Origin of the sequence: Williamwhitmania taraxaci (genome assembly GCF_900096565.1) — a bacterium.
In the GTDB taxonomy this organism is placed as follows: domain Bacteria; phylum Bacteroidota; class Bacteroidia; order Bacteroidales; family Williamwhitmaniaceae; genus Williamwhitmania; species Williamwhitmania taraxaci.
The window spans coordinates 1-46,770 of the sequence record NZ_FMYP01000030.1 but is presented as its reverse complement, the minus strand read 5'-3'; the positions used below and the strand labels follow the sequence as shown (position 1 = coordinate 46,770).

General features: G+C 42.8%; 43 protein-coding genes, 1 tRNA gene and 1 pseudogene. 12 read left to right on the top strand and 33 right to left on the bottom strand.

What is annotated here, in order from left to right; translation table 11 throughout:
- Positions 1–282 (bottom strand): IS1 family transposase (locus BLS65_RS09305; protein ID WP_139180961.1); only part of this gene is annotated, 282 nt, incomplete at its 3' end.
- A gap of 97 nt (positions 283–379) precedes the next feature.
- Here BLS65_RS09305 and BLS65_RS09300 point away from each other — a divergent pair.
- A complete protein-coding gene (locus BLS65_RS09300) occupies positions 380–1,054 on the top strand; it encodes a phosphoadenylyl-sulfate reductase (protein WP_092438243.1) in 675 nt (224 codons plus the stop codon).
- A gap of 4 nt (positions 1,055–1,058) precedes the next feature.
- Entirely contained in the window at positions 1,059–1,964 is a 906-nt protein-coding gene (locus BLS65_RS09295) for an NAD-dependent epimerase/dehydratase family protein (RefSeq protein ID WP_092438241.1), read from the top strand.
- A 1-nt stretch (position 1,965) separates the two neighbouring features.
- Here BLS65_RS09295 and BLS65_RS09290 read toward each other — a convergent pair whose 3' ends face one another.
- Both BLS65_RS09290 and BLS65_RS09285 read right to left on the bottom strand, forming a co-directional pair.
- Entirely contained in the window at positions 1,966–2,802 is an 837-nt protein-coding gene (locus BLS65_RS09290) for a T9SS type B sorting domain-containing protein (protein WP_092438239.1), read from the bottom strand.
- A gap of 42 nt (positions 2,803–2,844) precedes the next feature.
- Positions 2,845–3,951, bottom strand: a complete 1,107-nt coding sequence (locus BLS65_RS09285) for an AI-2E family transporter (RefSeq protein WP_092438237.1) — start codon at positions 3,949–3,951, stop codon at positions 2,845–2,847.
- Positions 3,952–4,043: 92 nt separating this feature from the next.
- On the opposite strand from BLS65_RS09285, the gene BLS65_RS09280 reads away from it, so the two are divergent.
- Positions 4,044–4,955, top strand: coding sequence for a DMT family transporter (locus BLS65_RS09280; protein ID WP_092438235.1), 912 nt, complete (start codon positions 4,044–4,046; stop codon positions 4,953–4,955).
- 78 nt (positions 4,956–5,033) lie between these two features.
- On the opposite strand, the gene BLS65_RS09275 is transcribed toward BLS65_RS09280, so the two are convergent.
- The 5 genes from BLS65_RS09275 to rsfS are packed head-to-tail and all read right to left on the bottom strand — an operon-like array spanning position 5,034 to position 9,122.
- Positions 5,034–5,687 (bottom strand): phosphatidylserine decarboxylase family protein, encoded by a 654-nt coding sequence (locus tag BLS65_RS09275; RefSeq protein WP_092438233.1) that lies wholly within the window; start codon positions 5,685–5,687, stop codon positions 5,034–5,036.
- A gap of 17 nt (positions 5,688–5,704) precedes the next feature.
- The gene (locus tag BLS65_RS09270) at positions 5,705–6,538 is read right to left on the bottom strand and encodes a phosphatidate cytidylyltransferase (RefSeq protein ID WP_170830060.1); all 834 of its coding nucleotides are present in this window, start codon (positions 6,536–6,538) and stop codon (positions 5,705–5,707) included.
- A 1-nt stretch (position 6,539) separates the two neighbouring features.
- Positions 6,540–6,737: a putative signal transducing protein gene (locus BLS65_RS09265; RefSeq protein WP_092438227.1), complete on the bottom strand. Its 198-nt coding sequence runs from the start codon at positions 6,735–6,737 to the stop codon at positions 6,540–6,542.
- A 2-nt stretch (positions 6,738–6,739) separates the two neighbouring features.
- A complete protein-coding gene (gene ftsH / locus BLS65_RS09260; RefSeq protein WP_092438225.1) occupies positions 6,740–8,719 on the bottom strand; it encodes an ATP-dependent zinc metalloprotease FtsH in 1,980 nt (659 codons plus the stop codon).
- 31 nt (positions 8,720–8,750) lie between these two features.
- Complete coding sequence (gene rsfS / locus BLS65_RS09255) at positions 8,751–9,122, bottom strand: ribosome silencing factor (RefSeq protein WP_244500682.1); 372 nt, start codon at positions 9,120–9,122, stop codon at positions 8,751–8,753.
- A gap of 158 nt (positions 9,123–9,280) precedes the next feature.
- On the opposite strand from rsfS, the gene BLS65_RS09250 reads away from it, so the two are divergent.
- Positions 9,281–10,027: a biotin--[acetyl-CoA-carboxylase] ligase gene (locus BLS65_RS09250; protein ID WP_092438223.1), complete on the top strand. Its 747-nt coding sequence runs from the start codon at positions 9,281–9,283 to the stop codon at positions 10,025–10,027.
- Between the two features lie 176 nt (positions 10,028–10,203).
- On the opposite strand, the gene BLS65_RS09245 is transcribed toward BLS65_RS09250, so the two are convergent.
- Positions 10,204–10,608: a hypothetical protein gene (locus BLS65_RS09245; RefSeq protein ID WP_092438221.1), complete on the bottom strand. Its 405-nt coding sequence runs from the start codon at positions 10,606–10,608 to the stop codon at positions 10,204–10,206.
- Between the two features lie 6 nt (positions 10,609–10,614).
- Positions 10,615–11,247, bottom strand: coding sequence for an orotate phosphoribosyltransferase (gene pyrE / locus BLS65_RS09240; protein WP_092438219.1), 633 nt, complete (start codon positions 11,245–11,247; stop codon positions 10,615–10,617).
- A 7-nt stretch (positions 11,248–11,254) separates the two neighbouring features.
- Here pyrE and BLS65_RS09235 point away from each other — a divergent pair, with 7 nt between their 5' ends.
- Positions 11,255–11,872, top strand: coding sequence for an NUDIX hydrolase (locus BLS65_RS09235; protein WP_092438217.1), 618 nt, complete (start codon positions 11,255–11,257; stop codon positions 11,870–11,872).
- Here BLS65_RS09235 and BLS65_RS09230 read toward each other — a convergent pair.
- The 8 genes from BLS65_RS09230 to BLS65_RS09195 form a co-directional block, all read right to left on the bottom strand.
- Positions 11,867–13,285: a TlpA family protein disulfide reductase gene (locus tag BLS65_RS09230; protein WP_092438215.1), complete on the bottom strand. Its 1,419-nt coding sequence runs from the start codon at positions 13,283–13,285 to the stop codon at positions 11,867–11,869. The two genes, BLS65_RS09235 and BLS65_RS09230, sit on opposite strands and share 6 nt — an antisense overlap.
- Positions 13,286–13,335: 50 nt before the next feature.
- Positions 13,336–13,827 carry a pantetheine-phosphate adenylyltransferase gene (gene coaD, locus BLS65_RS09225; RefSeq protein ID WP_092438247.1) on the bottom strand — a complete coding sequence of 164 codons (492 nt, stop codon included), beginning with the start codon at positions 13,825–13,827 and terminating at the stop codon, positions 13,336–13,338.
- Positions 13,828–13,970: 143 nt separating this feature from the next.
- Entirely contained in the window at positions 13,971–14,531 is a 561-nt protein-coding gene (locus tag BLS65_RS09220; RefSeq protein WP_092438213.1) for a porin family protein, read from the bottom strand.
- Positions 14,532–14,924: 393 nt separating this feature from the next.
- On the bottom strand, positions 14,925–17,372 hold the full coding sequence (gene lon, locus BLS65_RS09215; RefSeq protein ID WP_092438211.1) for an endopeptidase La: 2,448 nt from the start codon (positions 17,370–17,372) through the stop codon (positions 14,925–14,927).
- Positions 17,373–17,518: 146 nt separating this feature from the next.
- On the bottom strand, positions 17,519–18,700 hold the full coding sequence (locus tag BLS65_RS09210; protein WP_092438209.1) for a GlmU family protein: 1,182 nt from the start codon (positions 18,698–18,700) through the stop codon (positions 17,519–17,521).
- A gap of 79 nt (positions 18,701–18,779) precedes the next feature.
- Entirely contained in the window at positions 18,780–19,043 is a 264-nt protein-coding gene (locus BLS65_RS09205) for a type B 50S ribosomal protein L31 (RefSeq protein WP_092438206.1), read from the bottom strand.
- 112 nt (positions 19,044–19,155) lie between these two features.
- The gene (locus BLS65_RS09200; protein WP_170830059.1) at positions 19,156–19,914 is read right to left on the bottom strand and encodes a Bax inhibitor-1/YccA family protein; all 759 of its coding nucleotides are present in this window, start codon (positions 19,912–19,914) and stop codon (positions 19,156–19,158) included.
- 173 nt (positions 19,915–20,087) lie between these two features.
- Positions 20,088–20,744, bottom strand: a complete 657-nt coding sequence (locus BLS65_RS09195) for a DNA alkylation repair protein (protein WP_092438204.1) — start codon at positions 20,742–20,744, stop codon at positions 20,088–20,090.
- 79 nt (positions 20,745–20,823) lie between these two features.
- Between BLS65_RS09195 and BLS65_RS09190 the strand changes: the two genes are divergently transcribed.
- The 3 genes from BLS65_RS09190 (at position 20,824) to BLS65_RS09180 (ending at position 24,032) form a co-directional block, all read left to right on the top strand.
- Positions 20,824–22,176, top strand: coding sequence for a lipopolysaccharide biosynthesis protein (locus BLS65_RS09190; protein WP_092438202.1), 1,353 nt, complete (start codon positions 20,824–20,826; stop codon positions 22,174–22,176).
- Positions 22,177–22,178: 2 nt separating this feature from the next.
- The gene (locus tag BLS65_RS09185; protein WP_092438200.1) at positions 22,179–23,750 is read left to right on the top strand and encodes an asparagine synthase C-terminal domain-containing protein; all 1,572 of its coding nucleotides are present in this window, start codon (positions 22,179–22,181) and stop codon (positions 23,748–23,750) included.
- Between the two features lie 206 nt (positions 23,751–23,956).
- Positions 23,957–24,032 (top strand) — tRNA-His (locus BLS65_RS09180).
- 152 nt (positions 24,033–24,184) lie between these two features.
- Here BLS65_RS09180 and BLS65_RS09175 read toward each other — a convergent pair.
- The 5 genes and pseudogenes from BLS65_RS09175 to BLS65_RS09155 all read right to left on the bottom strand — a co-directional run.
- Positions 24,185–24,625, bottom strand: a pseudogene (locus BLS65_RS09175) (methionine-R-sulfoxide reductase); the annotation flags it as partial.
- A gap of 468 nt (positions 24,626–25,093) precedes the next feature.
- Positions 25,094–26,425, bottom strand: a complete 1,332-nt coding sequence (locus BLS65_RS09170) for a lytic transglycosylase domain-containing protein (RefSeq protein ID WP_092438196.1) — start codon at positions 26,423–26,425, stop codon at positions 25,094–25,096.
- Between the two features lie 47 nt (positions 26,426–26,472).
- A complete protein-coding gene (locus tag BLS65_RS09165) occupies positions 26,473–27,378 on the bottom strand; it encodes a DUF5683 domain-containing protein (RefSeq protein WP_125869822.1) in 906 nt (301 codons plus the stop codon).
- Positions 27,379–27,390: 12 nt separating this feature from the next.
- Positions 27,391–28,302 (bottom strand): ParB/RepB/Spo0J family partition protein, encoded by a 912-nt coding sequence (locus tag BLS65_RS09160; protein WP_092438191.1) that lies wholly within the window; start codon positions 28,300–28,302, stop codon positions 27,391–27,393.
- A gap of 24 nt (positions 28,303–28,326) precedes the next feature.
- Positions 28,327–29,127 (bottom strand): ParA family protein, encoded by an 801-nt coding sequence (locus BLS65_RS09155; RefSeq protein ID WP_092438189.1) that lies wholly within the window; start codon positions 29,125–29,127, stop codon positions 28,327–28,329.
- Positions 29,128–29,541: 414 nt separating this feature from the next.
- Here BLS65_RS09155 and BLS65_RS09150 point away from each other — a divergent pair, with 414 nt between their 5' ends.
- Positions 29,542–30,546 (top strand): diacylglycerol/lipid kinase family protein, encoded by a 1,005-nt coding sequence (locus BLS65_RS09150; RefSeq protein ID WP_092438187.1) that lies wholly within the window; start codon positions 29,542–29,544, stop codon positions 30,544–30,546.
- Here the strand turns inward: BLS65_RS09150 and BLS65_RS09145 are convergent.
- The 3 genes from BLS65_RS09145 to BLS65_RS09135 all read right to left on the bottom strand — a co-directional run bounded on the left by BLS65_RS09145 (position 30,536) and on the right by BLS65_RS09135 (position 34,745).
- Positions 30,536–31,525, bottom strand: a complete 990-nt coding sequence (locus BLS65_RS09145; protein WP_092438185.1) for a bifunctional heptose 7-phosphate kinase/heptose 1-phosphate adenyltransferase — start codon at positions 31,523–31,525, stop codon at positions 30,536–30,538. The genes BLS65_RS09150 and BLS65_RS09145 overlap by 11 nt on opposite strands.
- A 159-nt stretch (positions 31,526–31,684) precedes the next feature.
- Entirely contained in the window at positions 31,685–33,043 is a 1,359-nt protein-coding gene (locus BLS65_RS09140) for a DNA/RNA non-specific endonuclease (protein WP_092438183.1), read from the bottom strand.
- 358 nt (positions 33,044–33,401) lie between these two features.
- Positions 33,402–34,745, bottom strand: a complete 1,344-nt coding sequence (locus tag BLS65_RS09135; protein WP_092438181.1) for a DNA/RNA non-specific endonuclease — start codon at positions 34,743–34,745, stop codon at positions 33,402–33,404.
- A 421-nt stretch (positions 34,746–35,166) separates the two neighbouring features.
- On the opposite strand from BLS65_RS09135, the gene BLS65_RS09130 reads away from it, so the two are divergent.
- Complete coding sequence (locus BLS65_RS09130) at positions 35,167–36,669, top strand: hypothetical protein (protein ID WP_092438179.1); 1,503 nt, start codon at positions 35,167–35,169, stop codon at positions 36,667–36,669.
- A 5-nt stretch (positions 36,670–36,674) separates the two neighbouring features.
- On the opposite strand, the gene priA is transcribed toward BLS65_RS09130, so the two are convergent.
- The 5 genes from priA to porQ all read right to left on the bottom strand — a co-directional run bounded on the left by priA (position 36,675) and on the right by porQ (position 43,092).
- Positions 36,675–39,164, bottom strand: a complete 2,490-nt coding sequence (gene priA, locus BLS65_RS09125; protein ID WP_092438176.1) for a replication restart helicase PriA — start codon at positions 39,162–39,164, stop codon at positions 36,675–36,677.
- 6 nt (positions 39,165–39,170) lie between these two features.
- Positions 39,171–40,154: a 6-phosphofructokinase gene (gene pfkA, locus BLS65_RS09120; protein WP_092438174.1), complete on the bottom strand. Its 984-nt coding sequence runs from the start codon at positions 40,152–40,154 to the stop codon at positions 39,171–39,173.
- Between the two features lie 95 nt (positions 40,155–40,249).
- Positions 40,250–41,128, bottom strand: coding sequence for a 4-hydroxy-3-methylbut-2-enyl diphosphate reductase (locus BLS65_RS09115; protein ID WP_092438172.1), 879 nt, complete (start codon positions 41,126–41,128; stop codon positions 40,250–40,252).
- A gap of 2 nt (positions 41,129–41,130) precedes the next feature.
- Entirely contained in the window at positions 41,131–41,820 is a 690-nt protein-coding gene (cmk, locus tag BLS65_RS09110; RefSeq protein WP_092438170.1) for a (d)CMP kinase, read from the bottom strand.
- A gap of 228 nt (positions 41,821–42,048) precedes the next feature.
- Positions 42,049–43,092 carry a type IX secretion system protein PorQ gene (gene porQ, locus BLS65_RS09105; protein ID WP_170830058.1) on the bottom strand — a complete coding sequence of 348 codons (1,044 nt, stop codon included), beginning with the start codon at positions 43,090–43,092 and terminating at the stop codon, positions 42,049–42,051.
- 340 nt (positions 43,093–43,432) lie between these two features.
- Here porQ and BLS65_RS09100 point away from each other — a divergent pair, with 340 nt between their 5' ends.
- A complete protein-coding gene (locus BLS65_RS09100) occupies positions 43,433–44,314 on the top strand; it encodes a diacylglycerol/lipid kinase family protein (RefSeq protein ID WP_092438165.1) in 882 nt (293 codons plus the stop codon).
- Here the strand turns inward: BLS65_RS09100 and BLS65_RS09095 are convergent.
- Both BLS65_RS09095 and BLS65_RS09090 read right to left on the bottom strand, forming a co-directional pair.
- The gene (locus BLS65_RS09095) at positions 44,311–44,805 is read right to left on the bottom strand and encodes a YkgJ family cysteine cluster protein (protein ID WP_092438163.1); all 495 of its coding nucleotides are present in this window, start codon (positions 44,803–44,805) and stop codon (positions 44,311–44,313) included. The genes BLS65_RS09100 and BLS65_RS09095 overlap by 4 nt on opposite strands.
- Positions 44,783–45,736, bottom strand: coding sequence for a DMT family transporter (locus BLS65_RS09090; RefSeq protein WP_170830057.1), 954 nt, complete (start codon positions 45,734–45,736; stop codon positions 44,783–44,785). Before BLS65_RS09090 ends, BLS65_RS09095 begins: the two co-directional genes overlap by 23 nt.
- Before the next feature lie 864 nt (positions 45,737–46,600).
- On the opposite strand from BLS65_RS09090, the gene BLS65_RS19030 reads away from it, so the two are divergent.
- Positions 46,601–46,770: DUF4372 domain-containing protein (locus BLS65_RS19030; protein ID WP_125869821.1), on the top strand; the 170-nt coding region annotated here is incomplete at its 3' end.

The following is a 46,770-nucleotide window of genomic DNA, read 5'->3' as shown; positions in this document are numbered from 1 at the left end:
CGTGCAGTAATCCTGCCAAAGTGAAACCTTTTTCAACCCGTGTATGGGCGTTCCGGTAAGCATAGTAAAGGTCTTGCCGCACGTTTTGCACTTGGAGCGCTGCCTCCCATTGAACATGCTGTGCTTAATGATCATGCTGCTCGAGCAGTGGGGGCAGACTTTCGCCTCCCCCAGCTGAGCCGTAAGTGATGCATCCGTATTTTTCAGCTCCCGCATTACCGTAACGCGCTCTTGTTCTGTCAACTGTTTTGCGAGTTCTCGGATTTGTTCAATTATTGTCATATCATAGAGACTTTCCACTAAGATAAGCAAATTTTTGCAACAACATTATCACTGAATAGAGCCAAAACTTAAGATACTATTTGTACATTTGCCCACTATGACTATAGACATTAGCCAAATATCGACTAAAATTGAAAGCTATCGGCTGGATGGAAAGCGGATTTTCACCACTTCTTCATTTCAAACCCATAGTATAGCGCTACTGCATATCATTAGCAGGATAGATAAGTCTATCCCAGTTTACTTCCTCAACACAGGATATCTTTTCCCAAAAACCATAGAGTATAAAGATCAAGTTGCAGAGGAGTTTGGACTCACCGTTATCGACCTAAAGCCCGCTACTGCCAAATACCAGCAAAAAGATGTCGATGGACAATTACTCTTTGCCAGCGATCCGGACTATTGCTGCCATATCAATAAGGTACTTCCACTAGAATTGCTATTGCCACAATTCGATATTTGGATTAATGGCATCCGAGCCGACCAAACAGCCGAGCGCAGTGCCATGAGCCAAGAACAGCCTGCACCACACAACGTTGTTCGCTATCACCCAATGCTCAACTGGACAAAGCAAGACATCTACAGCTACATAAAAGAATACAACCTACCCCGGCATCCACTCGACCCACTAGGATACAGTAGCATAGGCTGCGAACCTTGCACACACAAGCCCAACCTCAATGACCTTGAACGTTCAGGACGATGGGCGGGTTTAAACAAAACCGAGTGTGGCATAAATACCGAATTAATTATCAAACCCAACAACCAATAGTATAATGAAGATTTTAATTACCGGCGCAGCAGGATATATTGGAAGTGAACTCTGTCGCTACTACACCAACCAGCTCTCCATTTCAACGGTTATTGCCTACGACAACTTCTCGAAGGGCGCAAATGGTTTGCTTGACGCTGGTATTAATCGTAAGAAACTTCAAACATTCAAGGCCGACATTCTCGACAACTTTAAGCTTCGAAAAGCCCTTTCGGGTATCGATCTAGTTATTCATGCGGCAGGAGTTGGATCCACTTACAATACTGCAGACAAGGACATTCACCACTATGAACAAGTAAACCACTGGGGTACCGCAGAATTAGTTGGAATCCTTGAGGAGAAAAAGATAATCCGCTTAATCTACCTCTCCACCACCGATGTTATTGGCTACACAACTCAAGCCGATAACATTTCTCAATCCCAACACATATCAGCATTTGCCTCATCACTTGGTCGTGCCGAAGAGGAGATTGAGCGCTTAATAGCCCGAAAACGAGCCACAATTTTACGCATTGGAGAGGTTGTTGGAAAAAGCCCAAACCAAGATACCGAATCGCCTTTAAACAATATGGTTGCTGACGCCATCCTACTCAACAGGGTTCAAATTATCGGCAACGGGAACAACCAATTCCCTTACACACACATGGGTTCTATCATTGGTGCCTGCGATGCTATTATTTCCGAAAAGTTGGATTGTGGAACCTACAATCTTGTGGATGGCAACACAATGCTAAGAGAGGCCGCCGACATAATTATGGAAAGCATCCCTGAACTAGAGGTTGTTTTCGTGGCCCACCACTTCCAACCGGCAGCCTCCGAAGTGAGCAATTCACTTCCGGAGTCCATAAAAAAAGAGATCCCGTTGCAGGAATCTCTTATGATGTTTCTTGAATCGTTTCAAGTAAAATAATTTATTTCCCCCTAAATAGATATAGAAATCCCTTTTGAGGCGCCAAAACCTTGTCATCGCGATCGACTACATAGTAGTACACACCGTCAATCAGTTCTTGTCCAAATAGTGTTTTTCCATCCCATCGAACCACTGCGGCATGCTCTTCATAAACCAACGCACCAGCCCTACTATAAATCTTCACCGACAACTTATCCTTACCATTACTAACAATAGACCAAACATCATTTACTCCATCTCCATCGGGCGAGAAAACGTTTGGTACCGAAAGAGAATCTTCAACCACGACACTTTTATCTGATGAGAACGTGCATCCTGGAGGGGCCGTTGAAGTAACTATTACATTTACTTTGTAACCTCCTGCCGCGGGAAAGGTATAGGCAAATTCCGAATCGGTAATTGCAGGAACTAAAGGAACATCATCAACTGACCAGTTAAAGGTATAACCACTTGGGGAAGCAAGTATTGGACATCCAATGCGGTAAGCGTATGTAGACAGGCCGAAAGTAGTATTATCGCGCGTGGCAGAAATAATCATTTCCCACGGCTTAATAGATTCCGTTAACTGGTTAGCAACATCACCATCGACAACAGCAGTAACATTATAGGCACCTTTTGCAACATAAGTATTAGTGACCGTAGTCCCTGTGCCCATATTCCCATCACCAAAATCCCAAGCATAAGTTGATGAAACGACAGGGGCAATTACAGAAAATTCAATTATGGGCTTACAGTCAACACTTAAACCAATCTGCTTAACATTAAAGTTGGCAGTTTGCGATTTGGCCCCCACCACTATGAGCAAAAATATGTAGGTAAACACTATTCTTTTATCCATCGAAACTTTAATTAAATGGTAACCATATATTTTCTTGACGAATCAACTAAACCGGCCCGTCAGTTTTTTTACAACTCTAAAATTATAAAAAAATTCTTTGGCAAACACCCGTAGTACAGTATAAAAAGGGATAGCCAATAGCATTCCGGCTATTCCAGCGACACTTCCCGCCACTAAAATAACTAAAAAAATCTCTAGCGGGTGTGCATTTACACTACTAGAGTAAATAAATGGCTGAAAGAAAAAGGCATCAATTGCATCCACAACAATGTAAACAATGCCCATCGAAATGGCCAAGTGTACCAATTGCGTAGAACTGTGTGTTTCCAAGTTTGTGGCCACACCTATCAAAATGCCTAATAAAGCGGCTAAGATAGGCCCAACGTAAGGTATTACATTTAGCACACCGGCAAGGAGTCCAATCACCAATGCTTGCGTAAAAGGTATGCCCACAATGGTATGCCCCACGGTAACCAGCGTAATTATGCACAACACATCAAGCACGATACCAATAAAATATCGAGTAAGAAGATTCTTAATCGAATCTAAGGCACGAGTTACATTTTCTTCATACTTTTCGGGAAAGACGAGCAACAATCCCTCAAAAAACAGCTTATCATCCTTTAGAAAGAAGAACGTAATAAAGGAGATTGAAAAAGCCGCCACAAACAAGTTCCCCAGCATAGAAGCTATACTAGAAAAGAGATTCGTGAGCATGGCAACATTCAAAACTGAACTTATCCGCTGCTCAATAAGAACGTCCACAGAAAAACCGCTCGAAGCCGCGGGAATATTTTCTTGAATGAATCGCTCAACTCCGGCAATAGGCTTGCTAAATGTTTCCACAAGCATTGGTATATTCACACTCGAAAGTTGGGTAGCTTGGTTGGCTACAAGCGGTATAAATATCCTGAAAAACAATACTATAACAAACCACAAAAGCATAAGAGTAACAGCGGCGCTTAAAGCCCGAGGAATTCGCCACCGATAGATAGGAACTTTTCCCAATAAATCGACCAAAGGCTTACCAATTAATGACAGTACAGCAGAGATAAGAATATAGGCAACAATTCCCTGGAAATACCAAACAAGAAAGCATATAACCGCAGTTAAAGTAATGCCAATTACATATCGAGCCAGCTTGTTCATAACTAAATCCTTTATGCTTTAAACCAACAAAGTTCTCAGTAATCAAAGGTAAACTTTTTTAATTCACTAAATCAAACAAAACCTAGAATTGTATGCCCACAACCCATATTGGCGAAATTGCAGCATTAGCAACAGCCTTTTTCTGGACCATAACCGCCATCTCATTCGAAATTGCCGGCAAAAAGGTTGGATCGCTTTCAGTAAACCTGATACGACTAGTGATTGCATTTACCTTCCTTACGCTTTACAACTTTGCGGTAAGAGGCTTACCTTTTCCCATCGACGCTACGGCAGAGCAATGGTTTTGGCTCTCAATTTCCGGAATCGTTGGATTTGTCCTTGGTGATCTTCTACTATTTCAGGCCTATGTTGTAATTGGCGCTAGAATTTCGATGCTCATTATGGCATTGGCACCCTTTGTGGCTGCTATTATTGGATGGTTTGTTCTTGGAGAAACCATGAGTGGGAAGCAATTCCTTGCCCTAATGCTTACATTTTCGGGTATCTGTATCGTGGTTTTAAAACGACCATTAAACGAAAATGGGGAGAAGATGAAAAAGCTGCGATTCAAGTATCCTTTGGCAGGTTTACTACTCGCATTTGGAGGCGCAGTTGGGCAAGGTGGTGGACTTGTTCTAAGCAAGTTAGGAATGGGAGATTATAATCCATTTGCCGCTTCCCAAATACGAGTTCTAACCGGAATCGTAGGCTTCACGCTTATATTCATATTTCTTCGCAGGTTAAATGAAACCGTGGAATCGGTAAAAAACAAAAGAGCCATGCTGTTCATTACCCTAGGAGCATTCTTTGGACCCTTCCTTGGTGTTTCCTTTTCACTTCTTGCCATTCAACATACAACAACGGGTATTGCGTCTACCATTATGTCGATTGTACCAATCCTTATCATTCCGGCCTCGGTTCTCATCTTCAAGGAGAAATTCAACCTAGTAGAACTTATTGGTGCCGCAATTTCGCTAGCTGGAGTTACGATGTTCTTCTTATAATTAACAGAATCGTATCACAAAAAAATGAGGAATATGCCAAAACATATTCCTCATTTTTTGTGTGGTGTCGTTCGAAGGTTATTTAAACCTTGCAATATTGGTTTGGGTTCCAACAACCTTTTGGTTCAAGGACACCTCAATCTTGGCATCGAGAGGCAGAAATATGTCTACCCTTGAGCCAAACTTAATGAATCCCATTTGCTCACCGGCATTAACCGGAGTTCCCTCCTTAGCATAACAAATAATACGGCGGGCTACATATCCAGCAATTTGGCGAAAAAGGATAGCAGTACCATTTGAGTGACGAACTACAACACTGGTGCGCTCGTTAAGCTCCGACGATTTAGGATGCCAAGCAACCAGATACTTTCCTTGATGGTGACGAAAATACTCAACAGTTCCTTTAAACGAGAACCAGTTGATATGTACATTCCAAACCGACATAAAGATAGAAACCTGAATGCGTGGTTCCTTAAAGAATTCATTTTCAACAACCTCTTCAATTACGACAACGGTGCCATCGCAAGGAGAAAGCAGCATTCCCTCCTCATGCTGAACAACGCGAACAGGCACTCTGAAAAACCGTAAAGTAAAAACTAAGAGGAACAATGAAACGAAGGCAAGAAAGCCAAAAACGTATACGGGTAAGAAATAGAAGAACAAAAGGTTGGCTACAAGCAACCCAATCAACAATCCTCGAATAATACCAAACCCTTCCTTATGTATGCGCATCTATTTTTTCTTAATGGTTAAACAACTATCAACTGCAAATAAACAAAAACTATTGGAGATGCAAAAAATACCGCATCAAATCGATCAAGAAAACCACCATGACCCGGCATAATATTGCCAGAATCCTTAACCTGAAGGCTCCGTTTATACATCGATTCTATTAAATCGCCAAACACACCAGCTACCGATACAATTAGGGCCATAACCAACCATACGTGAATGGGCAAATCGGTGAATAACTGCGAGAGTAATGCTCCCATTCCCATCGCAATAGCTATACCGCCAAAGAAACCTTCCCACGATTTCTTTGGAGAAATACGAGGAAATAGGCGATGCTTTCCAATGGACATCCCCACCAAATAGGCACCGGTATCATTGGCCCAAAGCAACAGAAAAAAACCAAGCACTAACCCAAAATCATAAGTTGCGCCACCAATAGAAGGTGTAAACGCAATATAGTTCATTAAGGATAAGGGACCAGCAATATATACAATGCCAAGTAAGGTATAGGCTATATTGGTAAATGGTCGACTGTGGTTCCTATACATCTCCACAACAAAAACCCCCATACTCAGAGGGATGAAGGCATAAAACATTATAGGCAAATCGACGCTACCACTGGCATGCAAATAGGTGCATAGAAACAGCAACAAACCTAACGCTACACCAAGGAACATTTGGGGTCTTACCCGCACTTTTAACGAAAGGCGATAAAACTCAAAAAGGGAGCCAACCAATATGGCCCCCATTAGTAATGCAAAGGTTATCTGTCCGAGGTAAACGCTCCCGATTACCAAAACTGCGAAGACAATCCCGCTAATTGCTCGAATTACAAAGTTGCTAAGCTTCAATTTAAAAATCTTTTAACAGGTTGGTTGCCATCTCTACGTCTTCTTGAGCCACATAAACCTCCACATCTCCAATGGTAACATAAAAAGAATCCTTCTTATTTACCACCATAGCCATAAGGTCATTATTGGCAAGATGTTGGCGGGCCAATTCGGCCTTAAAAATTTGATCACAACAATAAACAGCAACCCAACCTTCCATGATTATTCAATTACTTTATCCTTGTTATCGATACCTGTCAAACTTGGTTGCTCGCGCTCTAACGCTGGAGGAGTAACCCCTTTTCGCTTACCAAACAAAACCTCAAGGTCGTCGCTAAAGATAACCTCTCGCTCAAGCAACTGCTCGGCCAGCTGAGTTAGGCCATCCATATGCTCCCGCAAAACAACCTTTGCGCGGTCGTATTCCCGAGCCACAAGTTCTTTCACTTCGGCATCAATCAGTTTTGCCGTTTCTTCCGAGTATGGTTTACCAAACGAAAACTCTGATTGTCCAGAAGAATCATAGAAACTTAAATTACCTACCTTTTCGCTCATACCAAAATAGGTAACCATGGCATAAGCTTGCTTAGTAACCTTTTCGAGGTCGTTCAGCGCGCCAGTGGAGACCTTTCCAAAAACCACCTCTTCCGAAGCACGACCACCAAGGGTTGCGCACATCTCGTCCAAGAGTTGCTCCTTGGTTGTAATCATACGCTCTTCGGGCAAATACCATGCTGCGCCCAATGAACGTCCGCGAGGAATAATGGTAACCTTTAGGAGTGGGTTGGCATGTTCCAACAACCAGCTAACAGTAGCATGGCCGCCCTCATGGAAAGCAATTACCCGCTTTTCTTCTAGTGATATTATCTTATTCTTCTTCTCTAAACCAGCGACAATTCGATCTACTGCATCGAGAAAATCTTGTTTTTCAACAACATCTTTATTTTTACGTGCAGCAATAAGCGCTGCTTCATTACAAACATTTGCAATATCGGCACCGGAGAATCCGGGAGTCTGCTTTGCAAGGAACTCACTATCGAAAACTGCTGGAAGTTTCAGTGGTCGCAAGTGGACCTTAAATATCTCCAGACGTTCTTTGGAATCGGGAAGTTCTACGTGTATTTGTCTATCGAAACGACCGGCACGAAGTAAAGCCCTATCGAGAATATCGGCACGGTTAGTTGCGGCCAAAATGATTACACCACTGTTCGTTCCAAAACCATCCATCTCGGTAAGAAGTTGGTTGAGGGTATTCTCACGCTCATCGTTTGAAGAAAAGTTTGCGTTTTTACCACGCGCTCTACCAATTGCATCGATCTCGTCAATAAATACTATACATGGAGATTTTTCTTTTGCCTGTTTAAAGAGGTCTCTTACCCTTGAGGCGCCAACTCCAACAAACATTTCAACGAAATCGGATCCACTGAGAGAGAAGAATGGCACATTCGCTTCTCCGGCAACAGCCTTAGCCAACAGCGTTTTTCCGGTACCCGGAGGTCCAACTAACAAGGCACCCTTAGGAATTTTACCTCCTAGGTCGGTGTATTTTTTTGGATTCTTAAGGAAATCAACAATCTCCATGATTTCTACCTTGGCCTCTTCGAGACCGGCAACATCGCTGAAGTTGATTTTTACGTTTGATTCCTTATCAAAAAGTTGAGCTCGCGATTTACCTACATTGAAAATATTACCGCCACCGCCACCGCCGGCACCACGATTCATCCTACGAAATATGAATACCCAAAAACCAATAATCAACAGGAATGGCAGTAACCATCCTAGTATGCTATAGTAGTCGGACTCCTCGATATACTCGGGATAAATCTTTTCGGCCTCAGGCGTTGCAGTTTGAGCCTCGCTTAGGTTCTTCTCAAAGGTTTCTACATTACCAATGGTAAAAAAGAAGTGAGGTCCAGCCTTGGGCACCTGAGACACACCCTTAGAGAGTTGGTCCTTGTATGTAGGAATACTCTTCTCTTTGAGATAAACATCCACACGGCCTTTATTGCGCACAGATACAATCTTTTGCACATCCCCCTTGGCAAGCATTTTCATCTTCACATCTTGCCAGTTGGTTTCTACGGCGCTTCCGGCGCTGAAGAAAAACTGCATCCCAATAAGGGCAATAGCAACCAATCCGTAAACCCAGTAAATACTAAATTTCTGTTTTGGTGATTTGCTGCTGTTTAACTCATTATCCATAATCAAATATCTTTTGTTTTTTTAGACAATGCTAATCGAGATCCTTATATATCTCGGTTTTAGCGTCAGCCCAGAGTTGGTCAAGTCTATAAAAGTCGCGTGCCTCGGTACGAAATACGTGAACCATTATGTCGAAGTAATCCAAAACCACCCAGTAGGCATTTTGGTATCCATCGGTGCGCAAAACTTTCTCACCGCATTTTTCCAATACCACTTCTTCTATAGACTGCCCTATTGCTTCAACTTGTATGCCAGAATCAGCATTGCAAATAATATAGTAGGAGCAAACTGCATTATGGAGTGTTCTCATGTCTAGAGCTACAACGCCATGTCCTTTTTTATTTTGAATTCCTTCTACAATCGCGGCCAAAAGTCCCTCAGTGTCAACTGTCTTCTTCATCATCAAATCTAAAATCAAAAACTACTTATTTCTGAACGCAAAGGTAATTTTTTTTCATTAATAACATTGCCTTTCTGGCAGGTGCGCATTTAATTCCATAGCGCCAAACCTGTCATTGTGGTTTACCTTTCTTACATTTGCACCTTAAAAGTTTGAAAAGCATGAGCAGCCAAATTCAACTTCTCAAGTACCCGGTAATTGACTCTACCAACAGTTTTGCGCACCAAATGGTTGCAACCCAAAGACCCGAATTAGAAACAGTAATTTGGGCCATGGAACAATCGAACGGACGGGGCCAACGCGATAACAAGTGGCTTGTAGAGCCTGGCAAAAACCTCACATTCAGCATAATTATCTACCCACATTACCTCCCCATCAATCGGCAATTCTCATTATCACAAGCCACTGCAATTGCAATTGCCGAGGTATTATCGGATTTAATCCCGAACAACACAGTGGCCATAAAGTGGCCAAACGACATTTATGTCGATGACAAAAAAATCGGAGGTCTACTGCTCGAGCACTCCATCATGGGCAGTTCCATCGATTACTCAATTGCAGGCATTGGCATAAACGTTAACCAAGAAAGTTTTCCCGAAAGTTTGCCAAATCCAACATCGATGAATATTGCCACAAAAAAAGAATACGATTTAGAAAAACTACTGGAAGTTTTGGTTCGATCCTTCTTTGCACAAATGGAGAGAATTAAGGCGGAAATGTATGAAGAGATTCACGCCGACTACAAGCGTAGACTCTTTCGAAAGGAGGGCTATCACCTGTTCGAGACTGACAAAGGACAATTTACTGCCAAAATAGCAGACATACGGCAATCGGGTGAGCTCATACTGGAAGTTGCCAACGGCAATCAAACAGCCTATGCCTTTAAAGAGGTTGGATACATTCTCTAAACTATTGCTTATAAGCACAAAAGCAAGCGGACTTGAATTAAAATCAAGTCCGCTTGCATTTTTATAATGAATTGTAACCAAAACGGATCACCAAAGAGTGAAACAATTCGCTAATATATCACAACACTCGGTCAACCACCATCCATTTAGTTCACCTCATGATCAAACCGAAGTATCTATGATTTATTAAACACCATCGCAATATGATCGGCCATAGCATCTAGTCCTTCAGTTAGTTTGTTTTTCAAGAGTGCCTTCATCATAAAATTGAGATCGGCCTTGATGGTAAGTTTAAGTTTGGTATCCTTCTCACCAACCTGCTTTAACTGAACCCACAAGGAAAAATCGATTGGCGCCCCATCTCCGGAAATCTTAATTGTTTTGAATGGCTCTCGTTCAATGATTTTTAGTCCTGTTTCAATTCCTTTAACTTTAATTCGACAGGTATCTTCGGTGGCCGTCCAGCTATCAACCTTATCGGAGGGAATGAAAGGTGTGAAATTGCTAAACTTTGAGATAAAATCAAAAATCTCCTGATCGTTACGAACAATCGTAACGACCTTGCTTTCGTATGTATCCATATTTTATTATTTATTCCAGGTTTCAGGGCTATTGCGCCACTTGCCCAAAGTTTCGAGGCTTGCCGAATCGACGTAGTTCATTTCAATGGCTTCGGGAATGAGCACTTCATAGTTGCTGAGTGTAACCAGCTTGCAACCTGCCTTTTCAAAAGCCAACTGAGCCTGCGGAAATCCATAGGTAAAGATGGCCATCATACCCAAAACATCGCAACCGGCATTACGCAATGCCTCCACTGCAGCCAAACTACTTGCTCCTGTAGATATAAGATCCTCTATAACGACAACCTTTTGCCCAAATTTGATCTCACCCTCAATAAGATTCGTAAGGCCATGACCTTTGGGTGCCGATCGAACATAGGAAAACGGCATATCCAACGCCTCGGCAACAAGTACACCATGAGCAATTGCTCCAGTGGCAACACCGGCAATGGCATTAGCAGTAGGAAACTCTTCCTTAAGCAATTTACAGAATGCATTACGAATATCACCTCTTACAGAAGGATAAGCTAATGTCTTTCTATTATCACAGTATATTGGGGAATTCCAACCCGAGGCCCACACAAATGGATTTGCAGGATTTAATTTAATTGCATTAATTTGCAACAATTCCCGCGCTATCAGTTTTTCTATACTTTTCATAACGCAAATGTATAAAGTTTTTTTCAACCACAGGTCAATTGAGTTCGTAAGTAAAGACTTTCAAGTAGCCGGGTTAAACGAAGCTTTTTTTTATTTCATCCAAGATAATGGTGAAATTTCGCGCATATTAAGGTTTTTCCACAACACTTCGAGTATTCACTGCCTAGTAATTGTTTCGGAAAACCCCAAGGAGACCTTTAAGGTTTTCAACTTCCACTTTATGCCAATTACCGCAGCAGGCGGCTTTGTAGTAAACCCGGCAGGCGAAATTCTATTGATAAACCGGCACAAAAAATGGGATCTACCCAAGGGTAAAGCAGAGGAAGGCGAAATCCCAAGTGAAACAGCTCTACGCGAAGTAGAGGAGGAATGTGGGATACAAAACATTTCCATTGAATGCTCACTTGGAGAAACCTACCATACCTATAAGCTCAATGGAATCCCATCCATCAAGAAAACGTACTGGTTTCTAATGCGGTTCAATGGAACCGAGACACCAACACCACAACTCGAAGAAGATATCCATGAAGTTCGCTGGGTAAACCCGATTGAAATAGACACATATCTAGCAAACACCTACAACTCACTTCTCGACATCTTCGTAAGGGGTGTCCAGCAACTATAGGTCGCCCCGCGACTTAAGCAGGTCAAAAAATTTCAATTCAAATTTTTCGGAAGGTGCCGCTGCAGGAGAAATAAGAATCCGGCCATCGGGTGCAATCACAAAAAAAGAGGGAAAAGCACGAACATCAAAATCGGTTATTACCTCCGGTTTATTCTTGTAGTACAAAAATATCCAGTCATACCCAGTTTGCTCCACAAAACTTTTCAGTTCCGCCTCACTTTCGTCGGACATGATTGAGACAATTGTGAGATACTTGTCATACTTCTTTTTTATAGCCACCATGCTCTTAAATTCCTGAAGGCAGGAATAGCTTGCCGAAGTTCCAAAATTCAGATAAACGTATTTCCCTTTATACTCATCGAGGCTGTGCTTATTCCCTGCCAGATCGAAAAGTTCAAACTTTGGTGGAACAAATCCCGGCAATAGTTTAGTAACCTTTTCCCGAATATTCTGGGCGATAACCCTATGCTCGGGAATGGAAGTATTGAAGTACAGGGAATCTAATATTATAAGCAAAGAAGAGCGGGAAAACTTATCGTCGTAAAAACCATCGTGCAGGCTCTTCAGGACTACCGCCTCCATCAAGGTATCGTTGGAAAGCACCTCGTTTTGGCGTAGAACCTTTTTCAGCAAGGCATAGCTATGCTTGGCACCAATGGCGTCGATTAATTCTTTCCCTCTGCTTGCGCGCGAGTAAAAAACAAAGTAGCGGTCATAAACTTTATTAAATAGATCCATGTAGGCAGGATTGGCATACTGCACCGGTTTGTTGAGAAAGTAAGCATCTGAAAGGGCCCGCGCCTTCCGGTGCATGGTCATTTGTTCAAGAAATCCCATTCGGTATAACCGATAGGCATCAAAGAACGGCTGGTGATAGTTGGAGTATAGGGTATCAAGCCGCAAAACCAAGGAGTCAACCTCCACAAGGCTCTTTTGCTCAAAAGCCTTATTTACGGCGCTGTTGTATTCGGCATTATAAACAATATCGAATGTTCCAATGAGGTAATTCAACTCTCCGGGTGATGACTCTTCCACCCCAAGATGAATCTCATCGGGCTTAAAATATGGATTCAACCGGTCGGCCTCACGTAAAGGGGTGTAGGGAGGAAGAATAAGGTGGTAGGTCTTACCTTTCTCTGCGTAAAAATAACCACGAATAGCACCAAGATCAACGAACACTTGAGTGGTTTCCTCCAGCACAAAACGAGTATTAAAGCACCCTTCTGTTGAAAGTTTAACGGTTGCCAATTGGGCGGTTGAATTCGAAATGCGATCGGTAAAGCGATAAAAGACAATCTCCATCCCATCGTATTCAGGAGCACAACCCTGGAGCGAAACTTTCTGAGAAAAAAGGGTAATGCTTACAACGAGCAAAAGCAAGAGCAGTCCAGCGAATTTGTACAATCGCGCCATACTTGTAAATCAGATTTAGACCGGTAAAACGTTCCTTGAGCGGTTATATTTTACGAACGATTCAACTCGTTCATATAATCGGCAATATTGATGCTCTTCGGAATAAACATATTTGCATCGCCACCATGGATAAGGATATCCCGCACAATTGTAGAGTTTACAGGGGTAAGTTCGGGTGATGTGAGCAAGAAAACTGTTTCGAGGTTCTCATCCATCATCCTATTAACCTGAGCAATAGCTCGCTCAAATTCAAAATCGGATGCAGTCCTAAGCCCACGAAGGAGGTAGCCGGCGTTAATGCCCTTGCAAAAATCGACCGTTAATCCCTGATAGCTACTCACCGTAACGTTTGGGTATGCCTCGAAAATCTTTTCTATCATGCGAATCCTAGTCTCAAGCGGAAAGAGACTTTTCTTGCTCGAGTTGTATCCTACAGCAATAACCACATGGCTAAATATGCTCAACGACCGAAGCACAATGGATTCGTGCCCAACGGTAAACGGATCGAACGAACCCGGAAAAACAGCAACTCTTTCTTGCATGATGATCTTTGTTTTATTGAGCCGAAAGATAACACTTTTCGAATAGGTAGTATAAAGAAACAACCAAAGAGAACCCCGCGCTGAATAAAAAAAGAAAACTGCCATACGACGAGCGCATGGCAGTTTCAAAAGATTATATGATATTAGAATTTGTAAGCAACACTAAGTTGGAAGTTGTTTTGGCTAACTTCACTATTAAATCCGGTATCATTAAGATCCGACAGGCCGATGCAGTAGCGTAAACCAACACCTATTTGTTCATTAACGGCATATCCTGCTCCAAGATTCAAAGAAATATTTACACTTTTATAGCCATCTTTAATATCATGTCCATCATATTTCGCACTCATCAAAAAACCAAGTTGAGGACCAGCCTCTAGGCTTAGTCCTTGAACTGCCCCGATCTTATAAACACCCATAATTGGGATATTTAACCATGTCAGATTCAGATTCTCAGTTGAAGTTCCCATATCAGCCTTTGCACCCTCAAGTGATATAAGCACTTCTGGCTGCAACATAAAACTTTCATTAATTCCGTACTGTGCAAAACCGCCAACGTGGAAACCAACGCGCATATCCGTATTTGCATCCTTGCCCATATTTGCAAAGTTCAACCCACCTTTTGCACCAAACTTAAGGTCTTGCCCATTTACATTCATTGCAACAAACGCAAAGGCCACTAGTAATACTGCTTTCACTTTCATAGTAATAGAATTAGGTTAAGGTGCCTACTCGTATGCTTTTCGGCTTCCGCAAATAGTTAAAACTTAATTTCGTGTTTCAAATGTAGCAAATCGAAGACACAACACCAAAAATATGTAAATTAGTTGCACTTCATAGAATATCCGTAAGAATTTTTCTAGTTTCTGTTCAGGGAAGAAACGGAAAAAAGTCGAAACGGCAATCCAGTCTATCATAACTTAAGAATAGAAGAATTACTTACTGCCACACGACCCTTCAAAACAATACACATCAATACTTTATAGCGTTAAATCACAGAAGTAAAATGACCAAAACAAACACCCTAACAAACCATGTCCAAGCAAAAAAGCGGGCTGTAATCGCTTACAGCCCGCTCAACCTTTATCATTAAAACCTTAGATAATATTCAGTGGATTATCAATTTTTTCGGGGAGTAAAGCATAATCGAGAACCTCTTGAAGGGTTTTTACATAGTGGAAAGAAAGTCCACTTAGATAAATATCCTTTATATCCTCAATGTGCTTTCTGTTGTCCGCCGAAAGAATAATCTCCTTAATACCTGCTCTTTTCGCGGCAAGTATTTTCTCCTTAATTCCGCCAACCGGTAGAACCTTACCACGTAGCGTAATTTCGCCGGTCATGGCAACATCCTTACGCACTTTACGCTGAGTAAACCCGGAGGATATCGAAGTCGCCATAGTGATACCCGCCGATGGTCCATCCTTTGGAATAGCTCCCTCGGGCACGTGAACGTGAACATTCCAGCGCTCAAAAATATCGGAAGGAAGTTGAAGTGCCTCAGCATGTGCTTTGATATACTCCATAGCTATTACGGCTGACTCCTTCATCACATCGCCAAGATTACCAGTAAGGGTTAAACCCCCTTTGCCCTTGCTTAGGCTGGTTTCTACATACAAAATCTCACCCCCAACTTCGGTCCAAGCAAGTCCAGTAACCACCCCAGCAAATTCGTTGCCCTGGTAGCTATCCTTCTCGTAATCGGCAATTCCAAGAATGGATTTAATGTCGTCTTTGCTAACGTGCTTATCGTACTTTTCACCGAAAGCGACCTTACGGGCATAGCTACGAACAATCTTAGCAATCCGTTTATCCATTAAGCGCACACCCGATTCCCGAGTATAGCTATCGACCAAGAGTTCCAGAGAGCCGGCATCGAATACCAGCTGGTTCTTTTTTAACCCATGGTTTTCCATCTGCTTTGGAAGCAAATGGCGCTTAGCAATCTCAATCTTCTCTTCGAGAATATATCCACTTACCTCTATCATTTCCATACGGTCGCGAAGGGCCGAACTTATGGTTGCTGGATTATTCGCGGTGGTTATAAACAACACTTTCGACAAGTCGTAGTCTACGTCGAGATAATTATCGTGGAAACTATTGTTTTGTTCTGGATCGAGAACTTCCAGTAGAGCTGAAGCCGGATCGCCATGAAAATCTTTTCCAACCTTGTCGATCTCGTCCAAAATAATCACGGGATTCGAACTCTGGACCTTTTTAATGGTCTGAATAATTCGCCCGGGCATGGCTCCAATATAGGTTTTTCGGTGTCCGCGAATTTCAGCCTCATCGTGCAAACCGCCTAAGGAGATACGGCCATATTTACGTCCAAGGGCGCGAGCAACAGACTTACCCAACGAAGTTTTACCCACACCGGGAGGACCGTACAGACATAAAATTGGAGATTTTAAATTCCCCTTAAGCTTAAGCACGGCTAGGTGCTCAATGATACGCTCCTTTACCTTTTCCAATCCAAAGTGATCGTCGTCGAGAACTTTCTCAGCACGCTTTAAGTCGAAATTATCTTTGGTGACTACATTCCATGGCAAATCCAGCAACAGCTCCACATAGTTGAGCTGAACGGAGTATTCACCTGCAGCAGGATTCATGCGTTCAAGCTTTGAAACTTCCTTTTCAAAGACTTTTAAAACATCCTTCTCCCACTTTTTCTTTTTGGCACGAGCACGCAGTTCCTGAACCTCCATCTCCGTTGGGTTTCCGCCCAACTCATCCTGAATGGTTTTTATTTGCTGCTGAAGAAAATATTCGCGCTGCTGCTGATCGAGATCTAGCTTAACCTTTAGCTGGATATCATTCTTAATCTCTAGAAGCTGTACTTCACGGGTAAGGTGCTGCAAGAGAGCATAGCCCCTAGCCTTAAGATCACTCAATTCCAGCAACCGCTGCTTCTCGGTATGCGAAAGATCGGTATTGGAACTTATATAGTTTATAAGAAACCGAGGGCCCTCAATATTCTTAATGGCAAAAGCTGTTTCCGGTGGAATACTGGGAGAGAGCTTAATTATTCGTAGGGCCAAATCCTTAATCGAACCAACGATGGCATCGAATTCGGTGGAAGGCGAAAACGGTAGGTCGTCGTTAAGCACGGCTATTTCCGCCTTAAAATACGGACTCTCCGAAACCATACTCTTAATTTCGAATCGCTTATTACCTTGAATTATAACGGTATGAGAACCATCAGGAAGTTCAAGTATCTTAAGGATTGTACCAACTGTTCCAAATTGAAAAAGATCTTTACCCTTTGGATCTTCAACCTGTGGATTGATTTGCGATACAGCGCCTAGAATTTTATTGCCAGCATAAACCTCTTTAACCAACTTCAACGATTTATCGCGGCCTACGGTAATTGGAATTACTACACCCGGAAAAAGAACGGTATTTCGTAAAGCAAGAATTGGCAGCACATCGGGCACCAACATCTTGTTAAGCATATCCTCGTCCTCTTCAGCGAGTACCGGGATAAACTCTGGACTTTCATCTAATTCGTTCGAAAACAAAATATCGTGGTTTTTTAAATTATACATAGCAGATAGATGGTTACGACAACTTGTCACCCAGGCAACATTACCAAGGGGGTATTGCATCTAGGCAACCTTCATGCCAAAAGGAGTTAGTGGTCAATGGTTCGTATTGACCTGCCTTATTGTCAAGCTAAAAAAGATAGAGATGCCTAATTCCTTCTAGGAGTGTTATTATAGATGTGAAGTAGGATATCCTGGTCCACCTGAGATAGTTCAATGCCACGACGAGCCCAAACCCTCTCGGCTGTCTGCAAAGCTTTGTCGATTCTGTAATCAATCATACTAGCAGCACCACCCCAAGAGAAGGAAGGAATAAAATTGCGGGGAAAACCGTCCCCATAAATATTTGCACTTACACCAACGACGGTTCCGGTATTAAACATGGTATTAATGCCGCACTTAGAGTGGTCGCCCATGATTAACCCACAAAACTGAAGTCCTGTTTTAACAAAGTGATCCTCTCGATAACTCCAGAGTTTCACCTCCTCATAATTATTTTTAAGGTTTGAATTATTGGTGTCGGCTCCCAGATTACACCACTCCCCGAGGACAGAATTGCCAAGAAAGCCATCGTGAGCCTTATTACTCATTCCAAAAATCACGCTATTACTAACCTCGCCCCCAACTTTGGAATAAGGGCCAATGGTTGTAGGCCCGTAAATTTTGGCACCCATCTTCAGCACCGAATGCTCACACAGTGCAAACGGTCCGCGAACAATTGCCCCTTCCATAATTTCGGCATCAGCGCCAATATATACCGGGCCTGTAGAGGCATTGATTATGGCGCACTCCACAATGGCACCCTCCTCTACAAATATATTTTCGGGGGCAACAACGCGATTGCTGGCACTAAGAGTGCCCGACTTCCTCCCCTTAGTTACCTGCTTGAAATCGAGTTCTAAGGCCACCCCATTCAACCTAAAAATATCGTATGGTCGGTTTATCGTAATGGGTTCCGCATCGAGATTACGCATAGTTACAAAATCGACCTCCCCGTTCAAGAACCGACGAGCATCCAACTCATTCAACCTCACACATACGATTTCGCCCTGCCACTTAAATCCTGCGCCGACCTCAAGTAACTTAATTTGAGTAATTAACAACTCCTCAGGAAGAACATTTCCACTGACCAAAAGATTATCCTCTTTTAGGATCAAAGGGAATTTTGGTTGAAGATAATCCTGAGTAGCGTAAGAAGCGCTGGCGCCAAGAAATCGCTCCCACTTTTGGGTAATAGTTAATATCCCAACTCGTATTTCGGCAACTGGTCGAGTAAAGGTAAGCGGCAACAAATCAATATGTCTGTTATCGAAAAGAACTAAATTGCTCATAGGTATACTATTTGTTTTGCAATATAAAGATATAAAAAAAGCCCCGAGAACCGGAGCTTTAAATTTATTTCAAGATTGCTTACTTGCTCTTCTTGTCAATATGAGTCTTGTATCGGTTCATGAACTTATCAACACGACCTGCAGTGTCAATCATAGTCATTTTACCAGTGTAGAATGGATGTGAAGTGTTAGAGATTTCAAGCTTTACAACAGGATACTCTACACCATCAACTTCGAGAGTTTCTTTGGTGTTTACGCAAGACTTTGTAAGGAAAACGTGGTCGTTCGACATGTCCTTGAAGGCCACAATCCTGTAGTTTTCGGGATGAATACCTTTTCTCATTTCAGTAATATTTTAACTCAACAATTCTATCTGTTAAGGCCGGCAAAGGTAGCTACTATTCTCAAAACTCCAAAGGCTTCGAGATATTTTTATCAACCGATTGCCAATCAATCTAATTACGGCTCGAAATCTTGGATAGTAAGCGTAACAACTCCAGATACAGCCAGATAAGGGTTACCATTAGTGAAAAAGCGCCATACCACTCCATATACTTTGGTGCGCCCGATTTCGATCCCTCCACAATAAAGTGAAAGTCGAGAACTAAATTAAGGGCAGCAATACCAACAACCACGGCACTAATCCCTATGGAGAGATTGCTGTTGCCACTCATAAATGAGGTGTCGGCACCAAACATGCCCATAATCATAGTGATGATGTAGAAAAGCGCTACTGCTCCGGTTGCCGCCATCACCCCAGCCATGAACTTTTGGGTTACCTTAATTATTCCAGTGCGGTATAAAAAAAGCATAATGAGCAGGGTTCCGATGGTGAGTGCCACCGCTTGGATTGCAATTCCGGGGTACATGGCATTAAAGAATGCCGAAATGGCACCCAAAAAGAGTCCCTCCAGAATGGCATAAATCGGCGCAACAATGGGTGCAGACTTAGGCCTAAATATAATAATAAGCGCAGCGATTAATCCTCCTATTGCACCGCCAATCATCCAAGGCATAACAGCACCTTGATTTACGGTTTCGGAGAAAACTTTCCACGTATAAGAGCCACCCAAAACAACGAGCAGCAACATGAGAAAGGTTTTATTAATTGTGCCGTTGATGGTCATAACCTCAGTGCCGGCAAAATCGCGACTGGTGGAAGCATAGAGTCCTTCCCGCATTGTTGGATTTGATGTTTTGTCGAAAAGCCCCATAGTGGTATTCGTTTAAATGGTTAATTTGCAAAATTAGAAAGAAAATCAATGGAAAGAAAATCTGCAAAGTTAAATGAAGCTAGAAGCAGATTACAGAGCAGAAATTCCAAGAAAACATAAGGAGGCAAAGAATGCGAACCTAATTATTCTGTCGTAGAATTGGGACTAATGCACTACCCTACCACCATTTTTACCTCTTCCGCAATCCACAAAGAGGAAGCATCACCTTTCGACTCAAACTTTTTCAGAAAAGCAAAGACCTGCTCTTTACAGTTGAGGTTGCGCAGAGCAATCTCACGAAGGCAAAAGGCAATGGAGTTACGAAGATAAACTTCGCAATCGGATGCATCTTCCTCGATGCAGTCGAGGTAGGAAAGCAGCTGACTATCGCGATATTCTAGGTTGCGAGCCGAGTAACCAGCCAGCAGATAGCCCGCCATTTTCAGATACATATTATCGGCAAGGCACCACTCGAAACTTTTGGCTAGAGCAAACTCCACCTTTTGAAAAAGATTAGCGCACACCTGCTCCACCAGCTCGCTGTTGATAAAGTCGACCGACCAGGCTTCCATTTGCTCACGGGTCACCTTAGTTGGATCCTCCACAAGCGAAGCAGCAATCTTTGCCTCACGCGAATCGTGCTGAAACAGCATCTCGGCAAGATCGTGATCGGGACCAAATGGTTTTGCCGCCTGCCGAATAGTGGCTATCGAAACACCATAATTTACTTTATACATGATACCCATATCCAGCATTGTTTCGGATACTTGTCCGTTTTTTTGCCGCATGAGGTCACCTAACAGGATGAAATATTTCTCAGAAGAATTCATTTTCGTAGATTTGAGGACAAAAATAGCAATAATGCTATGATTCGTGCAAATGTAATGTTTCTGAATGAAGTTATAAATAATGAAGCTATCAACCAGACTTTGGTCTTACATTCACCTACCCGATAAAAGTTTTTCCAAGAACTTTCTCACACTACTATCCGGCACATCGGTAGCTCAGGCTATTCCATTTTTTGTTGGCCCATTAATTTCAAGGCTTTATACACCAGCTGACATTGGCTTTTTTGTTTTGCTGTCATCCACCGCAGGTATTCTTTCTATCCTATCAACTGGCACATACGAATATGGCGTGTTGGTTGAGAAGAACGACGAGGACGCAAAGAAAATTGGCGAAACAGCCATAGCCCTTTCATTTGTTTTCCTTCTATTCTCCTTTCTGTTACTACTTACCATTTTCTTAATTGCTAACCATAATTCACCTACTGGAATCAGCTGGCTGTGGTTTCTAGTTCCATTTCAAGCATTCCTAGCAGGAGCATCCAACATCCAAAACTTCTACCTGAACCGAAAAAGGCAATATACCGACATTTCAGGGGGGAAGATTATAAGAGCATCCGGGATGTCAACGCTTCAGGTTATATCTGGGTTTGCCAAGAAAGCATGGGGCCTTTTCCCCAGTCAAATTATCGGCCAGTTAATTACGGTTTTCTACTTATGGAGAAAGAGTAAGTTGCAGCCAAAGAAAAACAACAAAGGAATAGAAGATACAGTAAAACACCTCCTGAAATTCAAAAAATACCCATTGCTTACGCTGCCAGGTGCGGTAATTAATGAACTCTCCATACAAGTGCCTATATACATCCTGCAGTTCTTTTTTACTGCAAGTGCAGTCGGATTATACGCACTTCCCCATAAATTTCTTAACGCGCCAATAATGCTTATTGGGGCAACAATCGGTCAAGTTTTTTTCCAGCGATCGGTTGAGAAAAAAAATCAAGATGAACCGATCGCCGATACTGCACTATCTACATACTGGTTTTTGTTCAAGTTAGGATTAATACCATTTAGTATAATCATGGTGTTTGGTGACTCCCTGTTTGCTTGGTATTTTGGAGAAAACTGGAGGATGTCGGGTGTTTACGCACAGATGCTAAGTCCATGGCTGTTTTTTGTGCTTTGCGGATCACCATTATCTAACTTATTTATTGTGCTAGGAAAACTTCGGCTAAGTCTAAAACTTAATATAGGCTTACTCCTACTAAGAATAACGGCACTACTTATCGGTGCTATTTGGTTCAATCAAACAGTAGCCATTCTTCTATTTGCAATAGCGAGCGTTGCCTACTGGGTTGCTATAACTTACTACTCATTGCATCTATCCGGAGCAAAAATCGCCACCGTTGCTCTAAACAGTTTAACGCTTTTATTTACAGCGGTGTTGTTTTTAGCATTGCTTAGACTCCTTATACTTTAAGCATGGCAATATTTCAGGCAAATAACAATGATGGCTTCAAATGGCACTGCTACGGAAACGTATTTGTTAAGGGTTATGCATTCGATAAAAGTCAAAACTACTTTGAGGGAGAGCATTTAGCTCATCTTTTCGAAAATACGAATAGTGCCGAGACATTGAAAAGCCTCACCGCCTCGCTAAATGGACTTTTCTGTGCCATGGGTGAATTGCCTTGGGGCGAGTTTGCTCTTGTTGACAAATGCCGGACCTTCCCTCTCTTTTATGCAAATACTGGTAACAAGACCGTAATATCAGACAATCCCTATTCAATTAAGGAAACAAACGTAATTCGAGAAGATAGCATTGCAAGTTATATGTCGACGGGCTATGTGACCGGAAACCGGACGCTTTTCGAGGAAATCTTTCCTGTCCCACCCTTCAGCATACTTATAATCTCGAAGAATAAGCAAAGCATTTTTGAATACTACACATACGCAACCCCAACGCTCATCGACGTACCATTCGACGTGGCTACGAACCAGCTGCATTGCATCCTCGATCAGGCCATGGCGAGAATGGTTAACACCCTAAACAACCGACCGGTGGCAATCCCCCTAAGCGGAGGTTACGATTCACGGTTTATTCTCACTTGGTTGGTAACGCACGACTACAAAAACGTGGTAGCATTTAGCTATGGCAAGGAGGGTAATCCCGATGCCAAAGTTGCAGAGAAAGTTGCCCGTCAGCTGGGCGTAAAGTGGATTCCTGTTTTTTACAGCAAAGCGTTGATTGACGGTTTTACATCAGACCCAAACTTTCTTCCATTCTGCCATTACATGTCGGCCGCCACCTCCATGCCCTTTATGCAAGATTATTTTGCAATTAAGGAACTCGTTCGAAGAGATCTACTATTACCAGGAACCATAATAATTCCCGGACATTCTGGTGACTTTATTGCTGGCAGCCACATTTGCCCATCAGTAAATAGCAACTGGTCGAGCTCCGAGGTAGTTAACGAGATCTTCAACCATCACAATACAACTAATCCTATAACGAAGAAGCAAATCGTTGAAGAAAAAAAGTTAATCAGGCAATTGATTGACCAAATAGAGGGTCTTCCATTTACCCTTATTGAAAACTACAACTTCAAGGAGAGGCAAGCAAAATTCATTATTAACTCCACAAGAGCATACTCTTACTTTGGATTAGAATACAGGCTGCCACTATGGGATTCCGATCTACTTGCATTTTTCAAGAAAACCCCTCTTGATTTTAGACTCAATAAAAAACTCTACGATAAAGTTTTACAGCAGCACTATTTTACTCCAATGAATGTCAACTTCGTTAATCAGGAGATGCAACAGGTAAAGGAGAGCAATTTCGACAAAACCAAAAGATGGCTCAAAAGGCTATTACCTGTCTGGATTCTGAAGATAAAACCAATGCCGGACTATCTAAACTATGGATTAATTACAAGAAGATTATACAAGGAGTCAAATATGCCAAAGCCAACCAACCTTGGTCGTAGTAGAAACTCAGGCATTACATACTGGTATCTACACACTCTAATTGAGATATTTACCAATAGAAAATAAGGGTAAAATTTAACGCATGAATTAGAAATAAGACAAGCTATTTCCCCGCTATTTTTTTTCGAAAACAGTTTAATAGTGATCTCCAACTAATCTGTAACAGAACTCACTAAAAGCTGGAGCATCAACCATAGTAAGGAAAGTAGAAACAATTAAGCAAAAACATTTGGAACCTTACAAAAAGTAGCTATCTTTGCACCGCAAAACATGGTGGTTGTAGCTCAGTTGGTTAGAGCGTCAGTTTGTGGTTCTGAAAGTCGTGGGTTCGAGACCCATCTTCCACCCAAAAAACTTCGTCAGTAATGGCGAAGTTTTTTTATTTACACACATCCTACATTGAAATGATACAAAAACCTCACAATCAAAATACTAGATCGACAGGGGTTTTTACCCAAACTCCTATAGCAAGATTTAGGTTACTTTGTCGATCCACTCTTGAATCCTAGGGAAATGGAATTAACACAATGGCGCGTATTCTTTTGGGTGAAACCTTCCCCAAAAAAGACATGACCAAGATGTCCCCCGCATTTAGCACACAAAATCTCCGTTCGCTTGCCATCCTTATCCACCACACGCTTTATAGCACCTGGCACTTCGCTATCAAATGAAGGCCATCCGCAGCCGGAATCAAACTTATCTTCCGAACGGAATAGGGGCGAATTGCATTGCCGACATACATACATTCCTTTATCGGAATGCTTATAATACTTGCCAGTAAATGGCTGCTCGGTACCCTTCTTTACAATTACATACTCCTCCTCGGGAGTAAGTTTATTGAGAACCACATTATCATTTGCTTTCACTTTACTTCCAGTTTTTAGTTGGGCGCTAGCCGATAAACAAATCGTTAAAACTAACACCGATAAAAAGAACCTCATAGTTTTGCTGTTTATTATTTAAAACAGACTTACTAATCAATTGTTTTTCCGCTGGTGGAAAGTTGTGCAATTTAGAATTCGTAATTTGGTTCAGACTAAGAACCCAAGGGAAGCAAAACGCCTTAAAAAAGCATTCTTTGGCAGTCTCAAAAAATTCAAATCAGAGTATGCAGCCTCATAAATAAGACCAAGAGTGATGACGCTACTGACTGATAGTCTACGATTAAAGTGCAACTATGAATTAAAAGTAGATATTCCTGCATAGACCTTAACTCAAAAGCAAAAAAATGACCACCGTGACCAATTGCATGAGGAACTTTTCACTACTATTTTTGAATCAAGGTTTACAAATAGGTTTTTGGCTTAGATTGTAAGGTTTTGCTTGCGGCGTAACTCCTTGCAATCCATGTAAACAACAAGAAAGCCCCCGTTGACTCGGGGGCTTTTACTTTTATATCGAATGTATAATCAATTTAAATCAGACACACTACTCTGAGCCACCCGCTTGGTAACGAAAACGACCAACTTCTGTCCCGCCCGAATATTCGATCCGCGAACATGGTTCCACTGGCGTAGATCGGAAACCCGAACACTAAACTTCTCGGCAATTGCTCCAAGATTATCCCCACTCTTTACGCGATAAGTAATTCGCTTACGTCCTGGAACGTTATCAATATCGCGATCAAAATTACCTGGAACCGAAAGAAACTTTGCACTAAAGAAGACACTATCCTTATAGTTATAAATAGCATCCTCATTCTCTACAAATCGGGACACCAACACCTGAGGAACGGTAAGACGATACTCCTTATTCTTAGCCGGAACAATATCTCTTCTATATTGGGGATTCAACTGCCTAAGCGTCTCTACGGGAACATTGAGCACTTCCGATATCTGCTGAAAATGCATCATTTTATTTACCATTATGGTATCAACGGCAAATGGCATGTCGATATTCTGTGGAACTAACCGGTGTTCCTTATAATAAGTATAGGCATATGTTGCAGCAATAAATGCGGGAACATATCCACGAGTTTCGCGTGGCAAGTAGTAGTAAATAGCCCAATAATCACGCTTACCTCCTGAACGACGAATTGCTTTATTCACATTACCAGGGCCGCAGTTATAGGCTGCAATGGCAAGTGTCCAATCTCCATATATCTTGTATAAATCGCCCAAAAAGCGACAGGCAGCATGGGTCGCGGCAACAGGATCTTTACGTGCATCAACGAAGGAGTTAACCTCGAGTTTATACTGCCGACCAGTTCCATACATAAACTGCCATAAACCAGTAGCACCCATGCGCGATACTGCGTTTGGATTAAGGGCCGATTCAATAACAGCTAACATACGAAGTTCCAGTGGCATGTTGTATGAGTCCAGAATCTCCTCAAACATCGGAAAATAGTAATCGGAAAGACCAAGGATTTCCTCCATCTTCACCTTTTGCCTTTGCGTATATACCTTGATGTAACTTTTCACCACCCCATTAAAGCTAAGTTCTATGGGCGAAATAATATTCTGAAGCCGATGGATATATACCGAGTCGGGCAGTTCCAAGTTAAGTGAATCACCCTCAACAACGTAATCGGTAACTATATTAGTAGTATCATACAGTTGTTGCTGATAGTAGAGGGTAAGCAGGCTATCTATGTTGTTGTCTTTATCGACGGGTATTGTAGGCTTATGTTTTTCAGTCGACAAAGCCACCAATCTGGAGCCAATAGACTGAGCGCTAGAATTTATTACTCCGAAAATAAAAGTGATTGCAATTACGATAAAAGTCTTAGAAATCCCCATTACTTGACTGTATTTATAAGGTTATTGACAGCCAAATATAATAAAAATTAAAACCTTATCTCCAAATTAAATCCAGCAATTGGTGTAATGGGCGAATTTGGACCCGTTCCGTAGACAAAATTAGTCATGGGTTCCACCTTTAGTGCAAGGTTATCGCTAATATCAAAATCGTAGAAATGAGCATCCACATTGGCATCAATAATATTCAGTGCATATACACCCATGAGCATGATCACTGAAAGATCACGATTCCGGCGATACGCATCACGATAGTTTTTCAACTCATCGGCTGTCCGATCAAGTTCGGGAACAGTGGTAGGATCATTATCGGCTTGGTAGTTATAAGCCGTGCGAAATCGATTATACTGCCTATTATTAAACTCTATCATGTACACAGCGGAAACCATACCGCCATAAATAGCAGGCACCTTCCAGTATTTCTGGTTGTAAATTTGGCCCAATCCCGGCACCAGCGTTGAGAATATGGTGGCCTTCGCTGGAGAATGACCCGGCGCAGGATGACCGGAAACGGCATCGAGAATGGATGCAAGGTATACCATTCCGGCACCAAAATAATAGAGATCACGTTGGTCGCGACGATCGAGGTAGTCCTGCTTCAGCCCTTTTGCGGCAAGGACCGACATCCCTGTTTTATCAATTTGATTATAGTCGCGCAAGGCTTTATGGTAACTCATGTTGCTTTGGTATCCAAAGTAAGCCAATGCAGCAGCGCCACCATAAAAAATCGGAATTTTATAGTAGTCTTTATTATAGATTTGTCCATAGCCGGGCAAGATAGTCGACCGTATCCAAAGTTTGCCTACAGAGATGGTATCCTTTCCTTTTGGGGCGAGGGAATCGGCACTTTGGGAAAAAACATTTCCATTAAAAATAAAGGCTGTAATCACCATCAGGGAAACAGCCTGTACGCTTATGCGACAACGATTAATCAAAACTCTTGATAATTAGTAAAGGTTTAGCAACTCCATTTTTTCAGCCAACTCCTCCACTTCCTTTTCACTTCGGAAGGAAATAATGATTTTACCTGTGCCTCGAGGACCATGCTTCACATCTATGCGAGTCTTAAAGTATTTCTCCAAATGGGTGCGAAGTTTTTGGTAACTCTCGGAGTAAACCTCATCAGCCTCCTCGCCATTATCGTTCCTAGGCTTGCTGTTGGATTGACCCTCATGAATCTCCTTCACCAAGGCTTCAACCTGACGAACAGAGAGATCTTCAGCAATAATACGCTTATAGACTTCGAGTTGCAAAACAGCATTCTCAATTCCAATTATGGCACGTGCATGCCCCATGGAAAGGTATCTATCGCGAATACCCGCCTGTATTTCAACGGGTAATTTAAGCAATCGGAGGTAGTTGGTTACAGTGCTGCGCTTTTTACCAACACGCTCGCTCATATTATCCTGAGTGAGGTTACACTCATCAATCAACCGCTGATAGCTTATTGCAATTTCGATAGCATCGAGATCTTGGCGTTGAATATTTTCGACCAACGCCATCTCCAGCATACCCTGATCATCGGCAGTACGAACGTAAGCAGGAATCCTAACCAATCCAGCAATTTTCGAAGCTCGAAAACGACGTTCTCCGGTAATGAGCTGGTATCTGTCTTCCACCTTTCGAACCGTGATGGGCTGAATAATCCCTAACTTCTTAATTGATTCAGCAAGTTCGTTGAGGGCCTCTTCGTCGAAGTGTGTTCTTGGCTGAAAAGGATTTACGTCTATTTTGGATAGTTCAATCTCATTAACCAATTCGGAAGTAACAACTCTATGCTCCTCATGATCAATCATGGGATCGCTACCGCCATCAATCAACGCACCTAATCCTCTACCCAATACCATTTTCTTTGCCATAGGACTTAAAAATTCTTCAAAAAACTATTTTGTTTTTTTTTCGTTCGCCAACTGAATATCTTCATTCCGCTGTAAAACCTCGCGAGCCAAGTTCAAGTAGTTGAGCGAACCGGTTGAGGCTGCATCGTAAAGAATTACGGGTTTGCCATAGCTCGGTGCTTCGCTAAGTTTTATATTACGTTGAATAATGGTTTCGAATACCATGGATTGAAAATGCTTCTTAACCTCATCCACCACTTGGTTCGAAAGCCGTAAACGTGCATCGTACATAGTGAGCAAGAATCCCTCGATTTGTAAATCGGGGTTAAGACGAGCCTGAATAATCTTAATGGTATTGAGGAGCTTACCAAGACCTTCAAGTGCAAAATACTCGCATTGTACCGGAATCATAACGGAATCGGCTGCAGTGAGTGCATTTACAGTAATAAGGCCAAGTGAAGGAGAGCAGTCAATTAAGATATAGTCGTAGTTGTCGCGAATCTTGGCGATGACATTCTTAAGCATATGTTCCCGGTTAGGGAGGTTGAGCATCTCAATCTCGGCACCAACAAGGTCGATATGCGACGGGATAAGATCGAGATTTGGAATATCCTCGTTCTTAAGAATCACATCCTTGGGGTTGACGTCGTCCACTAAGCACTCATAAATGCTAGTCTTAACATTTCTGAGATCGAAACCAGTTCCGGAGGTAGCATTCGCCTGCGGATCAGCATCAATTAGCAACACCTTCTTTTCCAATACTGCTAAACTTGCAGCAAGGTTAATGGCAGAGGTGGTCTTTCCTACTCCGCCTTTTTGATTAGCTAAAGCAATTACTTTTGCCATTAGAGTGTGTATTTTTTCGTTTTGCAATGTTAGTTATAAAAGTCTAATTAACCTAACGTCTAAAAAGGGCAAACAAATCCTAACGTCTATTTATCAGACCATTACAATAACGCATTTATATTGTAAAGAAAGGAAAAAAACATCTGTTTGCCTAACATCACCGCATTTATTTAAGGTGTTGAGTAGAGGTAAAATGCAAAACATTGGGGATTAACGGTACGCATCCTCTAAAACGAGCTTTTCCATCTCTTATTTCATAACAAGCAGGGCAACAAAACAATTTACCTGCCACAATAGCCATAACGCCAGCAAAGAAACAACCAACATCTGTCGAAAGGGGGTCCATATGCTTAGCGCAGCGTATTGAGAGGTTGGCTGTTGAATGTTTTTACGGATGAATTAATCATTGAATGATTGAAAACACTATTTTTGCTTGAATTAAAACCGCGCGACAAATTGAAAGACAATCGCTGGAAAGTTATCATCAACCCCAAAGCAGGAAGCGGCAGAGGCCATAAAGATTGGCCAATAATAAAAGCCACCTTAGAGAGCAAAGGGGTAGAGTTTGACTTTGAGTTTACCAAGAAGCGCTACCATGCGGTTGAACTAACCGTTTCGGCCATCAACAACGGCTACCGAAAAATAATAGCGGTGGGTGGTGACGGAACAGTGAATGAGATTGTAAACGGCATTTTTATTCAACAGCAGGTACCTACAACTGAAATACTGCTAGGCACAATTGCCGTGGGAACCGGAAACGACTGGGCACGGACTTACAAATTACCATGGGATTACAGTTCGGCTGTGGAAGCCTTAATAGAGCAGCACGACTTTCTCCAGGATATTGGTCTAGCCACATTTTACGAAACCAAGGTGCACCACAATCGGTATTTTGCCAATGCAGTGGGTATTGGCTTTGATGGTGCTGTTGGCTTTCGCTTCAACAGACTTAAAGAGTTGGGTCGCAGAGGCAAATGGCTTTATATCCTTGCATTGGTGCACTCATTAATAGTATATAGGGCCACCCGCGTTTATGCCAGAATCGATGAACGAAGTATAAAAAGTGATATATTCTCGGCAACACTAGGTATTGGAAAATTCAACGGAGGAGGAATGCTTCAGGTGCCCGATGCGGTTTCCGATGACGGTTTATTCGACATGACCATAATCCGTAAGTTAAGCAAGTGGAATGTTCTTAGAAACCTCCCTATCCTATACAACGGAAAAATTTACGATCACCCAAAAATAAGCGTAGTAAGGGCCAAAGAAATTGCTATACATTCCCTACCGGCAATGCCGATGGAACTTGATGGTGAAGCGGTAGGCCACTCACCATTTACTTTCGGTATTGTCCCGAGGGCAATCCGAGTAGTAGTAGGAGCAACATTCCGAGAGCAAGCAGAATCTGCTATGATTTAAGACACTCCGCTAGCAGTAAGTCTTTATTTACAGGCACTACACCCACCTTTTCACAAACTAGACCACCAGCTAAATTTGCAATAGTGGCAGTTTCTTCAGGCGAAAGTCCAGCAGCAAGACATAAACTGGCTGTGCTAATTACTGTGTCTCCGGCTCCAGAAACGTCTGCAATTTCGCGCATATGAGCGGGAATTGCACTATAGGTTTCACCATTGCTAATGAAAACACCCAACTCGGAAAGTGTGATAAATACCAAATCCACCCCCATCTGTCGATGAATAAACTTAGCCGCATCAAAAATCCCATCAAAATCATTCTTCTTGACATCGAGTTTCAACCCCTCAACCAACTCCTTATAGTTTGGTTTAAAAAGAGTAACTCCATTATAGGCAGCAAAATTTCGCTTTTTAGGATCAACCAAAGTGGGAATGCCATTGGACTTTGCCTTTTCCACTACCCGACGGATTAACTCGGGGGTAATAGCACCCTTATCGTAATCTTCAAACACAATGGCATCTACCTTGTGCTTATCGATAAGGGAAAGAATATGTTGAATAAATGCTGCTTCGACTTCGGGCGAGAGGTTATCGATTTTCTCCCAATCGATCCGCAACAAATGTTGGTTATCGCTAATGATGCGTGACTTTACGGTAGTTGGACGCGAAGGATCAACGAACACACCCTCGGCGGTTAGGTTTTCGGCTCGGAGGAGTTCCCTCAGAACAACACCTTTGGGATCGTCACCTACCACCGAACAAAGAATGGGTGAAGCACCAAGTGCTTGGATATTTAAGGCAACATTGGCTGCACCGCCAAGGCGATTTTCCTGCTGTGAGCAAGCCACAATGGGGACCGGTGCCTCCGGCGAAATCCGATCGACCTTTCCCCACATATAGGCATCCACCATCGCATCACCTATCACTATGACCTTAAACCCATTGAACTGGGCAAACGCCTTTTTAATCTTTTCCTTGTTCATCACAAATAACCTTAAACTTAGGCAGCAAAGTTAATGGAATTGGTGTAAGTGACAATAACCGTTTAGCGAGTATCGACAAAATCCATTCCTATTACCCTTATCAAAAAAGGCTACTTCGCAAATGCGAAGTAGCCCAATATAGAAAAAGCCTGCCTAATTTTAGTTGGTTGCGCCAGCATCTACCTTCGATTCAATTGCAGCTTGAATCGTAGTAGGTAGATTGGATAAAAAGTCAAAACCGGTTTGAGACTCGATATAATCAACGGTTGTTCTATAACCACCCCAGGTTGTAGACACGGACTGATTGTTAGGCATCCAAAGAGCAATAACACGGGTAGAGGAGGTTATACGGGAAATATCGTTGCTTCCATTTGGCAGAACAACCACAATCTTCCATGTATAGGAAGGAACGGTTACCTTTCCGCCAGCAACTGTAGTTGTAGTTCCTCCATTAGTTCCAGAACCACCCTTTCCGAATGGACCGTCGATAATGTACATTTCACTACCAGCATTGGCCAATGTACGACAGTAGGTTTCCAGCTTTTCCCAAGGTTGTTGGTTGTTGATAGGCGCTTGAGGCATCATATTAGTCATCAACATGGTGTTTTTAATCTCAGTGGCGCTGTAAGTGCGATCACCAGCGGGGCACAAATGGCCCCTATCAAAACCGCTTCCGCTATAATCAGTGGAGTTTACGTGGTAAAAAGAGGTAGGCAACGTTGCATCGGAAGAGAAAGAGCTGGGGCGAGAAGCGCTACCTAGCCAAGCCTTGCTAAGGTGCCAGCTGGTCCAGTTGGAAGTTCCCCTATCACGATTATAGGATAGAGTATACTCATTTTTCACCATTAAATAGTTATTGTAGTTTGCAGCATCGGCAGTGGCACCACTAGGATTACCTAAGGCCATGTTATTGTCGCGACCAGGGATACCTGTTCCCGGATCAACCGGTGGAGTTGTTGTTTCGTAGCTATTAACAGTAATATTATCAATATTTAGGCGAGCAGAACCTCCCGATATCTTACGAATTTCGAAACGAACATTGCCGGAAATATTAAGGGTAAAAGTAACGGCCGTTAGCGTCGTAGTGGCTGTAACAGTAGAACCAGCCTTTGTCCAGGTGCTACCACTATTAACGGAGTAGTAAAGTTCCCATGCACTGGCGGCATCAGTTCCATAAATTCCGCTATAAATCTGAATGGTGCTAACGCCCGTAGCATAGTTAAACTGAGAAGTAAGCATGCCTAAATTGCGTATGCGAATCGACTGGGCATTTAACTTTTTATCGCTGGTGGAATTCCCTATGAGTGCGTCGTTGAGATACCAAGAGCCTGAGCCAAAGGTAATCGCACCTGCAGTGTAGGAGGTTTTTGCTCCCAACTCAAAGGTTTCGGTAGAGATGGTAGTCGATGCTCGCTTTATCGCTACAGCAGACTCTTGTGTGTTCACAACCAAAGATTCATCCTTGGAGCAGCTAAACAGGACCGTCATCATGGCAACGGCAATAAATACTTTTTTCATAGGTTTTTGGATTAGGTAAAGGCAAATCTATGCCTTGCCTAGACCAAAGTCAATTACAAATTAAAACCATTAGTAAATAGACTAATAAGGAAACAATTTGCCTGATGAACACAAGTAAAACAGAGTAACGTGGAGGTTGTAGCAAACAAAAAATAGAAAAAACGTTACAATTTAGCCCTCAGGGTAAAGCGCAACGGTTGTAATTACATAAGATTATTCCAACTTAAATGGATATTTGTTGCTGGCTTCCCAAATTTAAGCAATAACTAAAATCGAAGACCCGACAAAAAAAATGCCCCAGGCATTACCTGAGGCACTTGAAACTATCTAATAAACGCAACTAAAAAAGCGAAGCGAATTACTTCACAGCACCATTATCGACCGCTGCTTCAATCACAGCCTGAACAGCCACTGGCACTTCCGAAAGAAAGTCGAATCCGGTTTGGCTTTCGATAAAGTCGACAGAAGTACGCCAATTACCCCAGGCGGTTGTAAGTCCGGTATGGGTGTTTGGCATCCAAATAGCAATAACTCGTGTATTTGGCCGAATTCGAGCCACATCATTCTGTCCATTAGGAATTACCAAAATTATTTTCCATGTATATGCAGGAACTACAACTTTTCCTCCGACTAGTGTATTTGTAATGCCACCGTTACTTCCAATTCCACCCTGTCCTGCAGGCCCAGCAATAATATAAAGTTCATTACCAGCACTAGCCAAAGTACGGCAATAATCTTCGAGCAAACGCCAAGGTTGCTGATTGTTGTAAGGTGCCTGAGGCATCATATTGGTCATTAGAAATGTAGATTCATTTTCGGGTATACTAAAGGTCCTATCTCCAGAGGGACATAGGTGACCCCGATCAAAGCCGGAACCAGAATAATCGCCATCCCCAACAACAAACCAACCGGTGGGTAACGTCAAATCTCCTGTAAATTTATCGGTACGATCCGTTGCGCCTACCCATGCTGAACTTAAATGCCAGCTAGTCCAGTTTGCAGTGCCCTTATCACGATTATACGAAAGAGCATATTCATTCTTCACCATTAGGTAGTTGTTAGGGATTGTCTCATCGTGAGCTGCCCCACTCGGATTTCCTAATGCCATATTATCTTCTCGCGAAGGAGTGGTATCACCAGGGTCTACTGGAGGAACATAGGATGTTACTGAAATTTCATCGAAATCAATTCGGGATTCAGTTCCATCAACCTTTCGTATTTCGAGGCGCACATTCCCGGCAATATTTACCGAGATAGCGGAGCTACCCATTATTGCTGTGGTGGTGATGGTCGATCCGACCTTTACCCAATCGGCACCTGCATTTATGGAGGAATAAAGTTCCCACTTTCCAGCAGCATCTGTTCCAAATGCACCATGCGAAATGGTTACCACGTCAATTCCATCGGCAAAATCGAAAGCCATGCGTAAAATTCCGGCATCTCTTAGGCGAACTGCCTTTGCACCCACTTTTTGGTCGCGAGGAGAATAGCCAAGCAATCCCTCCTCCACATACCAACTCCCAGCGGTTCCTGCAATGGTTCCCGCAGCGTAGTAATTCTTTACGCCAGAATCAAACGACTCGCTTACAGCAGTTGCTCTAGTTACGGTCTTATTTACTGAGACTTCCTGAGAGAAGAGGTTATTCTGAACTACTGAAATAAACAGGAGTAATGCGCTTCCAGCAATGATTTTTTTCCACATGGTTGTTGCAACTAAATTTCAGCAAACATATATGGACTTGGCTCATAACGCAATAACAATATAAGTCGAAGAGTAAATCCTCTTTTGGGGACCGAAATCCCTTTAACCGAAACAAACGATAACGTTTTTACCAAGGGTTTTAAAAACAATGACAGGCTAAGCCATTACAAACTACCATACAAACCACCGCAAAGCTAAGTTACAATAACGGTCACCTAGTAAGCTTAATGCCAAAAACGATTATAGAACAACAGCACGCTTCTACTGAACTATATGGGAAATGCGTGTGGTATTTACAGTATTTTGCCTTCCTAATATAACTGTTCCCTCAAAAAAAATAAGTATATACGTTCCACACAAGTAAATTATACTACATTTCGACCAACAATATTTTAATATTACAACCTCCGATTACGTAACTATGGATCTTCTTAGTGAACTTGTTTTTATTATTATGCAGCGTCCTCCAAAGCACGTTGACGCCCTCCTTTCGCCAAGTTCCAAAATGCGACAGTTTTTCAATTTGCTGCAGCACGGCAAAGCTTCAACAGACGAAGAAGCTGCGAAGCACATATACAATTCCCTACCAAAGGACAAGCGCTACCTAATGCTAAAGCGCAACCTTGTTAACAAGCTCACCGAGATTGTTCTTGGCACTGAGTATTTCGACAGGGGAAACATTCATTCCATAAAATTTGAGTGCGAAAAGGAACTTACAGTTTCGATGAAGCTGCTACTCCAAAACGTATTTCATACTGCTGAAAGAATTATTCAACGAATAAAAATATTGGCGCAGCAATATCACCTAACCGATATTGAGATAAAATGTCTTCAGCAGGAACGAACTATTGCCTCGCTGAAAGGTCAATGGAACGAAGTAAAAACCATAAACTTCAGAATTGATGAACTCTCGGTATTAAACAACAGGGTTATTCAATCTACAGGGTGGCTCGAACTTGCCACAAGCCGTATTCAATGCTTTATATCAAAAAGTTCGGCTCTTGAAGAGGAAGCAAAAACATACGCAAATACTATTGAGGAGTGGGCAGCGCAAACTCCAAACACCATTCTTCAATACAACCTGATATACCTTAGAATAATACAGCTTATTCAAACGAATAAAACAAACCAGATTCAAAACTCAACCAATGAGTTATGCGCGTTGCTGGACGCCAACCCACAGCTAAAAACTATTGCAGCCAAAATCGACTACTACTTTTACACGGCAATTTGTTCAAGAATGGAGGGCAACCTGCTTGATTCAAAAAAAGCAATTGAAATATGTCTAGAGTTAACTGACTATAAGGCCTTCAACCGATTTGCCATACAAGTCCTTCACTTCGACATACTATGTAAGGAGAAGATGTATGAACAAGCTGCCGAGGTATGGCTCGAGGTAAAGAGTCAACCGCAGTACGAGTTAATTAACACTCCGGACAAGATAGCCTGGGAAATTCGCAAAGCATACCTCTACTATGCTTTTCTGGCGGAATCGCCAAATTTAATAGGGAAATACATACCTGAGTATGCACGAAAAGTTGATATAAACGCTTTCAGCAACAACAGCAAATATATATCAAAAGATAAGCAAGGACTCAACCTGATGCTCACCACCATTAGAGTTCTTTTACTCATGGAGATTCATCCTGACGAGCTGCACAACGAAGGAGAAAACTTACGGATATACTACTACCGCCATCTTAAGAGTGAAAACTGTGAGCGAACCAAGGTGTTTACCAGGGCACTCTACAAGTTGATAATGGGGAACCTAAACCAAGGGGAACTAAACAGAGGTGTTCAGGATTTTTCGACGCGGCTCAAGGAACTCTCGAAAATTCAAATGTTTGACAATCCAGAATTAATTCGCTACGAAGAGTTGGGCGTAATGATTGTTAAACGATTACAGCGCCGCCAATCAAAATAGGTCGCTTAATACGGGTCAACATCAGGCGAGAAGAATACGCTGCGGTAATCGTCGCGGCCTTTTACCTGAACAATGCACTCGGCAAGAATCTCCTTGGCGCGAGCTACGCTCCTATCGCGCTCTACTTTAAGCAAAATATTCTTTATGTAGAAGTTCTGAATTCGAGCAACAATAGGCTCTTCGGGTCCAAGAACTCGTTTTCCAAACGCCTGTTTGAGCATTGCTACTAGCATTTCGGCGGCAGCGTTGGTAATAGCCCTGTCGCGGTGCTTAACTGTAATTCGAATAAGACGATAAAAGGGAGGATACATGAATTGCTTACGCTGATGCAGCTCGCTTTTAAAGAAATCGATATAGTTATTATCGACAATAAATTTTAAAACGGGATGTTCAGGCTGAGCCGTTTGGATAACAACCAACCCTTGTTTCTCCTTCCGGCCGGCACGCCCGCTAACTTGCGCCATGAGTTGGAAGCTGCGCTCGTGCGCTCGAAAGTCAGGAAAATTTAGCGGGCTATCGGCATCGAGCACACCAACAACCGAAACCTTATCGAAATCGAGTCCCTTGGTTACCATCTGAGTTCCCACAAGTACATCGAGCTTATACTCTTCAAAATCGGAAATTAGCTGCTCGTAGCTGATCCGTGAGCGCGTAGTATCCAAGTCCATACGTGCAATTCTGGCCTCGGGAAACACAACTTGCAACTCCTCCTCAATCTTTTCTGTTCCAAACCCTCTCGTCTTTATATCGGTGCTATGACATGCAGGACAGAGGGCTGGCACTTTTGCTGTATATCCGCAGTAGTGACAAACCATGTTATGTCCCGCCTTGTGGTAGGTAAGGCTTACATCACAATTCTCGCACCGAGGAATATGGGCGCAATCGGAGCACTCAAGATAAGGTGAAAAACCACGCCTATTCTGAAACAGTATTACCTGTTCCTTCTTCTTAAGGGCTTCGTCTATAGCCTTCAACATTTGTGGTGTAAACATTGCCACCATCTGCTTCATTTTCCGTGCGCGAATAGTGTTGGCCAGAATGGAGCTGGGCAATGCTACATCCTTATGTCGGCTAAGCAACTCAACCAAACCATACTTTCCTAGCAATGCATTGTGATAAGACTCGATGGACGGTGTTGCCGTACCCAAAAGCACCTTTGCACCAAAGGAGTTTGCCATCACCATAGCGGTATCACGAGCATTGTAGCGTGGTGCCGGATCATACTGTTTATATGTATTTTCGTGTTCTTCATCCACAATTACCAATCCAAGGTTGGCATATGGCAAAAAAACCGATGACCGCACACCGAGAATCAAGTCGTAGCGAGAATTTTCAGCATCAGTACCTTGCCCAAGCATTCGGGTATAAACTTCGGTACGCTGAGCATCGCTAAACTTAGAGTGGTAAACCCCAACCCTATCGCCAAAAACACGCGCAAGTCGGTTGATAATTTGGGTTGTAAGTGCAATTTCAGGCAGAAGGTAAAGAACCTGCTTTCCCTCATCGAGTACCTTCTGTATCAGTTGAATATAAATTTCGGTTTTGCCACTTCCGGTAACACCATGAAGCAGCACAACATCTTTCTCTTTGAAGTGAGCTTCAACCTCGGTCAAAGCCTTCTGTTGAGCATCGGAAAGTTCCGAGGCAAAACTTGTAGCCTCGCCATCCTCAATACGGCTAATCTCGCGCTGCTCAATTAAAAATATCTCTTTTTCACGGCAGGCCTTAAGAACACCGTAGGTTACCTGAACCTTCTCGAGCAAATCCTTCTGCTTTACTCGAATTGGATTACTCCAATCGAACGGCTGCGACAACGAGAGGTAAGCCAATAGCAAACGCTGCTGAGCCGGTGCGGAGCTAAGTTTTTCGAAAAGATTATTTACAGCCGCCTCATTGGAGACAGAGGGATGAAGCACAACCACGCTCTCGGTTCGCGGTTTAATGTTCTCCTTTAGCGACTCTTCTAATCTTATAATTTGAAGCCGTATCAATCGGCCAAGCACCGCCATTGAATTTTTCACCTCCAGCTCTTTACACAAATCCTGAACCGTAGTTGATTTTCGCTCTTTAACAAGTTGAACCACCTTGTAATCTTGCTCGTCTAGGTCGAAGTGGTCGGCATTTTCGCCAGTTAAAAAAATTCGGGTTTCACTTTCCAACTTCATGCCAGCAGGAAGTGCCGCCCTCATCACATCGCCCGGAAAGGCCATGTAGTAGGACGATATCCACTCCCACAGCATAAGCTGGTGTGAAGTAATAATTGGTGAGGTATCGAGAACCGAAAAAATATCCTTAGTTTCGTATTCGGCAGGTGCATTGGAATGCAACCTAACAACCACCGCAGAGTACAACTTTTTCCGTCCAAACTGCACAACAACCCTAACCCCAATGGCAACCTGCTGCTCCATCGATTCAGGAATAGCATAGGTATAAGCCTTGGGGACTGGCACAGGCAAAATAACATCGGCAAAAAGCCTCCGAGGAGTTACGGACATCGCAACTTAAATGGAAAGAATTTCGGCAAGTTTTAACATACTCACGTTAATATCCTTCTTGTTCTTGATGGTTTGATTGAATGGCACCTGCGAAATTTGATTATTCACAATACCTACCATGATGCTCTTTTGATCATCCAGAAGCGCCTCTACAGCACCGGCTCCCAGCCTAGATGCAGTAACCCTATCGAATGCAGATGGTGATCCACCGCGTTGAATGTGTCCCAAAATGGTAACCTTAACGTCGTAAACCGGAAAATCGGCCTTTACCTTATTGGCCACTTCAATGGCTCCACCTTGATCAGCACCCTCGGCAACTATAATGAGGTTATTGAGCCTCTTACGCTTACTATTATTTTCGAGATACGCTTTCAACTCGGCATAAGGAGTATGCACCTCTGGAATTAAAATAGCCTCGGCACCTACCGCAATTCCGCTTCGCAGTGCAATAAAACCAGCATCACGGCCCATTACCTCAACAAAGAAGAGGCGGTTGTGCGAGGATGCTGTATCGCGAATTTTATCTACCGCCTCCACTACCGTATTTAGTGCAGTATCGTAGCCAATGGTATAGTCGGTACCAAAGAGATCGTTGTCGATAGTTCCGGGGATACCAACGATTGGGAAATCGGGGTGCTCCTCCGAAAGCAGCCTTGCACCGGTGAAAGATCCATCACCGCCAATAACCACAAGGGCTTCAATTCCTTGCTTCTTAGCATTTTCGTAGGCAGTTTGGCGACCTTCCTTTGTCTTAAACTCCATGCAACGGGCCGTCTTTAGGATGGTTCCTCCCTTTTGAATGATGTCACTCACATCGGTGGTTTTCAAATCGCGAAATTCACCGGCAATCAAACCAGCATATCCCTGCATTACGCCTACAACCTTAATTCCGTTGTAAATAGCGGTACGAGTCACGGCCCTAATAGCAGCATTCATACCCGGAGCATCTCCACCTGAAGTTAATACTCCAATTTTCTTAAACTTTGCCATATATCTATTTTTAGCAATTTAATATTCATCATGGGTGGTATTAAACAACCCGATATATAGCACCAATCGGTGCTATCAATACATTTTATGAGCACCTAGATTGCGCGAATCTTTTCTGCTACCAGTTCCATCAGCCACAATGGCGTAGAGGTGGCCCCACAAACTCCCACGGAGTTAATTCCTTCGAACATTGACTCCTCTATCTCTGCGGCCGATTCCATGAAGATGGTATTTGGATTAGCATCTTTGCAAACCTGATACAGCACTTTTCCGTTGGAACTCTTTTTTCCCGCAACAAACACAACCATGTCGTGGCGACTTGAAAACTCGGCTAACTTTGGCTTCCGGTTCGAAACGCTTCCACAAACTGAGTTTACAACCTTTAGTTGACTGGAACCATTTGGAATAAGCGTATCCATCGTTTGCTTAATAGCCTCACCAAGGGCAACGTAATCTTCGCCATCCATGGTGGTTTGAGAAAAGAGAACCGTTGGTTTTGAGCAATCCAGCATCGCTACCTCTTCAACCTTTTCGATGATAATAGCCGCACCATTTGCATTTCCGATCAAACCAACTACCTCCGGATGGCTTTTCTTCCCAAAAATCACTACCTGTCCACCTACCAACTGCATCTCCGAATAAGCACTTGCCACACGCTGCTGCAACTTTGTAACAATTGGACAAGTTGCATCAACAATATTAACGCCACTTTCGCTGGCCAACTGGTATGTTTCGGGTGGTTCACCGTGCGCCCGAACCAACAATTGCTTACCTTTTAACGATGACATATTTGAGTAGTCAACCGTTTTAAGTCCTTTGCTTTCTAGCCTATTTACCTCTTCACTGTTGTGCACAATCTCGCCAAGGCAATAGAGCGATTCGCCGCGAGTAAGCAACTCCTCTGCTTTCTGGATGGCGTTTGTCACGCCAAAGCAAAAACCCGAACCGTTATCAACCTCAACAACGATTGCCATATCTACAGCTTATTCATTATCTCCTTAACCCAAACCATTTGTTCGGCGGGAGTCATGTTTCCGTTATCTAAAATGAGCGCATCATCGGCCCTACGTAGTGGGCTAATGTCGCGAGTTTCGTCCATGTGGTCGCGGCTGCGAACGTTGGCTTCAATGGCTTCAAGGGTAGTGTTGTCGCCCTTTTCCTGAAGTTCCTTAAAGCGTCGCATAGCGCGTACCTTAGGATCGGCAGTCATAAATATTTTAAGTTCGGCGTCGGGAAACACAACGGTTCCAATATCGCGGCCGTCCATAACAATTCCCTTCTCCTTACCCATTACCTGCTGTAGGGCAACCATTTGCTCACGCACTTGACCGATGGCGCTAACCGGAGAAACTAAGTTTGAAACATCAATGGTTCGGATTGCATCTTCCACAACTTCGCCATTCAAAATAGTTTCAAATCGACCAACATTGGCATTGAATTGAAAACCGATTTTAATAGCAGGAAGAAGCGCAACTACTTTGGCTGCATCAACAGATTTACCTACCGTTACAGCACCTCTGTTTAGCGCATAAAGGGTGACGGCACGATACATTGCTCCGCTATCAATAAAAATATATCCATACTCCTTAGCAATTGCTTTAGCAAAAGTGCTCTTGCCACAGGAAGAGTAACCATCAATAGCAATCGTAATTTTTTTCGAAGGCATCCTTAATCGTTTTAAGCAAGCAAAGGTAACAAAAATAGTAGGGCTAAAAACGGAGAAGTAGCGAAAATGAAGGTTGAAAATTGCAACAAACGATTGCTAAACTAGAAGAAGTTAAATGAATACTGCAATTTGACAATTAAGCATCAAAGAAACAGATATCAAGAACAGTTGTAGAGTCACCGTGACTTGCAGGACTTCATAAGGCAAACCACGTTGTATTCCTGTTGCCTATCTCCTCTCACCAAGATTCACGGTAACGGAGAAAACGTTGGAGCCACCGCTAATATGGTAGTTGGAACGAGCATAATTAAACATCAGCCTTCGGATTTTAAGTCCAAATCCCCAGCTAAAACCAACCATTGCCGGACGATCAACCAGCTTGAGTTCGTTGCGTCGCCGAAAAGAATAACCTCCACGAAGGTAAAAACCACGAAGGGGATTAAACTCAACGCCTGCGGTGGTATGCGAAAGAACCTCGTTTCCAAAACGCTCCACGGCCGATTGGCTTTTGGTGGTGGTTTCGCCTGTTGCAAAGGGATCAGTGTTTTTTTCGGGCCGTTTGAAGTAAACATTCATATCCTGAAGCTGGTCGAAAGTGGCCAGAATCCGAAATGGAGCATGCCGCATTTTCAAGGAAACACCGGCAACAACCTCAGAAGGCAATGGCTCCCGCTCACCGGTATAGGTTTTAACCTGTGTTCCTGCATTGCGAAACATAAGGGTTGCAGCAAAAAGGCTATCAGTGGAGTGGTAGGTAGTTCCCATATCGAGAGCAAAACCATAGGATACATAGGACTCCAAGGCTGAGTAAACCGGCTTAAAGGAAGCCCCAAACTGAAATCGTTCGTTAATTGGGCGGGCCCAAGATATGTTTGCAAAGTACTCCGATGCGCGAAAGCTACCCGTGATATTTCCAACTTCATCGGCAGCATCGAAACTACCGTAATTGATCCCGGACAAGCCAAAGGCCATGGTGCCCAACTTCCCAAAATCGTAAACCAAACCAATGCTGCCATAGCTAATATCGGCATAGTAGCTTATATAGGCGAGCGATAGTTGTTTGGTAGTGGAGGCGTTCATAAGTGATGGACATTGAAGAACCAGCCCAGCATCGTTGTCCCAAAGACCCACCGCCTCGCCGCCCAAAGCCGAGGCTCGTGCCGAAACTGGTAGCCTCAAAAACGAATAGGTAGCTTCTCCTCCACTTTGTGCCATGAGAGCACTACATAGAAGTGATATTGCAACGAGTGTAAGCCCAATTTTCTTTCTCATGTCGTTTTTAGTGGGCGTAAAGTTAACTAATTGTACGAAACGGCCCTTACTCCAAGTTAGGTTAAAAGCCATTGAATACAACTATTAAGCATTACACTCCATCCAACGATTATTCCGCGAAATTATTTTATAATCATTGGCAAATGAATAAAATTCACATGCCAACGCATTGATTGAACTGATAAACGTTTTAATTAATGAGATAAATCACTTAAAATCCAGCAGTAAAGAAGTGGTCGCATTAGCAATATTTCGTTTCTTTGTGATCCAACCCTTGACTCATGATTAGCAATAAAAACGGAGAGTCAAGATATTTAACCGAGCATTGAAGTTGTCAATAATGGTGACCGAAAAAGAGAAGATTGTTTTTATAGTTAACCCGGTTTCGGGCACTGGTAAGCGCGACAAAGCGCTAAAAATCATCAGAGAGAAGCTTTCCGACCGCTACAATTACAAGATTGTGACCACAAAGTTTGCCGGCGAGGCCACTGAAATAGTAAATGCTTACCACAAGCAGGGTTACACCAAAGTAATTGCTGTAGGAGGTGATGGGACGGTTAACGAGGTAGCCAAAGCCGTGGCGGGAACTGCACTCGAAATGGGTATCCTCCCCACCGGTTCGGGCAATGGATTGGCTCGACACTTGGGAATCCCCATGAATATTACAAAGGCTATTAAAGTAATCAACAATGGGAATGTAATAAACATCGATAACGGGGTAATAAACAACCACGTTTTCTTCTGCACTTCCGGAGTTGGATTCGATGCGCTTATAGGCAATCGCTTTGCCGAGGCTAGCACACGTGGCCTATCAACCTACGCAAAAATCACCACCAAGGAGTATTTTGCCTTTAGGGAGCAACAGTATACTATCGTTGCAAATGGAGAAACGCTTGAGCGAAGCGCCTTTATGGTAACGTTTGCTAACGCTTCACAGTATGGCAACAACGCTTTTATTGCTCCACAGGCCAATGCCTCTGATGGGATGATGGATATTGTGATAGTTAAGAAATTCCCGCTCTACATAGCGCCTATCTTCGCCGTTAGGATGTTTACGAAGTTGATTAATGGTTCCAAATATGTAGAAACCATTAGAGCCAAGGAGGCGATACTCTACCGCAAGGAAGCCGGATACGTGCACTACGACGGCGAGCCAGGCAGCATGGGTGCCGAACTAAAGGTCTCTATTGTGCATGCTTCGGTACGTATCATGGTTCCCTAGAGCAATCCCGGGTGCTTTTTCATTTGCTCCACAATGTGGAACGCCGCAGGACAAACGTATGTATTCTTAATCGTAAGATCCAACAGTTGATCGAACTTACGCCGATCAGTATGGGGATATTCCCTGCAAGCTTTCGGTCGGCTTTCGTATATTGAGCAGTAGTTATCGGCCATCAAGAATGGGCAAGGTTGACACTTATACACATAATCGCCATCGCTATCGAGGTAGAGATAGCGGCTAATTACCTCCGAGGGCCGAATGCGTAACTCCTTCGCCATACGATCAATGTCTCGGTCAGTAATGCTAGGACTGATAGATTTACAGCAGTTGGCACAATCCAAGCAATCAATCCGATCAAAGGCTTCCTCGTGCAACTCCTGCACAATACCATCGAGCTTTGTCGGCTTACGCTTTTTCAGCCGTTGAAAGAATAACTTCGTTTTCGCAACCTCCTTATCGGCGCGCTCCTTAAGACTTTCTAACTCGAGCATAGTTATATCCAACTTTTACCATACTGTGTGCCTTCCGAAGATGTTCACGATTTAACTGCGAAAGCAGCACACCACCAATCACAACACCCATACCCAGCAACTGAATTGGCGTAAGCATTTCGCCCAGCACAAAAAAGGCAACGATGGCTGTAATTACAGGAATAGCGTTATTAAAGATGCTGGCCTTGTTGATTCCCAAATGTTTTATGGCGTAACCAAAAAGGAGAAAGGCAAGCGTAGATGCAAAGATGGTCATGAGCATAGCCAACAAAAACTCATCGAAGGTAAAGGGAACCGCCATAAAATGATCGAACTCCAGCGAAAAGAAGAGGGGAATAAAGAAGAGCGATCCAATGGAGTTTTGGTAGGTGGTAATGGTAAAGATGTTATAGCTTTTCGTCAGCCGCTTAATAACAACACCATAACCAATGGTGGCCATAACCGCCATAAACATCAGACCTATTCCAAGTGGGCTAGCGACTAAGGTAAGATCCTTGCTCACCAACACCAAAAGCACCCCAAGAATGGAGAGTATAATCCCAGCAAAGTTCACCCAGGTGAGTCGTTCCTGATGGAAGAAATATGCACCAATGGGCGCAATGAGCGGAATAGTAGAGATGATAACCGAAGCCACCGTGGAAGAGAGCATGGTCATTCCGTAAGCCTCACCCATAAAGTAAACGAAGGGTTCGAAGAAGGCCAGTATCACAAAAAACTTTAGATCACCCGGCTTTATCCGCTCCAGCTTGCCCAATAGTAGCGTAACCGCAACCAGCAGTATTGAAGAAAAAACCAAGCGAAACAGCACCAGCGTGACCGGGTAAGGTCCATAAAGGAGAAAGAACTGGCGATACCAGATAAAGGTCATGGCCCAAAAAACTTGGGCAAGCACAACCGCGAGGTAAACAAGGAACGACTTGGACTTAAGCATGGCGCATCGCAATTTTAGCGGCGCGAAGATACTTATTTTTTCTCGCCACGGGTATTTGATAGCGAAGGAAGAAAAAGGATTAACCACTAGGAAAATGAAAGAATAAGGCAACAAGGGATCATAAGGCAAATGCGATGATTTACTAACGAATAAAACCAAACCACAGATTAACACAGAAAAAAACAACAAGCAGCATAACCATTTGCAACACCCTAACTGCATGAAAAGGTGAAATCTCGTTATAAATTTCTTCCATAAAAACAGCTCCCCTATAAAAAGCAAAACGCCCCGAAGTTCGGGGCGCTTTACATAATTATTTTTCTAAAACAGTTTGCTATTGTCGAACGAAATGCCCTTTCCATCGCTATGTGTGTCTATTGCCGATGCACAGCTGTAGCCATCCTTCAGGCGTTAAGCAATATTTTTTCTTTGGCAACATTCGTTGAGTTCCGCCAACAGATAGAGCCGTTTTTATTCTATGGAAATGTTATTGTCCAGTCGTTCCGTATTAATTCTTCCTTGGTATATATAAAATGCCTTTCATACATTTTTTGGCATTTAATCTCATCATTGGAATACTTGGTTACAATAGAATCTGCGAAAATGTAAAAATGAATTTTACTATTTTTCGAATCACTAAAGGAACGACTCCATGCATTAAATCCATTTTTATAAATACGTTTATATGATTTTTTTAAAACATATTGATTTGATAGAATATCAGTGCTATCACCTTTAGAATTCCTATCACTACTGTCCGACAAAAAGATTCCAGTTGAAACGTTAGTTGAATAAAAATAAGGGGCTACTCCCCGAAGGTTTCACCCCGATGTTGTAGATTTGTTTTGCAAAAAAAAACACAACATGGGCAAAAATACAGAAATAAAATTAGTCGGACAGCCGATTTTCAAACAAGCCATCAACTTAATCGATGCCATTAATGTCAGCAGCTTGGTGAAAAAGCATGGTGCAGACCATTACTATAAGACGTTTAAGGCAAAACCCCAGCTGGTTACCATGCTGTTTGGCGTCCT

Excerpts from the sequence above, each read along its gene's own strand:
- BLS65_RS09300 (WP_092438243.1), top strand. The coding sequence starts at position 380 with ATGACTATAGACATTAGCCAAATATCGACTAAAATTGAAAGCTATCGG.
- BLS65_RS09295 (WP_092438241.1), top strand. The coding sequence starts at position 1,059 with ATGAAGATTTTAATTACCGGCGCAGCAGGATATATTGGAAGTGAACTC.
- BLS65_RS09290 (WP_092438239.1), bottom strand. The coding sequence starts at position 2,802 with ATGGATAAAAGAATAGTGTTTACCTACATATTTTTGCTCATAGTGGTG.
- BLS65_RS09285 (WP_092438237.1), bottom strand. The coding sequence starts at position 3,951 with ATGAACAAGCTGGCTCGATATGTAATTGGCATTACTTTAACTGCGGTT.
- BLS65_RS09280 (WP_092438235.1), top strand. The coding sequence starts at position 4,044 with ATGCCCACAACCCATATTGGCGAAATTGCAGCATTAGCAACAGCCTTT.
- BLS65_RS09275 (WP_092438233.1), bottom strand. The coding sequence starts at position 5,687 with ATGCGCATACATAAGGAAGGGTTTGGTATTATTCGAGGATTGTTGATT.
- BLS65_RS09265 (WP_092438227.1), bottom strand. The coding sequence starts at position 6,737 with ATGGAAGGTTGGGTTGCTGTTTATTGTTGTGATCAAATTTTTAAGGCC.
- ftsH (WP_092438225.1), bottom strand. The coding sequence starts at position 8,719 with ATGGATAATGAGTTAAACAGCAGCAAATCACCAAAACAGAAATTTAGT.
- rsfS (WP_244500682.1), bottom strand. The coding sequence starts at position 9,122 with ATGATGAAGAAGACAGTTGACACTGAGGGACTTTTGGCCGCGATTGTA.
- BLS65_RS09250 (WP_092438223.1), top strand. The coding sequence starts at position 9,281 with ATGAGCAGCCAAATTCAACTTCTCAAGTACCCGGTAATTGACTCTACC.
- BLS65_RS09245 (WP_092438221.1), bottom strand. The coding sequence starts at position 10,608 with ATGGATACATACGAAAGCAAGGTCGTTACGATTGTTCGTAACGATCAG.
- pyrE (WP_092438219.1), bottom strand. The coding sequence starts at position 11,247 with ATGAAAAGTATAGAAAAACTGATAGCGCGGGAATTGTTGCAAATTAAT.
- BLS65_RS09235 (WP_092438217.1), top strand. The coding sequence starts at position 11,255 with ATGTATAAAGTTTTTTTCAACCACAGGTCAATTGAGTTCGTAAGTAAA.
- BLS65_RS09230 (WP_092438215.1), bottom strand. The coding sequence starts at position 13,285 with ATGGCGCGATTGTACAAATTCGCTGGACTGCTCTTGCTTTTGCTCGTT.
- coaD (WP_092438247.1), bottom strand. The coding sequence starts at position 13,827 with ATGCAAGAAAGAGTTGCTGTTTTTCCGGGTTCGTTCGATCCGTTTACC.
- BLS65_RS09220 (WP_092438213.1), bottom strand. The coding sequence starts at position 14,531 with ATGAAAGTGAAAGCAGTATTACTAGTGGCCTTTGCGTTTGTTGCAATG.
- lon (WP_092438211.1), bottom strand. The coding sequence starts at position 17,372 with ATGTATAATTTAAAAAACCACGATATTTTGTTTTCGAACGAATTAGAT.
- BLS65_RS09210 (WP_092438209.1), bottom strand. The coding sequence starts at position 18,700 with ATGAGCAATTTAGTTCTTTTCGATAACAGACATATTGATTTGTTGCCG.
- BLS65_RS09205 (WP_092438206.1), bottom strand. The coding sequence starts at position 19,043 with ATGAGAAAAGGTATTCATCCCGAAAACTACAGGATTGTGGCCTTCAAG.
- BLS65_RS09200 (WP_170830059.1), bottom strand. The coding sequence starts at position 19,914 with ATGGGGCTTTTCGACAAAACATCAAATCCAACAATGCGGGAAGGACTC.
- BLS65_RS09195 (WP_092438204.1), bottom strand. The coding sequence starts at position 20,744 with ATGAATTCTTCTGAGAAATATTTCATCCTGTTAGGTGACCTCATGCGG.
- BLS65_RS09190 (WP_092438202.1), top strand. The coding sequence starts at position 20,824 with ATGAAGCTATCAACCAGACTTTGGTCTTACATTCACCTACCCGATAAA.
- BLS65_RS09185 (WP_092438200.1), top strand. The coding sequence starts at position 22,179 with ATGGCAATATTTCAGGCAAATAACAATGATGGCTTCAAATGGCACTGC.
- BLS65_RS09170 (WP_092438196.1), bottom strand. The coding sequence starts at position 26,425 with ATGGGGATTTCTAAGACTTTTATCGTAATTGCAATCACTTTTATTTTC.
- BLS65_RS09160 (WP_092438191.1), bottom strand. The coding sequence starts at position 28,302 with ATGGCAAAGAAAATGGTATTGGGTAGAGGATTAGGTGCGTTGATTGAT.
- BLS65_RS09155 (WP_092438189.1), bottom strand. The coding sequence starts at position 29,127 with ATGGCAAAAGTAATTGCTTTAGCTAATCAAAAAGGCGGAGTAGGAAAG.
- BLS65_RS09145 (WP_092438185.1), bottom strand. The coding sequence starts at position 31,525 with ATGAACAAGGAAAAGATTAAAAAGGCGTTTGCCCAGTTCAATGGGTTT.
- BLS65_RS09140 (WP_092438183.1), bottom strand. The coding sequence starts at position 33,043 with ATGAAAAAAGTATTTATTGCCGTTGCCATGATGACGGTCCTGTTTAGC.
- BLS65_RS09135 (WP_092438181.1), bottom strand. The coding sequence starts at position 34,745 with ATGTGGAAAAAAATCATTGCTGGAAGCGCATTACTCCTGTTTATTTCA.
- BLS65_RS09130 (WP_092438179.1), top strand. The coding sequence starts at position 35,167 with ATGGATCTTCTTAGTGAACTTGTTTTTATTATTATGCAGCGTCCTCCA.
- priA (WP_092438176.1), bottom strand. The coding sequence starts at position 39,164 with ATGTCCGTAACTCCTCGGAGGCTTTTTGCCGATGTTATTTTGCCTGTG.
- pfkA (WP_092438174.1), bottom strand. The coding sequence starts at position 40,154 with ATGGCAAAGTTTAAGAAAATTGGAGTATTAACTTCAGGTGGAGATGCT.
- BLS65_RS09115 (WP_092438172.1), bottom strand. The coding sequence starts at position 41,128 with ATGGCAATCGTTGTTGAGGTTGATAACGGTTCGGGTTTTTGCTTTGGC.
- cmk (WP_092438170.1), bottom strand. The coding sequence starts at position 41,820 with ATGCCTTCGAAAAAAATTACGATTGCTATTGATGGTTACTCTTCCTGT.
- porQ (WP_170830058.1), bottom strand. The coding sequence starts at position 43,092 with ATGAGAAAGAAAATTGGGCTTACACTCGTTGCAATATCACTTCTATGT.
- BLS65_RS09100 (WP_092438165.1), top strand. The coding sequence starts at position 43,433 with ATGGTGACCGAAAAAGAGAAGATTGTTTTTATAGTTAACCCGGTTTCG.
- BLS65_RS09095 (WP_092438163.1), bottom strand. The coding sequence starts at position 44,805 with ATGCTCGAGTTAGAAAGTCTTAAGGAGCGCGCCGATAAGGAGGTTGCG.
- BLS65_RS09090 (WP_170830057.1), bottom strand. The coding sequence starts at position 45,736 with ATGCTTAAGTCCAAGTCGTTCCTTGTTTACCTCGCGGTTGTGCTTGCC.